The 57,671-nt window shown below is 59.5% G+C and carries 49 protein-coding genes (2 of these 49 cut by a window edge); 14 read left to right on the forward strand and 35 right to left on the reverse strand.

All coding sequences use genetic code 11. The annotated features are described in order from the left end of the window. Both HGP17_RS05255 and HGP17_RS05260 read right to left on the reverse strand, forming a co-directional pair. Positions 1–355, reverse strand: the 5' portion of a protein-coding gene (locus HGP17_RS05255) for a hypothetical protein (RefSeq protein WP_168806547.1). Its footprint begins 845 nt before the window's first position; only the first 355 of its 1,200 coding nucleotides appear in the window; the start codon lies at positions 353–355; its stop codon lies beyond the left edge, outside the window. A gap of 216 nt (positions 356–571) precedes the next feature. Further along, on the reverse strand, positions 572–874 hold the full coding sequence (locus tag HGP17_RS05260) for a hypothetical protein (RefSeq protein ID WP_168806550.1): 303 nt from the start codon (positions 872–874) through the stop codon (positions 572–574). A gap of 378 nt (positions 875–1,252) precedes the next feature. Here HGP17_RS05260 and grxD point away from each other — a divergent pair, with 378 nt between their 5' ends. The 3 genes from grxD to HGP17_RS05275 all read left to right on the forward strand — a co-directional run bounded on the left by grxD (position 1,253) and on the right by HGP17_RS05275 (position 4,254). Continuing rightward, positions 1,253–1,588: a Grx4 family monothiol glutaredoxin gene (gene grxD, locus HGP17_RS05265; protein WP_168806552.1), complete on the forward strand. Its 336-nt coding sequence runs from the start codon at positions 1,253–1,255 to the stop codon at positions 1,586–1,588. Between the two features lie 139 nt (positions 1,589–1,727). Then, positions 1,728–2,960 carry a multidrug effflux MFS transporter gene (locus HGP17_RS05270; RefSeq protein ID WP_168808101.1) on the forward strand — a complete coding sequence of 411 codons (1,233 nt, stop codon included), beginning with the start codon at positions 1,728–1,730 and terminating at the stop codon, positions 2,958–2,960. Positions 2,961–2,973: 13 nt separating this feature from the next. After that, the gene (locus HGP17_RS05275) at positions 2,974–4,254 is read left to right on the forward strand and encodes a multidrug effflux MFS transporter (protein WP_168806554.1); all 1,281 of its coding nucleotides are present in this window, start codon (positions 2,974–2,976) and stop codon (positions 4,252–4,254) included. A 15-nt stretch (positions 4,255–4,269) separates the two neighbouring features. On the opposite strand, the gene HGP17_RS05280 is transcribed toward HGP17_RS05275, so the two are convergent. From HGP17_RS05280 to HGP17_RS05340, 13 genes are all read right to left on the reverse strand, one after another. Next, positions 4,270–5,205, reverse strand: coding sequence for an adenylate/guanylate cyclase domain-containing protein (locus HGP17_RS05280; RefSeq protein ID WP_168806556.1), 936 nt, complete (start codon positions 5,203–5,205; stop codon positions 4,270–4,272). Positions 5,206–5,322: 117 nt separating this feature from the next. Further along, positions 5,323–6,147, reverse strand: a complete 825-nt coding sequence (locus HGP17_RS05285) for an inositol monophosphatase family protein (RefSeq protein WP_168806558.1) — start codon at positions 6,145–6,147, stop codon at positions 5,323–5,325. A 13-nt stretch (positions 6,148–6,160) separates the two neighbouring features. Beyond that, on the reverse strand, positions 6,161–6,991 hold the full coding sequence (locus HGP17_RS05290; protein WP_168806560.1) for an inositol monophosphatase family protein: 831 nt from the start codon (positions 6,989–6,991) through the stop codon (positions 6,161–6,163). 74 nt (positions 6,992–7,065) lie between these two features. Next, positions 7,066–7,956: a tRNA 2-thiocytidine(32) synthetase TtcA gene (gene ttcA / locus HGP17_RS05295; protein ID WP_168806562.1), complete on the reverse strand. Its 891-nt coding sequence runs from the start codon at positions 7,954–7,956 to the stop codon at positions 7,066–7,068. A 60-nt stretch (positions 7,957–8,016) separates the two neighbouring features. Next, positions 8,017–8,946, reverse strand: coding sequence for a glutaminase (locus HGP17_RS05300; RefSeq protein WP_168806565.1), 930 nt, complete (start codon positions 8,944–8,946; stop codon positions 8,017–8,019). Positions 8,947–9,018: 72 nt separating this feature from the next. Further along, complete coding sequence (gene rpsD, locus HGP17_RS05305; RefSeq protein WP_168806567.1) at positions 9,019–9,636, reverse strand: 30S ribosomal protein S4; 618 nt, start codon at positions 9,634–9,636, stop codon at positions 9,019–9,021. A 665-nt stretch (positions 9,637–10,301) separates the two neighbouring features. Beyond that, a complete protein-coding gene (locus HGP17_RS05310) occupies positions 10,302–10,637 on the reverse strand; it encodes a hypothetical protein (RefSeq protein ID WP_168806569.1) in 336 nt (111 codons plus the stop codon). 69 nt (positions 10,638–10,706) lie between these two features. Beyond that, a complete protein-coding gene (locus tag HGP17_RS05315) occupies positions 10,707–12,224 on the reverse strand; it encodes an ATP-binding protein (protein ID WP_168806571.1) in 1,518 nt (505 codons plus the stop codon). 131 nt (positions 12,225–12,355) lie between these two features. Next, on the reverse strand, positions 12,356–13,501 hold the full coding sequence (locus HGP17_RS05320; protein ID WP_168806573.1) for an alpha-hydroxy acid oxidase: 1,146 nt from the start codon (positions 13,499–13,501) through the stop codon (positions 12,356–12,358). A gap of 73 nt (positions 13,502–13,574) precedes the next feature. Beyond that, positions 13,575–14,039, reverse strand: a complete 465-nt coding sequence (locus HGP17_RS05325) for a GNAT family N-acetyltransferase (protein ID WP_168806575.1) — start codon at positions 14,037–14,039, stop codon at positions 13,575–13,577. Between the two features lie 2 nt (positions 14,040–14,041). After that, the gene (murI, locus tag HGP17_RS05330) at positions 14,042–14,842 is read right to left on the reverse strand and encodes a glutamate racemase (RefSeq protein ID WP_168806577.1); all 801 of its coding nucleotides are present in this window, start codon (positions 14,840–14,842) and stop codon (positions 14,042–14,044) included. Further along, entirely contained in the window at positions 14,823–15,665 is an 843-nt protein-coding gene (locus HGP17_RS05335) for an RNA methyltransferase (RefSeq protein ID WP_168806579.1), read from the reverse strand. Before HGP17_RS05335 ends, murI begins: the two co-directional genes overlap by 20 nt. 216 nt (positions 15,666–15,881) lie before the next feature. After that, positions 15,882–16,427, reverse strand: a complete 546-nt coding sequence (locus HGP17_RS05340; protein ID WP_168808103.1) for a hypothetical protein — start codon at positions 16,425–16,427, stop codon at positions 15,882–15,884. A gap of 285 nt (positions 16,428–16,712) precedes the next feature. Here HGP17_RS05340 and HGP17_RS05345 point away from each other — a divergent pair, with 285 nt between their 5' ends. Together HGP17_RS05345 and HGP17_RS05350 are read left to right on the forward strand one after the other, a co-directional pair. Then, the gene (locus HGP17_RS05345) at positions 16,713–17,927 is read left to right on the forward strand and encodes an NADP-dependent isocitrate dehydrogenase (RefSeq protein ID WP_168806581.1); all 1,215 of its coding nucleotides are present in this window, start codon (positions 16,713–16,715) and stop codon (positions 17,925–17,927) included. Between the two features lie 120 nt (positions 17,928–18,047). Beyond that, positions 18,048–18,674, forward strand: a complete 627-nt coding sequence (locus HGP17_RS05350) for a glutathione S-transferase family protein (protein WP_168806583.1) — start codon at positions 18,048–18,050, stop codon at positions 18,672–18,674. A 44-nt stretch (positions 18,675–18,718) separates the two neighbouring features. On the opposite strand, the gene HGP17_RS05355 is transcribed toward HGP17_RS05350, so the two are convergent. The 3 genes from HGP17_RS05355 to recA all read right to left on the reverse strand — a co-directional run bounded on the left by HGP17_RS05355 (position 18,719) and on the right by recA (position 23,627). Further along, complete coding sequence (locus HGP17_RS05355; protein ID WP_168806585.1) at positions 18,719–19,570, reverse strand: AraC family transcriptional regulator; 852 nt, start codon at positions 19,568–19,570, stop codon at positions 18,719–18,721. Positions 19,571–19,706: 136 nt separating this feature from the next. Beyond that, on the reverse strand, positions 19,707–22,367 hold the full coding sequence (gene alaS / locus HGP17_RS05360; RefSeq protein ID WP_168806587.1) for an alanine--tRNA ligase: 2,661 nt from the start codon (positions 22,365–22,367) through the stop codon (positions 19,707–19,709). Between the two features lie 171 nt (positions 22,368–22,538). After that, on the reverse strand, positions 22,539–23,627 hold the full coding sequence (gene recA / locus HGP17_RS05365; protein ID WP_168806589.1) for a recombinase RecA: 1,089 nt from the start codon (positions 23,625–23,627) through the stop codon (positions 22,539–22,541). Between the two features lie 239 nt (positions 23,628–23,866). Between recA and HGP17_RS05370 the strand changes: the two genes are divergently transcribed. Further along, positions 23,867–24,811, forward strand: a complete 945-nt coding sequence (locus HGP17_RS05370; protein WP_168806591.1) for a carbohydrate kinase family protein — start codon at positions 23,867–23,869, stop codon at positions 24,809–24,811. Between the two features lie 46 nt (positions 24,812–24,857). Continuing rightward, a complete protein-coding gene (locus HGP17_RS05375; protein WP_168806593.1) occupies positions 24,858–25,784 on the forward strand; it encodes a pseudouridine-5'-phosphate glycosidase in 927 nt (308 codons plus the stop codon). Positions 25,785–25,858: 74 nt separating this feature from the next. Here HGP17_RS05375 and trpS read toward each other — a convergent pair whose 3' ends face one another. Further along, the gene (gene trpS / locus HGP17_RS05380) at positions 25,859–26,878 is read right to left on the reverse strand and encodes a tryptophan--tRNA ligase (RefSeq protein ID WP_168806595.1); all 1,020 of its coding nucleotides are present in this window, start codon (positions 26,876–26,878) and stop codon (positions 25,859–25,861) included. Positions 26,879–27,112: 234 nt separating this feature from the next. Beyond that, positions 27,113–29,728 (reverse strand): PAS domain-containing sensor histidine kinase, encoded by a 2,616-nt coding sequence (locus HGP17_RS05385; protein WP_168806597.1) that lies wholly within the window; start codon positions 29,726–29,728, stop codon positions 27,113–27,115. A gap of 289 nt (positions 29,729–30,017) precedes the next feature. Here HGP17_RS05385 and HGP17_RS05390 point away from each other — a divergent pair, with 289 nt between their 5' ends. Next, a complete protein-coding gene (locus tag HGP17_RS05390) occupies positions 30,018–30,923 on the forward strand; it encodes a flagellar biosynthetic protein FliO (protein WP_168806599.1) in 906 nt (301 codons plus the stop codon). A gap of 190 nt (positions 30,924–31,113) precedes the next feature. Here HGP17_RS05390 and dksA read toward each other — a convergent pair whose 3' ends face one another. Next, on the reverse strand, positions 31,114–31,533 hold the full coding sequence (dksA, locus tag HGP17_RS05395) for an RNA polymerase-binding protein DksA (RefSeq protein WP_168806601.1): 420 nt from the start codon (positions 31,531–31,533) through the stop codon (positions 31,114–31,116). 280 nt (positions 31,534–31,813) lie between these two features. On the opposite strand from dksA, the gene HGP17_RS05400 reads away from it, so the two are divergent. From HGP17_RS05400 to HGP17_RS05415, 4 genes are all read left to right on the forward strand, one after another. Beyond that, complete coding sequence (locus HGP17_RS05400; protein WP_168808104.1) at positions 31,814–32,305, forward strand: histidine phosphatase family protein; 492 nt, start codon at positions 31,814–31,816, stop codon at positions 32,303–32,305. Between the two features lie 104 nt (positions 32,306–32,409). After that, positions 32,410–33,885 carry a YcjX family protein gene (locus tag HGP17_RS05405; RefSeq protein WP_168806603.1) on the forward strand — a complete coding sequence of 492 codons (1,476 nt, stop codon included), beginning with the start codon at positions 32,410–32,412 and terminating at the stop codon, positions 33,883–33,885. Further along, positions 33,882–34,967 carry a TIGR01620 family protein gene (locus tag HGP17_RS05410; protein WP_168806605.1) on the forward strand — a complete coding sequence of 362 codons (1,086 nt, stop codon included), beginning with the start codon at positions 33,882–33,884 and terminating at the stop codon, positions 34,965–34,967. The genes HGP17_RS05405 and HGP17_RS05410 overlap by 4 nt, the downstream gene beginning before the upstream one ends. 104 nt (positions 34,968–35,071) lie before the next feature. Next, on the forward strand, positions 35,072–35,623 hold the full coding sequence (locus HGP17_RS05415; protein ID WP_168806607.1) for a hypothetical protein: 552 nt from the start codon (positions 35,072–35,074) through the stop codon (positions 35,621–35,623). A 67-nt stretch (positions 35,624–35,690) separates the two neighbouring features. Here the strand turns inward: HGP17_RS05415 and folK are convergent, their stop codons facing one another. The 3 genes from folK to folP all read right to left on the reverse strand — a co-directional run bounded on the left by folK (position 35,691) and on the right by folP (position 37,504). Continuing rightward, complete coding sequence (gene folK / locus HGP17_RS05420; protein WP_168806609.1) at positions 35,691–36,209, reverse strand: 2-amino-4-hydroxy-6-hydroxymethyldihydropteridine diphosphokinase; 519 nt, start codon at positions 36,207–36,209, stop codon at positions 35,691–35,693. Then, positions 36,202–36,573 (reverse strand): dihydroneopterin aldolase, encoded by a 372-nt coding sequence (gene folB, locus HGP17_RS05425; protein WP_168806611.1) that lies wholly within the window; start codon positions 36,571–36,573, stop codon positions 36,202–36,204. Before folB ends, folK begins: the two co-directional genes overlap by 8 nt. 61 nt (positions 36,574–36,634) lie before the next feature. Continuing rightward, positions 36,635–37,504 carry a dihydropteroate synthase gene (gene folP / locus HGP17_RS05430; RefSeq protein WP_168806613.1) on the reverse strand — a complete coding sequence of 290 codons (870 nt, stop codon included), beginning with the start codon at positions 37,502–37,504 and terminating at the stop codon, positions 36,635–36,637. 92 nt (positions 37,505–37,596) lie between these two features. Between folP and HGP17_RS05435 the strand changes: the two genes are divergently transcribed. Beyond that, positions 37,597–38,220 (forward strand): DUF922 domain-containing protein, encoded by a 624-nt coding sequence (locus HGP17_RS05435; RefSeq protein WP_168808106.1) that lies wholly within the window; start codon positions 37,597–37,599, stop codon positions 38,218–38,220. 453 nt (positions 38,221–38,673) lie between these two features. On the opposite strand, the gene HGP17_RS05440 is transcribed toward HGP17_RS05435, so the two are convergent. Together HGP17_RS05440 and HGP17_RS05445 are read right to left on the reverse strand one after the other, a co-directional pair. Continuing rightward, positions 38,674–38,994, reverse strand: coding sequence for a 2Fe-2S iron-sulfur cluster-binding protein (locus tag HGP17_RS05440; RefSeq protein ID WP_168806615.1), 321 nt, complete (start codon positions 38,992–38,994; stop codon positions 38,674–38,676). A 147-nt stretch (positions 38,995–39,141) separates the two neighbouring features. Continuing rightward, on the reverse strand, positions 39,142–39,510 hold the full coding sequence (locus HGP17_RS05445) for an Hpt domain-containing protein (protein ID WP_168806617.1): 369 nt from the start codon (positions 39,508–39,510) through the stop codon (positions 39,142–39,144). 494 nt (positions 39,511–40,004) lie between these two features. Here HGP17_RS05445 and HGP17_RS05450 point away from each other — a divergent pair, with 494 nt between their 5' ends. Then, complete coding sequence (locus HGP17_RS05450) at positions 40,005–46,979, forward strand: hypothetical protein (RefSeq protein ID WP_168806619.1); 6,975 nt, start codon at positions 40,005–40,007, stop codon at positions 46,977–46,979. Positions 46,980–47,121: 142 nt separating this feature from the next. On the opposite strand, the gene HGP17_RS05455 is transcribed toward HGP17_RS05450, so the two are convergent. From HGP17_RS05455 to HGP17_RS05495, 9 genes are all read right to left on the reverse strand, one after another. After that, positions 47,122–47,448, reverse strand: a complete 327-nt coding sequence (locus tag HGP17_RS05455; RefSeq protein ID WP_168806621.1) for an RcnB family protein — start codon at positions 47,446–47,448, stop codon at positions 47,122–47,124. A gap of 141 nt (positions 47,449–47,589) precedes the next feature. Next, positions 47,590–49,200, reverse strand: coding sequence for a glycoside hydrolase family 43 protein (locus HGP17_RS05460; protein WP_168808108.1), 1,611 nt, complete (start codon positions 49,198–49,200; stop codon positions 47,590–47,592). 82 nt (positions 49,201–49,282) lie between these two features. After that, positions 49,283–50,314 (reverse strand): L-glyceraldehyde 3-phosphate reductase, encoded by a 1,032-nt coding sequence (gene mgrA / locus HGP17_RS05465; RefSeq protein ID WP_168806623.1) that lies wholly within the window; start codon positions 50,312–50,314, stop codon positions 49,283–49,285. 69 nt (positions 50,315–50,383) lie between these two features. Next, positions 50,384–51,517 (reverse strand): Gfo/Idh/MocA family oxidoreductase, encoded by a 1,134-nt coding sequence (locus HGP17_RS05470; RefSeq protein ID WP_168806625.1) that lies wholly within the window; start codon positions 51,515–51,517, stop codon positions 50,384–50,386. Positions 51,518–51,528: 11 nt separating this feature from the next. Further along, positions 51,529–52,290 (reverse strand): sugar phosphate isomerase/epimerase, encoded by a 762-nt coding sequence (locus HGP17_RS05475; protein ID WP_168806627.1) that lies wholly within the window; start codon positions 52,288–52,290, stop codon positions 51,529–51,531. A gap of 105 nt (positions 52,291–52,395) precedes the next feature. Next, a complete protein-coding gene (locus HGP17_RS05480) occupies positions 52,396–54,861 on the reverse strand; it encodes a glycoside hydrolase family 2 protein (protein WP_168806629.1) in 2,466 nt (821 codons plus the stop codon). Positions 54,862–54,918: 57 nt separating this feature from the next. Further along, on the reverse strand, positions 54,919–56,010 hold the full coding sequence (locus tag HGP17_RS05485) for an ABC transporter ATP-binding protein (RefSeq protein ID WP_168806631.1): 1,092 nt from the start codon (positions 56,008–56,010) through the stop codon (positions 54,919–54,921). A gap of 3 nt (positions 56,011–56,013) precedes the next feature. Then, positions 56,014–56,910: a carbohydrate ABC transporter permease gene (locus tag HGP17_RS05490; RefSeq protein ID WP_168806634.1), complete on the reverse strand. Its 897-nt coding sequence runs from the start codon at positions 56,908–56,910 to the stop codon at positions 56,014–56,016. 11 nt (positions 56,911–56,921) lie between these two features. Continuing rightward, positions 56,922–57,671, reverse strand: partial view of a sugar ABC transporter permease gene (locus tag HGP17_RS05495; RefSeq protein ID WP_168806636.1) — the 3' portion only. Its footprint extends 141 nt past the window's final position; the window shows 750 of its 891 coding nt (coding positions 142–891); its start codon lies beyond the right edge, outside the window — the gene reads right to left on this strand; its stop codon occupies positions 56,922–56,924.

The following is a 57,671-nucleotide window of genomic DNA, read 5'->3' on the forward strand; positions in this document are numbered from 1 at the left end:
CGAAGCGCCACGCGTAGCGGAAGTAGCCGACCATGCCGCCGGACGCGGCAACGCTGGCGGCAGCGCGATAGCCTTGCAGCAGTCGGGTGAAGAACGGTCTGCCGTTCAATGCCGAAACGAGATCATTGTGATCGACGATATGAACACGGCTTTGAGTGTGCCAATCCGCAGCTTCGGCCACGACATCGAAATAGGGCGCTCGACCAAAATTCCTGAGCTCGTCGACGGCAACGGAATACCCCCACACAGCAGCGCTCTGCCGCGCCGAACGCTCGTAGCGCGCGCGATGCGCGGCAGCGTCCAAAGGCTCGAAGCCGGGGAAGTGGAGCACCACCCTCTTCCTAATGTCACTCATATTGTCGTCGATCCCTGGGGCGCACTTGCAGCATTATATAGAATGCAGGGCGAAAATCACGGCGTGCCGGCTTTTTCATGGCAGCGCGCAGGAAAACGACCCTGAGAATAACAATATAGGAACCAGAAGATTACGGCCTCATTACCTGCGCGAGTTCGAATGAACATTCTGCAGTTCGAGGCACGTTTTTGAGCAAAGCCCGAAGTGGCCCGATGATCAGCATTCGCGGCCAGGATAAGGCGAATTCTCCGCACAGGAATCAATGGGCGGCGCTGCCATGATTTTCTCGACAATCGGCGCCACGGCCGGCTGCGGCGTGGGAGATGTCGATGCGCGGTAGCCAAAAGCGATGCTGAGAATAAGGACGATGGCGCTGACGGTGACGGCGCTGTTCAACACGGAAGCCCTTGGCGCGCGCACGTGCTCATAATATTCCCGCTCGCCGTCGCTGGTATCATCCGAACCGTAGAACTCGCGTTCCTCACCAACTTGGCCCTCGGAGTAGTGATGATGGCTCATGGTGCCCGCTCCCTCAAAATGCAATGCAATCGCCGCAAGGAACAGGTACGCGCCAATTCGTACCGACCATCGAACTCTACAGGCACTCAGCAGCGCGCAAAACCATAGCTGAGCAATATTCAGTGTCCCTTGCTTTCTTTTTATGTGTGTTGTTCACGCCTGTGGTTGAAGACGCGATTTCAAAACGCACTGTTCAAGAAAAATGGCTAATGAGCGAATTCCGCCGTCTTTCTTAATGAGTGATACCGGAAAGTCATTCATGCGATGAAAAAGACTGATGGTACGTTTTGCGGCTGGAAATCGAATCGGGCGCTTGCTATTTAAGAAAGAGATTTAACGCTGCGGGCCTTGACCCCGCATGTGAAAGGATTTGGACCAATGAGCGGCATTCAGGAATTCATCACCAACGAAGTCAAGAACAACGACGTTGTTCTGTTCATGAAGGGCACGCCTCAGTTTCCGCAGTGTGGCTTCTCGGGCCAGGTGGTTCAGATTCTCGATTATATCGGCGTCGACTATAAGGGCATCAACGTGCTCGCCGACGCCGAAATCCGTCAGGGCATCAAGGACTACTCCAACTGGCCGACCATCCCGCAGCTTTACGTGAAGGGTGAGTTCATCGGCGGTTGCGATATCGTGCGCGAAATGTTCCAGGCGGGTGAGTTGCAGCAGCATTTCCAGGAAAACGGCATCAGCGTTCGCGGCGCCGCCTGACCGGTCACCGGGCTTTTCGTCCGGTTTCCATAGTTCACTTCGATCGATAAGGCGCTACCGCCGGGTGGCGCCTTGATATGTTTATGGGAATAACACCGTGACGACTTCATCCCAGGCTATGTCCCATGGGCAACTGCCCATGGGCAAACGCGAGTTCATCGCACTCGCGGCCTTCCTGATGGCGATCAACTCACTCGCGATCGACATCATGCTCCCTGCCCTTCAGCAGATCGGCTCGTCTCTCGGCGTGATGAACGAAAATCATCGCCAGTACGTGGTGACCGCCTATCTGATCGGCTTCGGCTCGGCCCAGCTGATCTATGGCCCGCTGTCGGATCGTTTCGGCCGCCGCAAACCTTTGTTGATCGGTCTGGTCGTTTACATCATTTCCGCCTTCGGCATCGCGTTGATTCCATCCTTCGCCGGTTTGCTCGCCTTGCGCTTCATCCAGGGTCTGGGCTCGGCGGCAACCCGCGTCATTACCATCTCCATCGTCCGCGACGTCTTCGGCGGCCGCCTGATGGCCGAGGTCATGTCTCTGATCATGATGGTATTCATGATCGTCCCGGTCATCGCGCCTGGAAGCGGACAGATCATCATGCTGGTCAGCACCTGGCACATGATTTTCGTCTTCATCGGCACGATGGCGACCCTGGTCGGTCTGTGGATGTATTTCCGTCTCCCCGAGACGCTGAGACCGGAAAACGTTCGGCCGCTGACAGTCAAATCCGTGGCCTCCGGCTTCAAGATGGTTCTGACCAACCGGGTGGCACTCTGCTATACCCTGGCCAGCACCTTCCTCTTCGGCGCGCTGTTCGGCTTCATCAATTCGGCACAGCAGATCTATAGCGGCATATACGGCCTGGGCGTCTACACGCCCGTAGCCTTTGGCGGCGTGGCGCTTTTCATGGCGCTTTCGTCCTTCATCAACTCACAGCTAGTCGGTCGTTTCGGCATGCGACGTCTGTCGCACGCCGCATTGCTCGGCTTTACGGTCGTCACGTTCCTCTGGCTGCTGGTGCAGCTTTATGGTCCTGCGCCGATGCCCTTCCCGCTGTTCATGGTCTTCTTCGCGCTGGCGATGTTCCAGTTCGGCTGGATCGGCTCGAATTTCAACTCGCTCGCCATGGAGCCACTCGGCCACGTGGCCGGAACGGCCTCTTCCGTCCTTGGCTTCATGAGCACGGTCGGCGGCGCATCGATCGGTGCCGGCATCGGCCAATATTTCAACGGCACGGCAACACCGATGGTGACAGGCTATTTCACCGTTTCCCTGATTGGTCTGGTGTTCGTGCTCATCGCGGAAAAGGGTCGCCTCTTCCGTCCGCACAACGCGCCGCCACCGGCGGATCAATCTCTCGCTTTGCATTGACAGGCAATTTCATATGACACCGCCTCAAGAACAAAAGCCGGTTGCGTCCGGCTCCAGACGCATCGGCCTCGGCATCGTCGAGTTCATCATCACGATCGCGCTGATGACAGCCAGCATCTCCATGGGCATCGACAGCATGCTGCCGGCGCTGCCGAATATCGGCCAGTCGCTGCATGTCGCCAATGCCAATGACACGCAGCTCGTCATCGGCGTCTATTTCCTCGGCTTCGGCATCTGCCAGCTTTTCTTCGGCAGCCTGTCGGATACCTACGGCCGGCGCGGCATCCTGCTGGGCGGTCTCGCTTTCTATACGGTGACATTGTTTGCGGCAGCCTGGAGCGGCAGCCTCTTTGCACTGCTTGCCATGCGCTTCGCACAGGGCGTCGGCGCGGCGGCCGTGCGCATCACAACGCTTGCGATCGTGCGCGATTGTTTCGGCGGCCGCGAAATGGCACGCGTCATGTCCTATGTCATGATCGTCTTCATGATCATGCCGATGGTCGCGCCCTTTGTCGGCCAGATGATCGTAGCTTATTCGAGCTGGGAGTGGATTTTCATCCTGCTGGGTATCGTCAGCGCCGGGCTCTTCCTGGTCGCTTTCTTCCGCATGAAGGAGACGCTGCCGGCTGAAGAGCGCCTGCCGCTCTCGGTCGCGTCCGTTCTATCCGGATTCAAGACCGTCCTGACAAACCGCATCACGTGCGGCTACATGATCGGCCTGACGCTCTATACCGGCGTCATCTGCGCCTACATCGTTTCCGTGCAACAGGTCTTCGGTGAAGTCTACGGGCTTGGCGAAACCTTCCCGATCGCCTTCGCCGCAACGGCTGCCGGCACTGCCGTCGCACAGTTCGCCAACGGCTATTTCGTCCGCAGCTTCGGCATGCGCCGCATCTCGCACGCCGCAATGATCGTTTTCACCCTGCTGGGCGCCATCGGCTATATCGCCGGCATGTTTGGCCAGCCGAGCTTTACGTTCATCTATGTGCTGATTTCGGTGATGCTGATGATGTTCGCGGTCATCACGACCAACTGCATGGCCATCAGCCTCGAGCCGATGGGACACCTTGCGGGTACGGCTGCAGCCATCACCAGCTCGGTCTCCACCACGGTCGGCGTTCTTCTCGGCGGTATCGTCGGGCAGATGTTTGACGGCACTGCCCAGCCGCTGATCGCAGGCTTCACCGTGTTCGGTATCCTGTCGATCATCGCAACGCTATGGGCGGAAAAAGGCAAGCTCTTCACGCATCCCGGCGATACGCCGGCATTGGAACCCGGCATGGGCCACGTCTGATCGACGTGGCCTTCCTCAAGCGCCGCGGCGCGGGCGGCTGACCCAGCGCACCGCCGCGGCAATGGCAAGACCGAACAAGGGCCAGACGGCCCATGACGTGCCATGCCAGGTGAAGAGGTTGATTGCGACGATGCCGATACCGGTGATCACGAGGCTGGCAATCGTCATGTCGATCTGCTTGTTGCTGCGAACGAAGCGATAGGCTGTGACCCACAAGATAACGAGAATCGGCCATTTGGCCCAGAATTCACCATGCCAGGTCAATCCGTTCAGCACGGCAAGGCCTACACAGATGATGAGTGGCGTACCGTAATTCAGCCGCCAATCGTCCAACAACGAGTCTCGCGCCGCCATCTCCGGCGCCTGCTGCGTCTGGGCCGGTTGCGGATCGCCTCGATAGTCCGCCCTGCTGGTGTCCACCACCTGCACGTCACCAACTCTTACGGCATAGCTTGGGACACCGCCTTCGATGTTCTTCACCTCGAGCTGGCCGAGGAAATCGAAGCCGACGGCGAGCTTGTTGCGAACCTGATCGTAAACCGTGTTCGAGATGACGATACCGCCGGGTGCGGCTCGTGACTGCAGCCGTGCTGCAATATTCACACCGTCACCGTAAAGATCGCTACCATCGGCAATCACGTCGCCGAGGTTGAGGCCGATGCGGAAAAGCATCCGCTTGTCGATGTCCATCGCGGCATTATAGCCGGCAAGCTCGTTCTGGACGTCGATCGCCGCCCTGACGGCCTCGACAACGCTGGGGAATTCGGCAAACACGCCGTCACCCCAGGTGTTGATCACGCGGCCGCTATGGGCCTCGATCAGCCTCGTCATGGCATCGCGGTAACGCCTGAGCGTCGCAAGCGTGCCTTCCTCGTCCTTGCCCATAAGGCGCGAATAATCCTGCACGTCTGCGCAGAAGATCGTGGTCAGCTTGCGGTTCGTCTCGGACATGGCCTCACCCTCACAGCAAGCGCCGGACACGGCCTTTGCCTGTTGTAGCAAAGATAACGCCACCGACGCGACTTTCCAAGACCTCGCGTCGGCTATCGAGCGCGCCTGGTGAGCTCGCTATACGGTGAAAACCTCGCGGCGCAGCACGTCCCAGGATTCTTGGTCGACCGCCACCAGCAGGCCGCCGTCAAGATGGTGAGGCAGATAGGGCGAGCCGTCGAAACGGCGCACGTATGCACCGGCTTCGGCAGCGATCAACGATCCTGCCAGATGATCCCAGGGCATCAGCTTGTTGTACATGAGATAGTGGACGTGACCGCCAGCGAGCGTGCGATACTCATGCGCCGCACACCGATAGTTGGTGGAATAACGGACCTTGGCGAGATTGCCCATGATCTCGGGCCGCTTCTCCTTCGGCAGGAAACCGGTCGAGGCCATGCCGACCATGTCTTCCAAAGCGACTGCAGGAGCCACTTTCAATCGCAGTGTTTCGCCATCGGGGCGACGCAGCCATGCGCCGCTGCCGCGCTCTGCCAAAACCCAATCGTCTCCCATGGGATCGAAGATGATGCCGGCCACCGTTTCGCCTTTGGAGACGACGGATGCCATGACGCCGAATGCGGGAATTCCCGAAGCGAAATTGAACGTTCCATCCACCGGATCGACGATGATGGCAAGATCGGCGCCAGGCAGCTTATCCAGTAACGTGGGATCCGCCGCAACGGATTCTTCGCCGATAAACAGCGCCTCTGGCCAAAGCCGCGAAACTTCGGCCTTGACCATCCGCTCGGCTCGCTCGTCAGCTTCCGTCACCAGATCAGTCGCCTCGCTCTTGACGCGGACATCATCGCTCCCGAGCCTGCGAAAGCGTGGCAGAATTTCCATCTGCGCAGCACGGCGTAACACGTGAGCAAGAGTGGTAACGTCAACGAGCGATGTCATGAAAGGTCCTTTCTTACCAGGCGCCGATGATTTCCCGGCGGATCGTTTGCCAGCTGTCTTCATCCGGCGCAGAAATAATGCCGCCCGTCGTCTCGCCCGGGCGATAGGGCGTACCGTCGAATTTTGCCGTATGACCACCCGCTTCCTGATGAGCGAGCACGCCGGCAAGATGATCCCAGGGCATCAGCTTCGAATGGCCGATGAAATGCCATTTACCCGAGGCCACCATCCAATATTCGTAGGCAGAACAATTAAGCGAAAAGGCCATGCGCGTCTTCGCCAGATTGGTGGCGATGCGCGAGCGCTCTGGCTCATCCATGTGTCCCCAGGAGATCGCCCCCGTCATGGCGCTCAAAGGAACCGGTGCGGCAACGGAAAGCCGTTTCGTCTGCCCTGCCCTGCGGCGCAGGAACGTCCCGCCCCCCTTCATGGCAGTCACCGTATCGCCGAGAACGCAATCATGGATAATGCTGGCGATCGTCTCGCCATTCGCAATGACCGCAAGGATGGTCCCGAAGACCGGCAGGCCTGCCGCGAAGTTAAACGTTCCGTCGACCGGATCGATCGTAAAAGCAAGTTCTGCATGCGCCAACGCAGGCACAACGGACTTGTCGGCCTCATAGGCCTCTTCGCCGACGATCAACGCGTTGGGGAAACGAACCCTGAGTGCCGCGGCAATATGCTTTTCCGCCAGAAGATCGGCCTCCGTCACCAGATCGATGGCCGAGGTCTTTTCCGATATGTCGCCGGCTTCCAGATTGCGAAAGCGCGGCAGGATTTCCAATGCCGCCGCTTCGGCGACCGTCGTCATGAGATAGTCGAAATCTGTGTCGGAGAGGGTCATTGGAGGCCTTTGCTTTCGAAGGGCCTCCTCTTATGCCCGATTCGATGACGATGGTGTGGCAAAAGCGCGGAAACTTAGTCGGTTCGCTCCGCGGAGGATCCACCGGCCATCAATGCAGCGAAATCAAAGAGTTTCGGGTCGAGCAGATGCGAGGGATTCACGTGTGCAAGCGCGCGCAACATTGTGTCCTTACGGCCGGGCATGCGTCGCTCGATATCCGCCAGCATGTCCTTCATGGCATTGCGCTGCAAACCATCCTGCGAACCGCAGAGATCGCAGGGAATGATCGGAAACTGCATGGCGGTCGCAAACTTGGCAAGATCGTCCTCTGCCGCATAGGCGAGCGGACGAAGAAGCATCAGATCGCCTTCGTCATTGAGCAGCTTCGCAGGCATGGAAGCCAGACGACCGCCATGGAAGAAGTTCATGAAGAAGGTTTCGAGGATGTCCTCGCGGTGATGGCCGAGCACCAGCGCATCACAGCCCTCCTCACGGGCGATGCGATAGAGATTGCCGCGACGCAGACGCGAACAGAGCGAGCAGTACGTCGCCCCTTCCGGCACCTTTTCCTTCACGATCGAATAGGTGTCGCGATATTCGATTCGATGGGCAACGCCGATCTTGGTGAGATATTCGGGCAGAACATGCTTCGGAAAATTCGGCTGACCCTGATCCAGATTGCAGGCAACCAATTCCACAGGCAGCAGACCCCGCCATTTGAGATCGAGCAACAACGCCAGCAGACCATAGGAATCCTTGCCGCCGGAAAGGCCAATCAGCCAGCGCTTCTGGCGCTTCAGCATCTGGAAATCTTCCATGGCCTGACGAACCTGCCGCAGCAGGCGCTTGCGCAGCTTGTTGAAGGAAACCGATCGCGGCGCATCCGAAAACATTGGATGAACGGCAGCGCCGCCATCTTCAGCCTCGATATCGATGTCGTCCTTCACCGTCGTCGCGATATTCATCTGGTAATCCTTTGGATCTCGCCCCGCTGATAGCAGAAAGCGAGACGAGAAGACACGGTATCAATCACCGAATACGGACCAGCCTGTCCGCGCCGCGAGCATTTCCAAGGCAACGGCACCGAGCTGGGAGTTTCCGACCTTGTTGAGGCCCGGCGACCAGGCGGCGATCGAGCCGATGCCCGGCGCCACCGCCAGGATACCGCCGCCGACGCCGCTCTTGCCCGGCAGGCCGACATGATAGGCAAAATCCCCCGAGCCGTCGTAATGGCCGCACGTCAGCATCAATGCATTGATGCGCCGCGCCCGCTTCGGCGAGACGACGGAATGTCCGGTGATCGGATTGCTGCCGCGTGCAGCGAGATAGAGCCCTGCCTTGGCAAGCTGCTGGCAGCTCATCGACAGCGCGCACTGATGGAAATAGACCCCAAGCACATGCTCGACCGGGTGATGAATATTTCCGTAGGCGCGCATGAAGTTGGCAAGCGCGAAATTGCGATAACCGGTCTGTGTCTCCGACTTCGCCACCCTGTCGTCGATGCTGATCGATTCGTCATCAGCGACGTAACGGACGAAGCGGAGCAGCTCGCCGATTGCCTCGCGCGGCTCATGACCTGCCAGCACGACATCACTGATGGCGATAGCACCGGCATTGATGAAAGGATTGCGAGGAATACCCTCTTCGCGCTCGAGCTGGACGATGGAGTTGAAGGCCGTGCCCGACGGCTCGCGCCCCACCCGCTTCCAAAGGCTCTCGCCGACCTTGCCGAGCGCCAACGTCAGCATGAAAACCTTGGAGATACTCTGGATGGAGAAGGGAACTGCGGCATCGCCGATGCTATAGACATCGCCGTCTACGGTTGCGATCGCCATACCGAATTGGTTGGGATCAACTTTTGCCAGCTCCGGAATGTAATCCGCAACCTTGCCCTCGCCGATGCGCGGCGAAAGCTCCGCATGGATACCGTCGAGAATACCCTGCAAATCCGTCATGAGGCGCTCCAAAGACAAAAAAGCCGCTCAATAAGAGCGGCTTTTTCATTCATCAAGAAAGTTATCCGCTTATTAACGCGAATAGAATTCGACGACGAGCTGCGGTTCCATGACAACGGCGTAAGGCACGTCGGAGAGGGTCGGAACGCGAGCGAAGGTTGCGACCATCTTGTTGTGGTCGGCTTCAACATATTCCGGAACGTCGCGCTCAGCGAGAGCAACCGATTCGAGAACAGTGACCATCTGCTTGGACTTTTCGCGAACTTCGATAACGTCGCCAGCCTTGCAGCGGTACGAACCGATGTTGACGCGAACGCCGTTAACGGTGACGTGGCCATGGTTGACGAACTGACGGGCTGCGAAGACGGTCGGAACGAATTTCGCGCGGTAGACGATCGCGTCGAGGCGCGACTCGAGCAGGCCGATCAGGTTCTCCGAGGTGTCGCCCTTGCGGCGGTTGGCTTCGTCGAAGATGGCGCGGAACTGCTTTTCACGCAGGTCGCCGTAGTAGCCCTTCAGCTTCTGCTTGGCGCGCAGCTGCACACCGAAGTCCGAAAGCTTGCCCTTGCGGCGCTGGCCGTGCTGGCCCGGGCCGTATTCGCGGCGGTTCACCGGGGACTTCGGACGGCCCCAGATGTTTTCGCCCATACGGCGGTCAATTTTGTACTTGGACGATTCGCGCTTGCTCATCGCATTTCCTTTCAAGTGTTATGGCGGCCCGTTGCCGAACCGCGAAGGAAACACGCCCTCCTCTGAACTCCGTTTTCGAGCTCTGACAGGCTTCTCACGTTAGCGAACGGACGAAGCCACGGGACATGTCAAATGAAACACCGGACATTTCTGCCCGGCGTTGAGGCGGTCTCTAAGCGGTCGTCATGAAAATGTCAACAGCTGGCCAACGACCGTCACCGAGATTATATCGAGAAATGCTGCATGACATGCGAACGAAGGTAATCAGTTTACGCTCTGTCTTTTGGTAAGCTGAACTCTTATTTCACGCCAGAGAAGAAAATAGATTGGCGACTTAGCCAACCTCTTGGACACAATGCCATCTTTTAGGAAAAGACCGGCGCCCAGTGAGAGCATGCAACTAACGATACTAAACGGAAATAGAACGAACATTCCGACGACACATAACCAGAAGATAATCTGCATGAAATGAGTGACGCCGCCAGTTACCGATGCGACATACACCTCGCAAAATATTGTGACAAAAAAAGTAGCAAAAACTACAACCAAAATTAGGTTTAGTCTTCGGTTCATTATTAAGCTCTCCCTAAGCCGGTACGCACTCCACTATTCAGCAGGTACCCGACCCGCTTCAGCCATATGAGGCGTTAGGGTCAGCGCCATCGCTATCGCCCGACCTCGTCAAGCATCCGGCGCCCGATGGCAAAGGCGCGCGCATCGCCGCGCTCCATCAAGGCGTTCGCTATCACCTGTGCCTTCTGTGCCAAATCAGGCAGCCGATCCAGATTGATATTGTCAAGAAGGCGGGTGCCGTAGCGGTCAAGCGCGTCTTCGACATTCTCTCGAAGACGCCCTTTCCTTTGTCGATGTTCTGCGCGCATTTCCGCCGCTTGCGATAGGATATTATTGCGACACGCTGCGGGAACTAGAACCTCCACCCTCACTAGGTCGGACGCTCCACCACTTTCCCTATATCGCTGGATCCTGTCACGCGCGACCATGAATTCATCTCCTGCGACGATGAATATGAGCGTATCCCGGATACGGATCAAGAGTGCCCGAATCTCGGGCTATTCCGCTGCCGCCTGCTCGCCGCCATGCAGATCGGGCGCATTGGCATCGCCCGGCGCCGTCTGCGATCCCATATCCGGGAAGGCGACGATGCGCTTGCCGGAAAAATCCGTATGAACGACGACGCTGCCCTGCTCTTCAAAATAGCTCAGCAGCCGGCGCGCACGACGGGCCGAATGGGTGCCGTAGGCTCGAGCGATGCGGGCATCGGATGGGCAAGGCTCGCCGCTGATGGCGGCCTTGGCCAGCATCAGGAAAACGCCCTGCAGATCGTCGGTAACGCTGGTCGAAAGAGACAGTGCCGTTGCCCACTGGTCCGTCGCCATGACCTCATCGTCGGCGCCCGAGCGCGTAATCGCTACGCGGCGCCGGAATTCCGACAGGCTCATCGGCGCGCCGGGAACGCGGCGCATGCGCAGCCGCACGAGAAACTCTTGATACAGCACCGAATCCGTGCGGAAGCCGGAGGCCGGATCATCGAGGATCTCCGAAAGAACGGCGATAACCCTCGCCTCTCGGTCCTCGCTCGATATTTCAGGCTGGCTGACCTTGGGTTCCGAAGGCGTCGGGCTTGCGGCCGGCACGGAGCGGGAAAGCTCGGCCAGAATATCGGTCGTCGGACGCGGCGTCGGCGTTGCACGGCGCACAATGGCTTTCGAAAATTCTTCGGGGTCCGGCGTAAAGATCAGATCTTCCACATCCTGCGGCGCATCCGGCAGCGGCATCAGTTTCGGGCTGGAAGAGCGCGCCGATGTTTCTACCGTGCCGATGGTGATCGGCAACGGGCGGCGCGAGAGTGCCGGCCCGAGGGCTACGAAATTGCCGCGCTTCAGATCTCGGAACATCTCGGCCTGGCGGCGGTCCATACCCAGAAGGTCGGCCGCACGTGCCATGTCGATGTCGAGGAAGGTGCGGCCCATCAAGAAGTTGGAGGCCTCGGCCGCAACGTTCTTGGCAAGCTTCGCCAGGCGCTGCGTGGCGATGACGCCGGCAAGACCGCGCTTTCGGCCACGGCACATCAGATTGGTCATGGCGCCTAGCGACATCTTGCGCGCGTCTTCCGAGACGTCGCCGCCGACCGAGGGCGCAAACATCTGCGCTTCGTCGACCACGACCAGCACCGGATACCAGAATTCACGATCGGCATCGAACATGCCATTCAGAAACGCGGCTGCTGCGCGCATCTGCTGCTCGATATCGAGCCCTTCAAGCGTCAGTACGCAGGAGACGCGGTGTTGGCGAATACGGTTGGCAATGCCGGCAAGCTCTGCTTCCGTGCGCTCGCCATCCACGACCACATGCCCGAACTTGTCGGCCAGCGTGACGAAATCGCCTTCGGGATCGATGATGACCTGCTGCACCCATTGCGCCGACTGTTCGAGCAGGCGCCTCAAAAGATGCGATTTTCCGGAACCGGAATTGCCCTGTACCAGGAGACGCGTCGCCAGCAGCTCCTCGATATCGAGCTGGGCGCTGGTCCCGCCGGACGCCGTTCCCATGTCGATGCCGACCTGCAATGCACTTCCCCTATGAGCGAGAATCAAACGCGGATGCCTGTCCCATCTTTCTGAAAGGACGCGTCTCCGTCTAGCAAAGATTTACAAGTTTCGCGCCCGTGGATTGAAGAAACCCACAGGCGATTGCGATATCAGCGAAACCGCAGATTGGCCCGAGACAGCTGGCTGACGGAAGTGCAACCCATGAGCTTCATGTCGCGCTCCACTTCGGTGCGCAGGTGCCGCAGCGCCCGTTCCACGCCCGCCTGACCGGCAGCGGCCAGCGGATAGAGATAGAAGCGACCGAGACCGACTGCCTTGGCGCCAAGCGACAACGCCTTCAATACATGCGTGCCGCGCTGGACGCCGCCATCCATCACCACATCGATGCGGTGGCCGACGGCGTCGACGATCTCGGCAAGCTGATCGAATGCGGAGCGAGAACCGTCCAGCTGCCGGCCGCCGTGGTTGGACAGCACGATACCGGTGCATCCGATATCGACGGCGCGCTTGGCATCCTCGACCGACATGATGCCCTTCAGGCAAAATTGCCCGTCCCAGAGCTTGACCATCTCGGCCACGTCGTTCCAGTTCATCGACGGATCGAGCATCTCGGTGAAATATTTGCCGATCGACATGGCGCCGCCGCTCATATCCACATACTCGTCCAGCTGCGGCAGGCGGAACTTCTCGTGCGTCACATAATTCAGCGCCCAGGCGGGCTTGATGGCAAACTGCGTAAGTCCCGCCAGATTGAGCTTGAACGGGATAGAAAATCCGGTGCGAAGATCGCGCTCGCGATTGCCGCCGGTGATGCTGTCGACCGTCAGCATCATGACGTTGACGCCGGCCTCCTTCGCCCGCGCCATCATCGCCCGGTTCAGGCCGCGGTCCTTGTGGAAATAAAACTGATAGACCTGCGGTCCCGCATGCTTCTTGCGGACTTCCTCAAGACTGACAGTGCCGAGCGAGGAAACGCCGAACATGGTGCCGAGCGAGGCGGCAGCGGCTGCAACCGCGTTCTCGCCCTGATGATGGAACAGCCGCTGCAAGGCCGTCGGGGAGCAGTAGAACGGCGTCGCAAGCTTTTGTCCCATGACGGTGACAGACATGTCGATCTCGCTGACGCCGCGCAGGACGTTGGGAACGAGATCGCAACTCTCGAAGCTCGAAGTATTCCGACGCAGTGTTACCTCGTCGTCGGCAGCACCGTCGATATAGTTGAAGATCGGACCGGGAAGACGCTTTTTCGCAAGAAGACGAAAATCATGAAAATTGTGGCATTCACGCAGGCGCATAGTTCGCCTCGACATTTTCAAAAGACATCAATTATCAAACTCCCACTATCCCGCCATTCAGCCCGCTGCTGCATCAAAGCCGGTGCAAACGCGCTTCCCATTTGTAGAGCACATCCGGCTCCTTTTCCTCATTGCCTGCGCCGTCCGACTCGTCAACCATGAAGAAGCCGTGCTTTTCGTAAAAGCGGCGCGCGGGCCCGTTTCTTTGGAATGTCCAGAGCGAAAGCACAGGATAAGCGGACTTGGCGACATCGAGCAGACGGCTGCCGATACCCCGCCCTTGCGCCTCGGGCAGAATGTAAAGCTGCTCGATCCAATCCTCGAGAAAGGCGATGACGCCAACCAGGCGACCCCCCTCTTCCGCGCCCCAGATCTGGCAATCCTTGAAGACGACCGCGCTCCAGAAGCCGACATCCTCTTCCGGCGTATGAAGCCCGGCAAGCGTCGGCAGCCGCTCGTTGAAGGACGCGCGATGGACAGTAGCAGCAGCCGGCATGTCCGCGAATTCGAGTTTACGCAGTGAAATTTTATCAGCCATCGTCAAGCCTTGAGCCCAAAACCCTGCATCAGCCGGCGGGTGGGGAAATCCGGCGCACCGGAGGTGAAAACCGCAAAATCGAAATTATCCGGATGGACGGCATCGGCCGCCTGCGGCACAAGGCTGCGGGCGCGCCTTGCGATCGCTTCGGCCGGATCCAGCCAATCGACCGGCCATGGCGCAAGCCGGCGGAAAATATTGGCCATGAACGGGTAGTGCGTGCAGGCGAGCACGACGATATCGGTCTTGCGACCATCCATCTCGACGAAACACTGATCGATTTCCGTCACGACGGCTTCGTCGGCAATCGCATCGCCACGAATGTAGCTTTCGGCCAGGCGGGCCAGATTTTCAGACCCAACGAGCCGAACATGACATTGGGTCGCGAAAGACTGGATTAAGTCACGCGTGTAGGCGCGCTTGACGGTGCCTGGCGTTGCCAGCACCGAGACGAGGCCGGAACGCGTCCTCTCCGCCGCCGGCTTGATGGCCGGCACGGTTCCGACGAATGTCATCTGGGGGAATGCCGCCCGCAGATCGGCGCCCACAAGCGTAAATGCCGTATTGCACGCAATGATGCAGACTTCCGGATCGTATTGCGTGAGGAGCTTTGCGAAGAGATCGACGATGCGCTCCCTTAGCGCCTGCTCCTCCCATCCACCATAGGGAAAGCCGGCATCGTCGGCGATGTAGACGAAACCGCGCTCCGGCATCAGCACCCGCGCCTCGCGCAGCACGGTCAAACCGCCAATTCCGGAATCGAAGACAAGAACCGGTTTCAGCTCATTCGCCGTTGCTGTCATCGCTGCTGGTTTCCTTGGGTGCCTGGGAAGACCTGGGATGCGAGCCGCTGCCGCGCGGAGAGTTGCGCGTGAAACGGTCGAGAGACGAGATCACCCCGCGAAGGACGCTGATTTCCTGTTCGGTGAACGCCCGGCGCGAGAGGACAGCCCGGAGATTGTCGACCATTTTCGGCTTTTTCCCGGCGGGATGGAAATAATTACGGGCATCCAAAGCCTCCTCGAGTTGGTCGAAGAGGCCGAAGAGCTGATCCTTGGTCGAAGGCCGCTGCTCGATCGCCTGGAAAGGCACCTCGGCAACATCCTCCATGCCCGATTTCATCCACTCATAGGACATCAGGAGCACCGCCTGCGCGATGTTCAGCGACGCAAAGGCCGGATTGACGGGGAAGGTGACGATTTCGTCGGCAAGCGCCACTTCCTCGTTCGTCAGCCCCCAACGCTCGCGGCCGAAAAGAATGCCCGTGCCCTCGCCCGCCTTGAATTTCGTGCGAAGCGTTTCGGCGGCAACGACGGGCGAACGCACCGGCTTGTAGCCATCGCGCTCGCGCGCAGTCGTCGCATAGACAAAATTGAGATCGGCGATCGCCTGCTCCAGCGTCTCATAGACCTTCGTCGCTTCGATGATATGATCCGCCTTCGAAGCCGTTGCCTGAGCGCGCTCATTTGGCCAGCCATCGCGCGGATTGACCAGACGCAACTCCACAAGGCCGAAATTCGCCATGGCGCGCGCCACCATGCCGATATTCTCACCCATCTGCGGCTCGACCAGAATGATGGCCGGTCCTTCAGCCAGAAGTGGACGTTCGCTGTTCGTGCCTGCCATGATGCTTAGTTCTCCGCGCGCGATCTCCGTCGCGCCAGTTCGAGCATGCTCCCGAAAAGTATCAGCGGTTGCCGGAGGATATCATGCTTTATTTGCCGTTTCTGGAGCGGATGATGTCGGATCCATTCAACCTGACATCATCCGGCTCAGGCTCGCAATAACGAGACACCGGCCACTCGGCAAGGTTTTTACGCGTCACCCGGCGGTGACTTTGCCTTATTGCTGCGGCTTTGCCGGCGGCGCCTGGTCCGTGGACGGTTGTTTCTGATCGGCAGGTTGCTGCTGCTGTTGCTTCACGAGATCCTGCATCACGCTCTTGAGCGAACTCGGGCTGCCATTGTCGTCGTTCGTGACGATGTCGTCGATGACGGGTTTTCCCGCTTCCTGGATCACTTCGAAACGCACTGTCGTCGTCTTCTGATAGTCGGCGTCCGATCCCATGCAGGTGGATTTCTTGAAGGTCGCCAGCACTTCCGTCACATCGCCTTTCGGCGGCTGGGCAGCCAGCTTCACGTCTTCCAGCGGACAGGCGTCCTGGGCATTGACGATGACGTCATAGTCGAACGGCGAAATCCCATCCTCATCGGCGGCCGGAAACTGCGCTGCCGCCTGGTATTTCGCTGCAAAATCCTTGCTGTAGACGTCCTTCAGCTTGCTCTCGTCGAAAATGTCCTGCCAGTCGCTATCCCCGCCTGCCCAGTTCGAGACGGTCGCATCCATGATGACCTTGACCGGCGTCGTCGCATCGGCGGCCCACGCCATGGCGGCGCCAAGCGAGAGCTGAAAGAGCGTAAAGGCAAATGCGGAGGCGGCAAATTTCTGCATGGTATGATTCCGTTGCGACAGGCAAAACACCGGCGACATTAGACCCATCGATCGCTTTGGCAATGGCCTGATCTTAAAAAGCGCCGTGTGTCACGAATGATCAAAAACGCGATGTCGAAGGCTCTAGCGGCTTTGCGTTCCGCACTTGCGGTGCTATAGCGCTCGGGACTTCACATTACCCACAGGACCATTCGGTCCCATCAGCTTAAACGAGGCAGAAGTATGAAGAAGATCAAGGTCGCGAACCCCGTTGCCGATCTCGATGGCGATGAAATGACTCGCATCATCTGGCAGTTTATCAAAGACAAACTGATCCATCCTTACCTCGACATCGATATCGACTACTACGACCTCTCGGTCGAGAACCGCGACGCGACCAACGATCAGGTTACCGTCGACGCCGCCAACGCCATCAAGAAGCACGGCGTCGGCATCAAGTGCGCGACGATCACGCCGGACGAAGACCGCGTCAAGGAATTCAACCTCAAGCAAATGTGGAAGAGCCCGAACGGCACGATCCGCAACATCCTCGGCGGCGTCATCTTCCGCGAGCCGATCATCTGCAACAATGTACCGCGCCTCGTCCCTGGCTGGACCAAGCCGATCGTGGTCGGCCGTCATGCCTTCGGCGACCAGTACCGCGCGACCGACTTCAAATTCCCGGGCAAGGGCAAGCTGACCATCAAGTTCGTCGGCGAAGATGGCGAAGTCATCGAAAAGGAAGTCTTCAACGCTCCGGGCGCCGGCGTTGCCATGGCCATGTACAATCTCGACGAGTCGATCCGCGAATTCGCGCGCGCTTCGATGATGTACGGCCTGATGCGCAAGTGGCCTGTCTACCTGTCCACGAAGAACACCATTCTCAAGGCCTATGACGGTCGCTTCAAGGACATCTTCGAAGAAGTCTATCAGACCGAATTCAAGGCGCAGTTCGACGAAGCCGGCATCACCTACGAACACCGCCTGATCGACGACATGGTTGCCTCGGCTCTCAAGTGGTCCGGCGGCTATGTCTGGGCTTGCAAGAACTACGACGGCGACGTTCAGTCCGACACGGTTGCCCAGGGCTTCGGCTCGCTCGGCCTGATGACCTCGGTTCTCTTGACGCCGGATGGCAAGACGGTCGAAGCCGAAGCCGCACACGGCACGGTGACACGTCACTATCGCCAGCACCAGAAGGGCCAGGAAACCTCGACGAACTCGATCGCTTCGATCTTCGCCTGGACCCGTGGCCTCGCGCATCGCGCCAAGCTCGACGACAATGCCGAACTCGCAAAGTTCGCGTCCACGCTCGAAAAGGTCTGCGTCGACACCGTCGAAGCCGGCTTCATGACCAAGGACCTGGCGCTGCTTATCGGTCCGGATCAGCCGTGGCTCTCGACCACCGCGTTCCTCGACAAGATCGACGAAAACCTCAAGAAGGCCATGGCTGCTTAAGCCTTTCGCCATCAAAATCTTTGAAAACCCGGCCTCCGCGCTGGGTTTTCTTTTGCCTGAAATCTTGCCGTTGCAGCCGACCGGTGGCAAAAATGCCTGCATCACATGGGGGAGAAAGAAATGGCCGAAGAACTCGTTTTCTACACCAACCCGATGTCACGCGGACGCATCGCCCGCTGGATGCTCGAGGAGACCGGCCAGCCCTATCGCACCGAATACCTCGACTACGGTACAACGATGAAGGCGCCCGAATACCTGTCGTTAAACCCCATGGGAAAGGTGCCGGCCATCAAGCACGGCGATACCGTTGTCACCGAGGGGGCGGCCATCTGCGCTTATCTGGCTGAAACCTTTCCGGAGGCGGGTCTTGCGCCGACGGCTTCGGAGCGCGGCCGCTATTTTCGCTGGATGTTCTTTGCCGCCGGACCGTTCGAAACCGCAGTGACCAATCGTGCGCTTGGCTTCGAAGTGCCGCCGGAACGTCTGCGCATGGCAGGCTGCGGCAGTTTCGCGAATGTGCTCGATGCCATGGAACACGCGGTCACAACCTCGCCCTACATCGCCGGCGACCGCTTTACCGCCGCCGATGTCTATGTCGGCTCGCATGTTGGCTATGGTCTGAACTTCGGGACAATCGAAAAGCGACCGGCTTTCATCGACTACTGGAACCGCGTGAGTGACCGCGACGCCTACCGCCGCGGCAACGAAATCGATAATGCGGCCATGCCGAAGCCGGCTAACATCTGACAATAGGGGTAGCGAACGAAAATCCGCTACCGGGCACTGCTCCCTTATTGCAGCGGCATGTAAATGTCCGTCAACAGCTCCGTTGGCGGAACGTCACGCGGATTGTTGATATAGTCCTCGAACATCACGGTATCGCGGAGTTGACGCCCGGATGCGGGCAACCACTCGGCATATAGCCATTGGTAGGCCTTGTGCATGTTCGCATAAGGCCCCTTGTGGCGCAGCACCGCATATTCGCCGCCGTCCAGCGAGCGGCGCTCCAGCGGCGCATCCACACTTGTTCCCTCGCCGGCGGTTACGCAGGCATAGGAGCGCAGCTTATCGGCTTCCACGACATCCGGATCGTCGAGATAGATGCCGATCATGCGCATATCTGGGACCGCGAGCCCTCGGGCGAAGATGGTGCCGAACAAGGTTTCGAAAGCTTGGCCGATCTGCATGTAGGAGCCGCGATGGGCGACACCGACCAGTAACATGGGTGAAATGGTGCGAAGCGTAACGTCGAACAAGAGCGTGATCCTTCCTTGGGTGCCGGGTTCGAAGATCGTGTGGCTTCCCTCATTCCGATATCGCGCCGGCGGCATGCCGTAGACGGATTTAAAGATGCGGTTGAACGATTGGAGATTGGGATAGCCCGACCGCCTTGCAATGTCGTTGACGGATAGACAGGTGTTGACGAGATCGCCGGCGGCGCGATGCAGCCGCAGCCGCTTGACGGTCGCCGCTGCCGTTTCGCCATAGATCGCCCGATAGATCCTGTGCCAATGATAGCTGGACATGCAGGCGATTTCGGCGAGCTTCTCCATATCGAGATCATCGTCCAGATGCTCATGGATATAGGCAGAAACCCGCCGCAACCGGGTTTCGTAAAGCGCCCACGCCGTTCCACCACTCATGTCAAACCCCTTGCAAATCGATCGGCCCGACAAGACCATAACCCGATTTGACAAATCCTGCGGAGTTGCCTGGACAAAGAAAAATGGCGGACACCGAAGCATCCGCCATTTCTATTAGAAATAAGAAATCAGCATACTAACTGGCGAGAGCTGAAGAAACCGCCTCAAGCGCCTCGTCGGCCTTGGCGCCATTAGGGCCGCCGGCCTGAGCCATGTCGGGACGGCCGCCGCCGCCTTTGCCGCCGAGCGCGGCTGAGGCGACGCGGACAAGATCGACGGCGCTGAAGCGGCCGATCAGGTCTTCGGTAACGGCGACAACGGCGCTGGCCTTGCCATCCTCGGAGACGCCGATCAACGCGACCACGCCCGAACCGAGACTTGCCTTGGCCTCATCAGCCAAACCCTTAAGATCCTTGGGATCGACACCGGATATCGCCTTGCCGAGGAACTTCACGCCGTTGATGTCGCGAACGGCGTCGGCAGACCCGCCCTGGCCGGCGCCCATGGCGAGCTTGCGCTTGGCATCAGCCAATTCGCGCTCAAGCTTGCGGCGCTCGTCCATCAGCGCTTCAACACGCGAGACGACATCGGCTGGCTGGACCTTCAGCGTCGAAGCGAGGCTCTTCACGCGCTCATCCTGATCGGCGAGATAGGCAAGAGCGGATTCGCCTGTGACAGCTTCGATACGGCGAACGCCAGCACCGACGGCACTGTCGCCGAGAATGCGCACGAGGCCGATCTGGCCGGTCGCGGACACATGCGTACCACCACAAAGCTCGATGGAATAGGGCTTGCCGGCCTTTGCGCCGCGCACGCCCTGCCCCATGGAAACGACGCGCACTTCATCGCCGTACTTCTCGCCGAACAATGCCATGGCGCCTTCGGCGATCGCGTCGTCGACGCTCATGAGGCGGGTCGTCACCGACGAGTTCTGCAGGATGATCTCGTTCGCCATCTCTTCGACGACCTTCAATTCCTCGGCCGTCATCGGCTTGGGATGTGAAACGTCGAAGCGGAGCCGTTCGGGCGCAACGAGCGAACCCTTCTGTGCAACGTGGGTGCCGAGCACTTCGCGCAACGCTTCATGCAACAGATGCGTGGCGGAATGGTTGGCGCGCAGACGCGAACGTCTGGCATGATCGACCGTCAGCACGACGGCATCGCCGACCTTGATCGTCCCATCCGAAACTTCGGCGATATGAACGAAAAGGCCCTCGCCCTTCTTCTGCGTATCGCCAACCGTCAACTTGCCATTGTCGCTCGAGATCACGCCGGTATCGCCCATCTGACCACCGGACTCGCCGTAGAACGGCGTCTGGTTGACGACGATCTGTACCTTGTCGCCGGCTGCGGCGCTCTCGACCGCTACACCGTCCTTGACGATCGCCTGGATGACGCCTTCGGCGGATTCCGTATCGTAGCCCAGGAATTCGGTCGCACCGTTCTTTTCCTTGAGCTCGAACCAGATGGTCTCGGTCGCCTTGTCGCCGGAACCGGTCCAATGCGAACGAGCCTCGGCCTTCTGCCGCTCCATCGCATCGGTAAAGCTGGAAATATCGACGCCGATACCGCGGGCGCGCAAGGCGTCCTGCGTCAGATCGAGCGGGAAACCATAGGTGTCGTAAAGCTTGAAGGCGGTTTCGCCGTCGAGGCTATCGCCCTTGTGCAGCTCGGACGTGGCATCGTTGAGCAGCGACAGGCCGCGTTCCAGCGTCTTGCGGAAACGGGTCTCTTCGAGCTTCAGTGTCTCGGAGGTCAGCGCCTCGGCGCGCACCAGTTCCGGATAGGCACGGCCCATCTGCTGGATCAGCGCCGGCAGCAGCTTCCACATCAATGGTTCCTTGGCGCCAAGCAGCTGCGCATGGCGCATGGCGCGGCGCATGATGCGGCGAAGGACGTAGCCACGGCCTTCATTCGACGGCAGCACGCCATCGGCAATGAGGAAAGCGGAGGAACGCAGATGGTCGGCGATGACGCGATGGCTGGCGCGATGCTCGCCTTCGGCCTTGACGCCGGTCGCCTCTTCCGAAGCCTCGATCAGCGCACGGAACAGGTCGATATCGTAGTTGTCGTGCTTGCCCTGCAGAACGGCGGCAACGCGCTCGAGACCCATGCCTGTGTCGATCGACGGACGCGGCAGGTCGACGCGTTCCTGCTTCGTGATCTGCTCGAACTGCATGAAAACGAGATTCCATATCTCGATGAAACGGTCACCGTCTTCTTCCGGAGAGCCGGGAGGGCCGCCCCAGATGTGATCGCCGTGGTCGTAGAAGATTTCCGAGCAGGGACCGCATGGGCCGGTGTCACCCATCGCCCAGAAATTGTCGCTGGTGGAGATGCGAATGATTTTGTCGTCCGACAGACCGGCGATCTTCTTCCAGAGATTATAAGCGTCATCGTCCGTGTGATAGACCGTGACCAGCAGGCGCTTGGCATCGAGGCCGAACTCCTTGGTGATCAGGTTCCAGGCAAGCTCGATGGCGCGCTCCTTGAAATAGTCGCCAAAGGAGAAGTTGCCGAGCATCTCGAAGAAGGTGTGGTGGCGGGCGGTATAACCGACATTGTCGAGATCGTTATGCTTGCCGCCGGCGCGCACGCACTTCTGCGCCGTGGACGCCGTCGTGTAGGGACGCTGCTCCAGGCCGGTGAAGACGTTCTTGAACTGCACCATGCCGGCGTTGGTGAACATCAATGTCGGATCATTGCGCGGAACCAGCGGGCTCGACGGCACGATCTCGTGACCGTTTTTCTTAAAATAGTCGAGGAAGGTCGACCGGATTTCATTCACACCGCTCATATGGGGCCCTTCAGTCCTGCGCTCAGCAACTTGCGTCAAAGTCAGAGGCTTTTATCGTTCGCTCCGGGCGCTGTCCAGCCGCACAAACAAAACCGGCCGCACATCCATTGGACAATGCGGCCGGTTCAAGCACTCAATTCATATCAAGCCGGGAATTGCTCCCGAATCTCGTTATTCGCTGGAACCGTCGCCGTCATCGCCGGAATCGGGACCACCATTCTGCAGGAAGCGGTCGGCGATCAGGCCGGCGTTCTGGCGCAGCGACAATTCGATTTCGCGGGAGAGATCCGGATTGTCGCGCAGGAAGATCTTCGCATTTTCGCGGCCCTGGCCGAGGCGCTGACTGTTATAAGAGAACCAGGCGCCCGACTTCTCGACAATGCCCGCCTTGACGCCGAGATCGACCAGTTCGCCGGTCTTGGAAACGCCTTCGCCATACATGATGTCGAATTCGACCTGCTTGAAGGGAGGCGCCATCTTGTTCTTGACGACCTTGACGCGCGTCTGGTTGCCGATCACCTCTTCGCGCTCCTTGACAGCGCCGATACGGCGGATGTCGAGGCGAACCGAGGCGTAGAACTTCAGCGCGTTACCGCCGGTCGTCGTTTCCGGCGAACCGAACATGACACCGATCTTCATGCGGATCTGGTTGATGAAGATCACCATCGTCTTGGACTTCGAGATCGAAGCCGTCAGCTTGCGCAGCGCCTGGCTCATCAGACGGGCCTGCAGGCCCGGCAGGCTGTCGCCCATTTCTCCTTCGATTTCTGCGCGCGGCGTCAATGCGGCGACGGAGTCGACAACGAGAACGTCGACGGCGCCGGAGCGTACCAGCGTATCGGTAATTTCAAGCGCTTGTTCGCCGGTATCCGGCTGCGAGATCAGAAGGTTCTGCAGATCGACGCCGAGCTTGCGGGCATAGACCGGATCGAGCGCATGTTCGGCGTCGACGAAGGCGCAGATGCCGCCCTTCTTCTGCGCTTCTGCAATCGTCTGCAGCGCCAGCGTCGTCTTACCCGAGCTTTCCGGTCCATAAACTTCGATGATACGTCCCTTCGGCAAGCCGCCGATGCCGAGGGCAATATCAAGGCTCAGTGAGCCCGTGGAAACCGTTTCGATTTCGACCACGTTCTCGTTAGAACCGAGCTTCATGATCGAGCCCTTGCCGAACGACCGCTCAATTTGAGAGAGTGCCGCTTCAAGTGCCTTGCTTTTATCCACCGATTTGTCCTCTACAAGCCGCAAAGAATTCTGAGACATTCGATCCACCTTTAAGTTATTGAAGCCGCTCTAGCAATGTCGCCGCCGATGAGAATTCTGTACTCTATTTGTTCTCATATCGCAAGAGCACAACAAGCAATTGAAAGAAAAAGATAAAATGAATTCCGTTCTACTTTTGTTTTGTTCTTTCTTACCAGACACTTACGCATCGACGGAAATCGGATCGGGCATCATACCGGCATCTCCGATTCGTCTCGTCGGCTGCTGAGGAAAACCATATGGCGAAGAAGATTCTCGTTCTCGGCGGTGCCCATGTCGATCGGCGCGGCCGCATTTTCGGCGAGACGGCACCCGGCGCCAGCAATCCCGGAGCCTGGTTCGAGGAGCCCGGCGGCGGCGGCTTCAATGCGGCCCGCAACCTCGCCCGCCTGGGCTTCGACGTCAGGCTGATCTCGCCGCGTGGCGGCGATCCTTCCGGCGAAATGGTGGCGGAAGCAGCAAGCCTTGCCGGCATTGACGATCGGCCCTTCGTTTTCCTTGACCGTAAGACGCCGAGCTACACGGCGATCCTTGAGCGTGACGGCAATCTCGTCATCGCGCTGGCCGATATGGAGCTCTATCAGCTGTTCGTGCCGCGGCGATTGACGATTCGCGCCATTCGCGATGCGTTCGAAGAAACCGATCTCGTTCTTTGCGACGCCAATCTGCCGGCCGAAACCTTGGCTGCGATTGCGACGAGAGCCGCCACCTGTGGCAAGCCCGTTGCCGCCATCGCGATTTCGCCCGCCAAGGTCGTCAGGTTGAAGCCGAGCCTTTCCGGCATCGATCATCTCTTCCTGAATGAGGCTGAGGCCGCGGCTCTGACGGAGAGCCGCCCGGAAGACCCGCGCGAATGGGTGAGCGGATTGCGCGCGCTTGGTTTGCGCAACGGTGTCATCACCCGAGGCAAACGGGAATTGATCGCTTTTTCGCGCGACTCGATCGTCAGGCTTCACCCGCCCATTGTCGAGGAAGTCGCCGATGTCACCGGGGCGGGAGATTCGTTGGCAGCCGGCGTTCTGGCCGCACTGCTTTCCGGCCGCGAACTCGCAGAGGCGGTGCGTCATGGTGCAGCAGCCGCCGCGATTACGGTGCAATCGCCCTATGCTACGGCCGAAAATCTGTCGCCCGAACTTCTAAACTCAATGTTGACCCTTGTTCCCAGGGCCGAAATTCTGTCATGAAGCCCGTTCAAATCACACCTTTAGTATCAGTCAATTGGACACGACAATGACCCAGCCTCTCTCGCCCTCGCTTCCGATCGCCTATTCGAAGGAAGTCGCCGCCGCCAAGCTGCGCGGCGCACCGCTCGTGGCTTTGGAATCGACCATCATCACTCATGGCATGCCCTACCCCGGCAATATCGAGATGGCCCGCAGCGTCGAGGCGATTATCCGCCAGGAAGGTGCCGTCCCCGCAACCATCGCCGTCATTCACGGCACCCTGCATATCGGCCTCGAACCGGAAGAGCTGGAAGCGCTGGCCAAGACCGAAGGCGCGATGAAGGTGTCGCGCGCCGATATCGCCTTTGCGATCGCCGAGCGCCGCACCGGTGCAACCACCGTCGCGGCCACGATGATTGCCGCGGCCCTTGCCGGCATCAAGGTTTTCGCGACCGGCGGCATCGGCGGCGTACATCGCGGTGCCGAAGAGAGCTTCGACATCTCTGCCGACCTTGAAGAACTCGCACGCACCGGCGTCATTGTCGTCTGCGCCGGCGCCAAGGCAATTCTCGACATTCCGAAGACGCTCGAAGTGCTGGAGACCCGTGGCGTGCCCGTCGTCACCTATGACAGCACCGAATTCCCCGCGTTCTGGTCGCGCGCCTCCGGCCTGAAAAGCCCGCTGACGCTGAACAGCCCCGCGGCGATCGCGAACTTCCAGAGCACGCGCGAACAGCTCGGCATCAATGGCGGCATGCTGATCGCCAATCCGGTGCCGGAAGCTGCCGAAATCCCGCGCGAGGAGATGGAAATCTACATTCAGCGCGCCCTCGACAGCGCCGAACGGGATGAGATCGCCGGCAAGGCCGTCACGCCCTACCTGCTGAGCACCATCTTCGACATCACCGATGGCCGCAGCCTCAAGACGAACATCGCGCTGGTCGAAAACAATGCAAGGCTTGCCGCCGAGATTGCCGTCGCTCTCGCCGAATAAGCAAACGCTTGGAGAAGGCCGGGCGCTAACCAAGTGCCTGGCCTTTTCTTTAAGACCGATAAGGTTGGGTTCCGTCAGCTCAGCGTAAACAAGCCCAAAGCTTGGCGCAGTTCGGCAAGAGTGGCCTCCGTCCTCCGTCTTGCCTCCCTTGTGCCCTCTCGGATCACGTCCATCACATAATCCGGCTTGGAAGCATAAAAGGCGCGCCGCTCCCGGATCGGCGCAAGCAGAGGCTGCAGCATCGCCTCCAGATGTCGCTTGAGGGTGACATCGCCAAGGCCACCACGTCGATAATGCGCTTTCGCCTCCTCAACGAAATCTCGATCCTCGCAGAAAGCATCGAGATAGGTGAAGACGACATTGCCTTCCACCTTGCCAGGATCATTCACGCGCAGATGATACGGATCCGTATACATACGCCGCACCGCGTCGCTGATATCATCACGTGAGGCCGATAGTGGAATGGCGTTGCCCTGGGATTTACTCATTTTGGCTTTGCCGTCGACACCGGGCAGTCTCCCGACGCTGGGGACCATGGCGCTCGCTTCGACGAGAATTTCGCGCCCCGCCTGTCTGTTGAGGCGGCGAACGATCTCATTGGTCTGTTCGATCAGCGGCGCCTGATCCTCGCCGACAGGAACCACCGTCGCCTTGAATGCGGTAATATCCGCCGCCTGCGCAACCGGATAGCAAAGGAACCCCGCCGGCACATCGCGTTCGAAACCGCGCAGCTGGATCTCGGTCTTGATCGTCGGATTTCGTTCCAGGCGGCTGACGGTAACGAAATTCAGATAGAGCAAGGTCAGCTCCGCCAATGCCGGCAAAGCCGATTGGACGCAGATTGTCGTCAACGCGGGGTCGATGCCGACAGCGAGATAGTCCGTGGCAACTTCGAGAACGTTGCGGCGCACTTTTTCGGGATCGTGCGCGTTGTCCGTCAACGCCTGCGTATCGGCCAGCAGCAGAAACTGCCGATGGCTGTGCTGAAGCGTGACACGGCTTTTCAGCGAGCCGACATAATGACCGAGATGAAGTGGACCTGTGGTCCGATCGCCAGTCAGGATGATAGGGCGATTATCGATTGAGGAATGCATTTGGTAGCTCCGTAAAGGGAGCCGCCGCAATCGGGAAGGAACGAGAAAAGACGGATACCTGCCGGATCACGGCGGCAGGATGTCGATCTTAAAACATGACGACTGCCGCTCCTAGAAGGAGCGCCACCACATAAGGTAATTTGGCGTGACGATATCGGTCATGCACCGCTCATAGCATCAAGGTCAGGCAACCGACAATATGAGAGCAGGAAATCACCCTCCTCTTCAGCACGCTCACTTGTCCAGTGTCTCGCGCACGACGACTGCCAGCTGCTTCAGAGAAAACGGTTTCGGCAGGAAGCCGAATTGCGCATCTGCCGGAAGATTGCGGGCAAAGGCGTCCTCCGCATAGCCGGACACGAAGATGAACTTCATATCGGGATACTTCTTGCGCAATTCGCGAAGGAGCGACGGACCATCCATTTCAGGCATGACGACATCGGAGACGACAACATCGACCTGACCGTCGAGCTCGTCCATGATCTCGAGAGCCTCGACACCGGAACCAGCTTCATGGACGGTGTAACCCCTGGTTTCCAACATCCTTTTGCCGCCGCGTCGCACCGCTTCCTCGTCTTCGACGAGCAGGACAACGGCCGACTTGCCGGTGAGATCCGCCGGCTCTTCGCTTGGCGCGACCACCGCAACACTTTGATCCATCGCAGCGACGTCGCGGCTTTCCGGCGTCTTTGCCTCGGTTACGAGGGTGGTATCGACCATGTGGCGCGGGAGGAAGATGCGGAAGGTCGTACCCTTACCCACTTCCGATTCAGGATGAATATAGCCGCCGGATTGCTTGATGATGCCATAGACCATCGCCAAACCGAGGCCGGTTCCCTTGCCCACTTCCTTGGTGGTGAAGAAAGGCTCGAAAATCTTGTCCATGATTTCAGGCGCGATACCCGTGCCCGTATCGTTGACCTCGACAAGAACCATGTCCTCATGCGGAAGATAGGCATAATTGAAGGCGCTCACATCCGCAGCCAGCAGATTACGGGTGCGAAGTGTCAGCATGCCACCGCCCGGCATGGCGTCGCGTGCGTTGACGCAAAGGTTGATCAGCACTTGCTCGAATTGCGAAAGATCGGTTTTGACAGGCCAGAGATCCCGGCCGTAATCGACATCGAGCTTTACGTTGGTGCCCGACAGCAAGCGGTCCACAAGCATGCGCAGATCGCCGATGACATCGGTCAGATTGAGGATCGTCGGGCGCATGGTCTGTTTGCGCGAGAAAGCCAGCAACTGGCGAACAAGAACGGCCGCGCGGTTCGCGTTGCGCTTGATCTCCATCAGATCCGCAAAGCTCGCGTCGGACGGACGCGCCTGCAGCAGCAGGTGATCGGACGATAGAAGAATTGCCGTCAACACGTTGTTGAAATCATGCGCGATACCGCCGGCGAGCGTGCCGACGGCATTCAGCTTCTGCGTCTGCGCCATCTGCGTCTCGAGCGCCTTCTGCTCGGTCACTTCGACAGCATAGACGATCGCGGCTTCTTCAGGCGTCTCGTCGGTCTGGTCGATAACGGCATTGATGTAGAAGCGGAAATGCCGCGTATCGTCCTTTGGATTGCGGGAATCGATCGGGGGAATGTCACCCTGTCGATCCTTCGCCGCAGCCAGTGCCTGATGCAACCGCTGCCGGTCCGTTTCATTGACGATGGTCTCGAGAGCGGCACCACGCTCGATGTCGTCACGCGACACGAGATCCGAGAACAGCTTCAGGAATGGCGCGTTGGTGCGCAGGATACGCCCGCTACCGTCGACGGACGCAATGGCCATCGGCGTATTGTTGAAGAAGCGGCTGAAGCGCATCGCCGCGGCCGAAGCCGATTGCTCCGTATCTCCACCGTTCTGGCGCGTCAGCACGATGGTGCGGCTCTCGCCCGGTGCCCCGTCGCGCATCGATGTGACGCTATGGACAATCTGCACTGGCAGGCTCTGCCCATTCGAACGTCGCAGATCGAGATCGAGCGTCACGGTCTTCTTCAAGCCCGGCTCCGCCTGGACGGACTGGATCAACGCCAGCCCCTCACCGGCAACGAGATCGCCGATCGTCATCGAGCCCGGCACGAATTTCGTCAGATCGAAACCGAGCCATTCCGCCAGCGTCGCATTAAGATAGAAGATCTCGCCCTTGCGGCCGGCAGAGAAGAAGCCGGCCGGCGCATGATCTAGATAGTCGATCGCGTTCTGCAGCTCCTTGAAGAATCGCTCCTGATCGTCGCGCTCGGAGGTTATGTCGGTAATCTGCCAGATATGCAGCGCCTTGCCGCTATCCTGTTCCGCCGGCAGAACGCGCGCCTTCAGGCGATACCAATGCGCTCCCTGGCCAATCCCGTTGAACGGACCGAGCGGCTTGAGCAGCCGGAATTCCTCGGAACCTTCCTTGCCCTCCCGCAGACCATTGGCAAGACGGTAGAGCGCTTCGTTGGATTCGCGGTTGCGCGACAAAAGTGTTTCCAGCGATTGGACTTCCGTCGCCTTGGTGGCGCCTGTCAGCCGTCCATAAGCGGCATTGGCATAAACGATCCGACCCTTCTCATCGGTAATCAGGGTTCCATCCGGATGCGTGTTCAGAAACGAGCGCGCCAGACTGTCGGACTGCGGCTGCGGCATGACCTCGACAAAGCCGATGATCGACGACACCAGGAAGAAGATGCCGACCATGGCGAGAATGCCAAGGCCGCCAAGAACGGCTTCGTTGTCGAGCTGGTTCTTGAAAACGACAAAAGCCGCCGCCGCGGCCATCAGAACGAGCGCAAGCAGAATGATGCGCAGCACGGTGCCAGAACGAATTCCGCGATCCACCAGCGGCACGCTATACTCGTCGGACGGACGCTGTTTCGTCATAGACCCCTCGTCTTGGCCGTTCTTCCTGCGATATCTCATACACGGTAGGGATCGCCGGAGTCGGACTTTCGAATCTTCTTTATCAATTTGCGTCATCGGCAAAAAGCTTTGCTGAGCCAGAAAGGCTTGAATTCACAAGCAAGAGTGCCCAACAGGTTACAATCGCATCTTGTGCAGGACTTGATCCTGTCCATATGATCGCCTCATAAAAAGACGAAGGTCAAAAGCATCTACCGCTCGTAGTTGCGCATAGGCCGCGACATCGGGGACAATTACGGAGTATCTCGACATGTTGGACGACATCGCCGGAGCCTATGGCAGCCGCTTTTTCCTCGCAGCCGGTGGGGTGGGCCTCGCCCTCCTCGTGCTGATTGGCGTTCTCTGGATTTTACGCAACAGGGCGCCTTCGCCTTTCGTGCGCGGCGGCAAGAATCGCCAGCCTCGCCTTCAGGTGCTGGATGCCGCCGCCGTCGATGCCCGCCGCCGCCTGGTGTTGGTGCGCCGCGACGGCATCGAACATCTGATCATGATCGGCGGTCCCACGGATATCGTCATCGAATCGGGAATTTCGGATCCCGCCCGCGCCGGCGTCGCCACGCCAATCGAGGCGCCGATGACACTGGAAGACAAGTTGCCGCCGCGAAGGGTCGAGCAGCTGGATAGTCCGCCCGCTGCACTGCCGCAGCGCCGGCAATCGACGGAAGAGAAGGTCGAGGCCTATTTCCGCGCCGAGCCGAGCGTTGCCGCCGTGCCAGAGCCGGTTGCCAAACCGATCGAGCGTCCGCAGCCGGTCGTACCGCCCGTGCAACGCACGCCGCAGCCCGCACCGGAAATCACTGAGGCTCAGGCCGCAGACATTCTGGATGCAGCGCGACATGTCGTTCTGCCGCCACAGGCGGCCCGTCCCGCACCTGCCGAGCCGGTGGTTGCCTCGCCCGCCCCCGCAGAAAGCACCAACGATTTCCAGCGCGTTCTGGAGGCGGAAATGTCCAAAAACCTCACAGCAGAACGGATCATCCCGAATGCGCCGCAGCAGCGACAGGTCCAGCAACAGCCGGCCGTCGCACCAACTCCGGCACCCAACCCGGCCCAACGCGTCGATCCCGAGCTCGCGCCGATGACAGGCGCAGACAGTGCTCTTCAAAAGGAAGTCGCGCGTATTTTTGGCGAGATGAGCGTCAGCCGCGACAAGTAAGACGATCCTAGGTGAGAGCGCATTCAGCGCTGTCCCAGCATCTTGCCGCATGTAGATCGAGGTATTTCCGATGTCGCAACGGTGATGCAAAAGCTGCGATAGACGGCAGCACGTTGTTTAAAAGAAAAGGCACGACGCAGATAACGTCGTGCCTTTGTCGTTTTCATTTCGACGAAAACCGATCTTCGCGTTATTCGTCGCGATAGACCTTTTCACGGCGTTCGTGACGTTCCTGTGCTTCGATCGACAAGGTTGCGATCGGGCGGGCGTCGAGACGCTTGAGACCGATCGGTTCGCCGGTTTCCTCGCAATAACCGTAGGTGCCATCTTCAATACGCTGCAAAGCTGCATCGATCTTGGAGATGAGTTTACGCTGGCGGTCGCGAGCCCGAAGTTCGATGGCTCTGTCTGTTTCCGAAGAAGCACGGTCGGCTAGATCGGGATGATTTGCGCTTTCTTCTGCCAGATGATCCAGGGTTTCGCGCGCTTCTCTAAGGATATCATTTTTCCAGGCGATCAGCTTTGCTCTGAAATAAGCTCGCTGATTTAGATTCATGAACTCCTCGTCCTCCGAGGGCATGTAGTTACTAAGATCGATCTTCTCACTCAACGCGATTCTCCTGAAGAACATCTCATATGGCCGGGTGTATATCCCAACCAATAGTGCCGATTCAAGCCAAATAGATGCTGTCAACTGATTTTTAATTTTGTCATAAAATTCAGCTAAGGGTCTATTTTTTATGCATATATTGGGAACGAGCCGAATTCGGCGTATCCACAGCCTTTCCGACGCCTCGCGTTCTCGGCCGATTCGGCGGATCGCGCCGCAGTTGACTGAACCTGCCGACAGACGCTACCTGTTTGAGGAAATCGAGCTTCGGAATTTCATCATGAGCCGCATCGTGCCGCCTCCATCCCGGATCTATCTTTTGCGTCATGCCGAGGCTCGGCAGCCTTCGCCGGGGCAGAAGGATTTCGATCGGCCGCTGAGCGAAAAAGGCTATGCCGCCGCCGAAATCGTTGCGGACGAGGCGGTCGACAAAGGCTATCGGCCTGACCTGATCATATCGTCAACAGCTCCGCGCTGCCGCCAGACCACCGAGGCCTTGCAACGCGTCGTCGGTCCATCGGCGGAGTTTCGCTTTGTCGACGCCATCTATAATGGCGGGCTGGATGTCTACCTCTCGCTCATCGCATCCCAGACAGACCAGCAATCGGTCATGCTCGTGGCGCACAATCCCACCATCGAGCAGACGCTCGAGGCCCTGATCGGCCACGAGGCTCTGGTTCGCGCTCTTCCGCGCGGCTATCCCACAGCGGGCCTGGCGGTCATCGACGCGACACCCTCGGGCTGGATGCTCACGGATTTCGTCACCGAATAGGGATATAATCAGCCTCGCGGATCCGGCGGAGACGACCAGCTCACCTTTTCGATCCGGATTTCGATCCCTATATTCATGGTCACGCTGTCACCAGGGATCCCGCCTTGCCCCCAAGCCTGACCTCCTTTACCGACGACGCTCTCATCGCCTTCGATAATATTGCCGATCGTGCCGCCGGCCTACTCAACCCGACGGTTCGTCTTGGGGTCACCGGCCTCTCCCGTTCCGGCAAGACCGTTTTCATTTCCTCTCTGGTGCACAATCTGCTGAATGGCGGTCGTCTGCCACTGTTCGAGCCGGTACAGTCCGGTCGCGTCTCCGCCGTACGTCTCGAGCCTCAGCCCGATGACGCCGTGCCGCGCTTTCAATACGAGGATCATATTCGCGCGCTGGTCAAAGATCGCATCTGGCCGGATTCGACGCGGGCAATTTCGGAGCTTCGCATCACCCTGGACTATCAGAGCGCCAGCGGTTGGAACCGCCTGTTCTCACCGGGACGTCTCTCCATCGACATCGTCGACTATCCCGGAGAGTGGCTGCTCGACCTGCCGTTGCTGGCCAAGGATTTCCGCACCTTCAGCGATGAAACACTGTCGCTTGCGAAGACCGGCATTCGCGCCGAACTGTCGCATCACTGGCTGGTGATGACAGCAGCGGCAGATATTGCCGCAGCCGCCGATGAAATGAAGGCACGCGACCTTGCCACCGCCTTTGCGGATTATCTGAAAGCCTGCAAATCCGACGAGCGTTCGCTCTCCACATTGCCACCAGGCCGCTTCCTTTTGCCTGGAGACCTGGAAGGCTCGCCCGCCCTCACCTTCGCGCCACTGCAGCTGCCGCCCCAAGGCACGGCGCCGAAAGGCTCCTTATGGGCGATGATGGAACGCCGTTATGAGGCGTACAAGGCTGTTGTCGTCAAACCCTTCTTCCGCGAGCATTTCGCTCGTCTGGACCGACAGATTGTTCTGGTCGACGCCCTGCAGGCCATCAATCGTGGCCCGGAAGCGGTGCAGGATCTGGAGCGTGCGCTGACGGACGTGCTTGCCTGCTTTCGCCCCGGCACGAACTCGCTTCTGTCCTCGCTTCTCGGCAAACGCATCGATCGCGTTCTCGTCGCCGCGACCAAGGCCGATCATCTGCATCATGAAAGCCATGATCGGCTGGAGGCGCTGACACGGCGTCTCGTCGAACGGGCCGTCGAGCGTATCGGCATGGCAGGCGCCGGCATCGACGTCATGGCGCTTGCCTCCGTGCGCGCGACCCGCGAGGCCACGGTGACGCGGGATGGCCAGACGCTTCCCGTAATCGTCGGCACACCGATGGACAAGGAGACGATTGCAGGCGAAGTCTTCGACGGCAATCGCAAGACCGCGGTGTTTCCCGGCGATTTGCCCGAAAATCCGCGCTGGCTGTTCGAAGCCCTTGAATCGAGCGGCGCCAAGATCCACTTGCCGGAGGTGAATGTGGTTCGCTTCCGCCCACCGGAACTTGACGAAACTGGCGGCGGTATCAAGCTTTCGGTGCCGCATATACGCCTCGATCGCGCCATGCAGTTCCTGTTCGGAGACCGTCTCGCATGACGAAGCCGACGATAGACGATTCCTCCAGCCCCGCCCGCCGCCCGGCGGCCTTTGCCGTGGAGCCGAGCGATACAGCCGCAAAGCTCCATTCGGAGCAACCACGCCGCAAGCCGCAGAGCTTCGATACCGAAATCGTCCTGACCCCCGACGAGGATGACCCGTTCATCAATCCCGATATTGATCCGGTGCTTGCTGCCGGCGTCGGCGCCAAACCGCGCCGGCGTGGCTTCTCCTTCGGCAAGGTCGCGCTGAGTGCGCTCGGCATTCTCATATCGCTCGCATTCGGTCTTTGGACCGACCAGCTCATCCGCAACCTATTCAGCCGCGCGGACTGGCTGGGCTATACCGCCCTTGCCGTCGTCGCCATCGGCATCCTCGCCGTGATCGCCATCGTGATCAGGGAGACCGCCGGCATGATGCGGTTGGCGGCGGTGCAAACCATCAAGACAGAGGCGGAAGCCGCCATTCTGGAGACGCGCCCGGCGCGGGCAAAGGCACTCGTGAAACGTCTTTGCACAGTTCTCGAGGCCAATCCCGAAACGGCGAGAGGCCGCGCGACGCTGAAAGCTGCGGAAGACGACATTATCGATGCTCCACAACTGATCGACCTTGCCGAACGCGAACTTCTCGGCCCGCTCGATCGTCGCGCAAGAGCGCTCATTCTTGGCGCATCGAAACGAGTTTCTGTCGTCACTGCCGTCAGCCCGAGGGCGCTCGTCGATATTCTTTACGTTCTCTATGAGGCCTCCAAACTGGTGCGTGCCATGGCGGAGCTTTATGGCGGCAGGCCCGGCACGCTTGGCATGATGAGGCTGATGCGCGATGTGCTCGCCCATCTGGCCGTTACCGGCTCGATCGCTGTCGGCGATAGCATCGTGCAGCAACTGATCGGTCACGGCCTAGCGTCGAAGCTTTCCGCGCGGCTGGGCGAAGGCGTCGTCAACGGCATGATGACCGCCAGAATCGGGATAGCGGCCATGGATCTTTGCCGGCCGCTGTCGTTCAAGGCGCTCAAGCGACCCGGTATTGCCGACTTTGCCGGTGACCTGACGCCCAAGGGTGCTGGCCGCCCGACGACATAAACGCCCGCAGATCAGGCTTTACACGCCGCAGGAAACCAAGCATTAACCATTATCGGGCAAAAGTGGGAACCAGATTTACGGTTCCGCCTCGCTAGGGAATGTCCATGTTTTCGCGTCAATTTCTTCTTGTAAGCGGCCTTGCCGCCGCGACCCTCTCCACGGGTGTTTGGGTACATTCGGCCGAAGCGGCTCCCCGCGACAAGGCTTTCTTCCAATCCGTCGCCGGCTCCTGGAACGGTCCGGGCGAGATCGTCGCCGGGAAGTACAAGGGCACAAAGTTTACCTGCAGCCTCACGGGCAAGCCGCTGGATGGCAGCAATGCCGGCGTGAAGCTCGACGGCACCTGCCGCGTCGGCGTTTTCCAGCAGCCGATGTCGGCAGAGATCACGCAGAGCGGCGGCTCCTATAGCGGAAAGTTCCTTGACGGCGCAGCCGGCAAGGGTCTGGATGTTACGTCCGGTACGGTCAATGACAGCACGGTTGTCCTCGGATTGAACCGCCAGAAGCTGAACGGCGCCATGATCGCCCGCGTATCCGACAACAAGTCGATGAACGTCACGATCTCGGTCAAGGTCGGTGAGCAGATGGTTCCGGTGATCGGCGTCACGCTGAAGCGCGCGGATGTCGATCAGATGGCCGTCGGATCGATCCAGTAAGGTTCGGATATCTCTCTCAAAAGCAAAAGGCCGGCAAGTTGCCGGCCTTTTGCTTTTGCACATCTCGTCACGCCGTTCGCCACCATTCATGGCTTTCATCTGAAATCTCGATGCCTTCAACATCGACGTCGCCCAGCCAATCGGCCACCTTGCGACCGCTCACCATGAGATCCGCCGCGAAGTCGGCAAGCGGCATCAACACGAAACCTCGCTCGGTCATGCGCGGATGCGGGATGGTCAGAAGCGGTTCAGTCTGCTCGATGTCGCCATAGGTCAGGACATCGATGTCGATCGTTCGAGGTCCCCAGCGTTCGATACGGACGCGCTTCATCTCACGCTCTATTTCAAGGCAGACGTCGAGCAGAGCTTCCGGAGACAGCGTCGTGTCGACCGCGGCGCAGGAATTGTAGAAGAAGGATTGATCCGTTTTGCCCCAGGGAGGCGTGCGATAGACCCGCGAAACAGCAACGACTGTCACGTCGTCGCGTCCGTCGAGCGTACGCAATGCGAGCGCCATTGCCCGCACCGGATTATCCAGATTGCCACCCAAACCAAGCGTCGCACGCACTGCTGTTGTCTCAGGCAAAATGCTCAACACTCACCTGTACATAATCGAGAACGCCCGGAACCGGCGCATTGGGCTTACGCAACGTAACCTTGGCGCGGCGAATGCTCGGAAAGCGCCGGCACAATTCCTTGGCGACATCGAGGGCCAGCGCTTCGATCAGATAACGGCGACGGCCGGTCACGATCTCCTCGATGACCGTAAAGGCAATGCCGTAATTGACGGTATCGTCGATCGAATCGCGCTCCAGCGCATCGCCGGCCTCTACGTCGAGTTCGGCATCGACGAAGAACCGCTGCCCGAGGAATTCTTCCTCGTCATACACGCCATGACGGGCAAAGAAAGCACAGTTCTGCAGCGTAATTGTATATGTCACAGCGCTCATGGCGTCCCTCCGTTTCGAACAGGCACAACGGCGTCCGAAAACCGCTCCCTTATGATGGGGATCATGCTTTAAGTCTCGCGCGCGTCTTGAGAATAGCATCCGCAACCGCCAGCGCGTCCCTGTTGATTGCGACATTGTGTACGCGGAATAGGGCTGCTCCCTGCAGGCGTAGTATCGCGCTGGTCGCTGCCGTTCCGACATCGCGATCAGCCGCATCCCGCCCCGTGATCGTGCCGACGAATCGCTTGCGGGACGTGCCCACCAGCAAAGGCAGGTCAAAGCGCAGCAGCGCGTTGAAACGCGCCATCAGCTCGAGATTTTCTTCCGCGCTCTCCTTGGCAAACCCGAAGCCGGGATCGAGCACGATATTGCGTCTGTCGACACCCGCCGCTGCGGCAATATCGAGCGAGCGGTTGAGGAACACGAACTGATCGTCGATCACATCCGACAGCTTGTGCCGGTCGCGACCCGTATGCATGATGCAAAGCCCGGCGCCCGTATGCGCTGCGACGACAGCGATATCAGCTTCGCGTTGCAGGCCAAAGACATCGTTGACGATATGCGCGCCGGCGCCGATCGCCAGCCGCGCTGTGTCGGCGCGATAGGTATCGATCGAGATCAATGCATCGGTCTTGCCGCGCAAGGCCTCGATGACCGGAAGGACCCGGCCCTGCTCCTCGCTGGCGTTGACCGCTGCCGCACCGGGCTTGGTCGATTCGCCGCCGATATCGACGATGTCGGCACTGGCCTCGACACAGGCAAGCGCATGCGCGACAGCCGCGTCGACGGCTTCATAATGACCGCCGTCCGAAAAGGAATCCGGCGTTACGTTGACGATCGCCATGATGACGCTCTTCAGGCCAAGCTCGATGCTGCGCCCATGCGCGACATGCCACTTTTGGCTGCTAAGCTCGATCACGAACAGTCCCATCCCATTGAAAATGAAAAAACCTTGCGCCTGATATTGCGCTCACAGTGGCTATGCCGCAAGGTTCGCGGAAGTTCAACATGGTTGCGTCACGAATGCCGCTTGCATCCCATAAGATCCGTCTTTCGTGTACTTTTCTGCTCGCGCTCTGCATGCCCGGAATGGCCGATGCCGAGGTGGTCGCGCGCAAATCCATTTCTTATTTCGATATCAAGGGTACAACGGCTGACGAGCTCGATGCGGCGCTAAACGAGCGCGGACCGCTTGCCATGGGCTCCAGCAGCCATCATCCGGGCGCGACCCGAATTCGTTTTGGCGGCAACGCGACCTACAGCGAGGCGAACGGCCGCTGCTATATCTCCGGTGTGAAGGTAACGGTCGAAACCGAGATCATCCTGCCGCGATGGCGCGATCGGCGCGGCGCGAGCAAGCAGCTTTCGATCATCTGGGACACATTGTCAGCCGATATAAGACGTCATGAGGATCGGCACGTCGAAATTGCCCGCCAGCATGCCCGGCAAATGGAAAAGCTCATCCTGGCCCTGCCTTCTGCCAACGATTGCGACGCACTTCAGGACAAGGCGAACGAGGTCACGACACGGGAAACCGAACGACACGATGCCGACCAGGCCCGTTTCGATCGCATCGAAGCGATCAATTTTCAGAACCGCCTACAGAGGCTGCTCTATTACCGAACCCAGAAAAATGGCCGGCAGTAGGCTTCGCAGCCTGCATATTCACACAAATCACAGCTGATATGGCGCAAATTGTGTGAAAACGGCCACTATATCTGTGAATCGTCCAACCTTGTCGTTCTTTGAACTTTACGAGAATCTGAAATAGGTTTTTCCTATGAGTCATAGAGAAAAATACACCGGCTGATTCGAAAAGACCGCGTGAAATCTCTAGAAAAACGATTTTGAATGCCTGCGTCGGCGGGTGTGTGTGATCTTCCGCGCAGTCTGGATTTTGCTTTTCAAAGCATGCGCTACCTGTTCTCCTGGCGCATCCTGAAGCCGCAGGTGTTTCCTCCCTTGCCTGCGGTGATGCGCCCGCCTCGCCTCGCTCGCTGCTACTGGCTGAGCGGGGCTTCTTTTTGAGGCAGATAAGAACCGGGCTTCGATCCACGCCATGCTGCACCTGCGCGGCCTATGCCGCGCAGTCGTCCATTATCAGGCCTGACGCTCGGGCACGTGAACGACGAGCCCGTCGAGAGAGCCCTTCATCTTGATCTGACAGGAGAGGCGCGACGTCGGCCGAACATCGAAGGCGAAGTCCAGCATGTCTTCTTCCATGGCCTCGGGACTGCCGACCCTCTCGGTCCATTCCTCATCGACATAGACATGACAGGTAGCACATGCGCAGGCGCCGCCACATTCGGCTTCGATACCGGGCACCGAGTTGCGCACGGCATTTTCCATCACGGTGGAGCCTTCGTCGACGTTGAGATCAAAGCGTGTGCCGTCGAAGGCGACGATGGTCAATTTGGTCATGTCTGTGAATTCCGAAATTCGTGGGTGAAGGACGATCCGGAATTTTACTTCCAACAATTCGCTTGGGCAGTCAACATTTGCGCCGCCAAAACGGAATTCCCGCTTGGCGGCGCAAAGGCGTGCATTACTGTCTCTCGGATGCCCGGATCAGCGCGAAAGCTTCAGAATGAAGTTCTCGGCCTCGACCACACAGGTGGTGACCGCTGCCATGTGTGCGGCATCGCCAGCATCGCACTCAAGTGCTCCGGCCGCATCCGCGACCCGGAAAGCGCCAACCGCGCTCGCCGCACCCTTGAGCTTATGGGATGCAGCAACGATCCGCGTTTCGTCGCCGCTGGCGATTTCATGGAGGCAGGAGCGAGCCTGCCGCGCAAACATCTGCAGCACCTCGACCTCCAGCGCCTTATCGCCCATGGTCTGCTTTCCGAGATGAACGAGATCGATTGCCCGCTCCCAGGATGGTGTAGGGCCTCGCGAATTATCCGGAGATTCAAATGCGATATTCAATGCTGCCATGTGCTAACGCTCCCGTCCTTTAACTGTGACTGTTTTAGCGACCTGCCGCATAGTTGCGGTCAGCGCATGGCCATCGAGTTAAATTCTGGCACATTGAGGGCGTAAAACTCGCGACATGGTTAACGCGCGTTAAACATGCCCAAAATATTGGGTTTTCATGACGTTGGACGTGAGAAAAAGGTTAATCGTACCTTAATGATCCACCGGCTTTAAGGTGGGGTTAATTGTCATACGGGGGGGAATGTGTCACTACGATACTAGTGAATTGGGTGGATGGCACATGCCTTTGCCCAAGAAGTGGATGATGGTAATGTTTTCATAACATCCGTTTGAAAAAGCATTTATCCACTCTGAAATGTAATGGGAAATCCATCCTCGGTACAGAACGGTGATGGAGGACCTCGCGGGAGGCAGGGTTCGTCTTTTCCGGACGCGGCGGAATTTCCGGAAACGACACGGCAAGCCCGAGTGAGTTTGTAACGAGGCGTAACCGCATGGCGAACAAAAAGTACATAGAGTCGGTCGAGGACAAAGCCTTCCAGGCATTGGACGAAGCTTTGCAGATCGACTTCAGTGACGAGAACTCTGAGTCTCGCAGCGGTCCCACACGTGATGTCCCGGAGCGAAAAGTGTCTGAGCCGCCCAAACAGCCTATAAGACAGACCAAGGACGACGCGGCCCGCAACGCCGCAAGCGCGCGCAGCGCACCTGCAACCCGCTCCGCCGAAGCGCCAAAGAGCCCGAACCTCGCCGCAGCGAACGACGGCAATCGGGCGAGTTCCGCGAGTATCCTGAAGGCATTGGATGGCGGCTCGCAAAGCCGTGCAGTCCGCAACGCCACCATCGTTTCGCTGTTCTGGATCATTGGCGGCGTCGGTCTGGCGTTCCTGCTTTACGGAACACAGATCCGGAATATCCACTCCGTTGCCGATCTGGCTGCTCTTCCCGGCGTCATCGCCTGCATCGTCGGCGTCGTTGTTCCCGTGCTGTTGTTCTATGCCTTCGGCATGATGATTTCGCGTGCGCACGACATGCGCAACGCCGCACGCTCCATGGCGGAAGTGGCGCTGCGCCTCGTCGAGCCGGAAACGGTTGCATCCGAGCGTATCATGACGGTCGGCCAGGCCGTTCGCCGCGAAGTCTCGGCGATGAACGAAGGCATCGAGCGCACCATCGCACGCGCCACCGAACTCGAAACGCTTGTTCACACCGAAGTCAACGCTCTCGAGCGCAGCTACGCAGACAACGAACTGCGCGTGCGCGGCCTCGTTCACGAGCTCGGCGCCGAGCGTGATGCCATCGTCAACCACGCCGAACGCATCCGTTCCTCGATCTCCGGCGTTCACGACCAGATCAAGGAAGACCTGTCGCTGGCGACCGAAGAAATCGCCGTTCGCCTGTCCACTTCAGGCGAAGCTTTCGCGTCGATGATCGACACGCGCGCCGCCGCGCTGATGGAGAAGTCGGATTCCGCCGTCCAGGCACTCGGCACGCTCCTGGCAGCGAAGACGGACAGCCTGCTGCAGAACCTGAATGCCTCCGGCCTCGCGCTCAGCCACGAATTCGACTCGCGCCTTGACGCACTTTCGTCGTCTCTCAGCGAACGCGGCAAGGAGCTTCTCGGCCAGTTCGAGACGCGTGCCTCCACGCTTGATGCCAATACGGAAAAGCTCAACAACGCGCTGAACGACCGTGCCCGCCAGCTCAACGAGACGCTGGTTGCGCGCACGAAGGAAATCAGCGAAAGCCTCAGCGGCGGCGAGCGGACGATCACGGGCACGCTGGATAACGTGCTGGCCAAGCTCAATACGTCGCTCGACGAGAAGAGCTCCAGCTTCCGCCAGACCCTGCAGTCGACGGCCGATGACGCCATTATGGATATCGATCTTCGGTCGGGCTTCTTCGAAGAGCGCTTCCAGTCGACGATCGCACAGCTGTCCACCACGTTCGACGAGCGCGTTTCCGAGTTCACCTCGGCGTTCGACAAGCGCGCCGGAACGCTCGACAGCAAGCTCACCGAGAGCCTCGCGCAGATCAATCAGTCCCTCGGCAGCAACTCGGACGCTTTGGAGGGTATCCTGACCTCCAGCATCGAGCGCCTCGGCGCCTCGCTCACCGACCAGTCCTTCGCGCTTGCAACCACGCTGGCGACCAGCCAGGAAGTGCTCGAAAGCGCGATCGGCTCCAAGGCCGACGAGATCACGTCCGCGCTGCAGAACGCCACCAGCGGAATCTCGTCCGCGCTGGCATCCGGCACCGGCGAGCTGAACACCGCCATCTCCACCCACGCAAGCAGCTTTACCAATGCGATCGAAGGCGTGACGCGGGACGTCACGACCGCTTTGCGAAGCGGTACGGAAGAGCTCACCACGGCCTTCACCGGTGGCGCCACGGAGATCAACAACACGCTATCGTCGCGCACCAGCGAAATCACGCAGGCTCTGGGTTCCGCGCATGAGCGTATCGATGCCGTCATGGCGTCGCGCAGCACCGCCCTCTTCGGTGCGCTGTCCGACAATCAGACGCGTTTCGAACAGACTTTGGCCGAACGTTCGGAGGGCATCGTCAGCGCTGTCACCGGTTCGCATCAGCATCTGACCGCAGCACTTGACGAACGCACGTCGATGCTCGCGATCTCGCTGGCAGAAAACCAGCTGCGCCTTGAAAATACCCTGGCGAGCCGCGCGGATACGATTGCCAGCACCATTGCCGATACCCATGGCAAGCTCGCCGAAACGCTCGACGACAAGACCATGGCGCTCGCGATTGCCCTGTCGGAAAGCCAGTCGCGTCTCGAAGACACCGTATCCGGCCATGCCGAGCAGGTTGCCGGCACTCTGGACGAGAAGACCAAGGCCATTGCTCGAGCACTTGCCGAGGGTCAGACCCGTCTCGAAAATACGGTTTCCGGTCACGCTGAAAGCGTCACCAACGCGCTTGACGATAGAACGATGGCGCTCGCCATCGCTCTTTCCGAGAGCCAGGCACGCCTTGAAGAAACCGTCTCCGGCCATGCCGATCGCGTTTCCGAAACCTTGGACGGCAAGACCGGCGCCCTCGCCCGCGCCCTCGCCGAAGGCCAGGCACGTCTTGAAAGCACGGTGTCCGGACATGCGGAAGCCGTCACCAACGCGCTCGACGACAGGACGATGGCGCTCGCCATCGCGCTTTCCGAGAGCCAGGCACGACTTGAAGAGACAGTCTCCGGCCATGCCGATCGCGTTGCTGACACGATCGATGGCAAGACCGGCGCACTTGCCGCCGCGTTGAGCAGCGGGCAGAGCCGCCTAGAAGAAACTCTCTCCAATCGCGCCGAGGAGATCATCAAGGCATTTGCCGGCAATCACGCAGCCTTGGCCGATGCGTTGGACGATAGAACGATGGCGCTCGCCGTCGCGCTCTCCGAAAGCCAGGCCCGTCTCGAAAGCACGGTTTCCGGCCATGCCGAAAGCGTCACCAATGCAATCGACGACAGAACCATGGCGTTGGCCATTGCTCTGTCCGAGACGCAGGCGCGTCTGGAAGACACCGTTTCCGGCCACGCCGAGCGTGTCGCCAATACGCTGGATGGCAAGACGAGCGCCCTTTCCGATGTTCTGACGAACGGCCAGTCCCGCCTCGAGGCAACGCTTGCCAATCGCGCCGAGGCCATCGCCAGCGCATTCACCAACAACCATGCCGCTCTGGCCGATGCGCTTGACGACAAGGCGATGGCGCTTGCCATTTCGCTCTCCGACACACAATCGCGCCTGGAAGACACGCTGTCCAACCGTCTCGACGCGCTGTCCAGCACCGTCGCAGGCACGCATGACAAGATCATCAACAGCCTCGACGACCGGACGATGGCGTTGGCGATCACCCTGTCCGAGAACCAGAGCAAGCTCGAAGAAACCCTGTCGAGCAGCGCACAGGCCATCGCTCACACCGTAAACAGCGGTCATGAAGCGCTGACCAACACGCTCGACGACAAGAGCATGGCTTTCGCGATCTCGCTCGCCGAAAATCAGAGCCGTTTCGAAAGCACCCTGGAATCGCGGGCCAACGCTTTGCTTGACAGCGTTTCCGGTGCGGAATCCCGTGTAGCCGGTGCCTTCGGCGACAAGGCGGATGCCATACGCGCCGCTTATACCGAAAACCAGGATCGTCTCGATCGTTCGCTTGCCGCACATACGGAATCCCTGTCCGACCTGCTCAGCAGCAGCTCCGATCGGGTCGAAAACGCACTCGGCAGCACGACGCGCCAACTCGAGAACACGCTTGGCACCGGGCTGTCCCAGATGGACCAGAACCTTGCCTCGGCTTACGAGCGCATGCGTTCCACGCTGGAAGACCGCAGCAATGCGATCAGCCTGACGCTGCGCGATGCGCATGCACAGATCGACAACACGCTGATGGAGCAGACGACCGCCATCGGCACCTCGATCGCCACCAGCGCCAGCATGCTCGAAATGTCGCTGGAAGATCGCGAAGCTTCGCTGCGTCAAACCATCGATGCCAGCGCACGGACACTCGAAGACCGTCTGAACAGCGGCGCTGGCGACATTGCCGGCCGAATTCAGCAGGCCGCCGGCGATATCGCCCGCTCTGCGGAAAACTTCTCGTCCAACCTCAATCAGTCGATCGACGGTATGACGAGCCGCTTCGCTGAAACCGGTTCGCGTGTCGAGGAAAGCCTGTCGGCACTCGAAAACCGCATCCACAAAGGTGTTACCGGTGTGACCGCCCAGGTCGATGCGGCAGGCAACCGCCTGTCCGATACCTTGGCCTCGGGCGCAGCCCAGATCGACCATAGCGGCAGCGAGGCTGCAGCGCGGATCGAAGAACGCCTGTCGACGATGGATCGCGCCCTCAATGTCGGCCTCGACGCCGTCAACCGCACGATCGAAGGGAAAGCCGCCAATCTCGCCACGACGCTGCGCACCGCAGTCGCCGATGCCGCCCAGGGCATGGACAGCGAAGCGACACGCACCGCCGATCTGCTGGCAAATACCGGCCAGCAGTTTGCCGACAATCTCGGCAGCCACAGCGACACCTTTACCCGCACCATGACCGAGCGCTCCGACGATCTGGTCAACCGGGTCTCCGAGACGCAGAACCGCCTTGCGAGCCAGGCCGCTGCCGTAGCGCAGACCTTCTCGGAAGCAGGCAACGCGATCATCAACAAGGTTGCCGAAGCCGAAGGCCTCGTCAGCAATCAGGTCAACACGATCTCGCAGGCGCTCTCGTCTGCCGAGCAATCGCTGGAAACCCGTGGTGCCGCCATCCGCAACACGCTCGCCGACGGCAGCGACAAGCTCGTTTCCAGCATGTCTCAGGTCGAGCGCGCGCTTGAAGAACGCAGTGCCGCCATTCGGGCATCGCTTGAAGATCGCGCCCGCGAAATCGATACCACGCTCACCGATGTCGACAAGGCATTGGAAGCACGCGGCTCTTCGATCCGGACCTCGCTCGATGAACGCACCCGCGAACTGAATTCGATGCTGGCCGGACGCTCCACCGAGCTGTCGCGTCTGATCGACGAAAAGGCTCGCCCGATCGTGGATCGCTACGCAGCAACGGGCCAGGAGGCAGCAGCCCTCATCACGGCAGCAGCGCAGGAAAGCACCGAGCGTCTGCGCGCCGAGAATACGGCTCTCATCAACGCCATCGCATCGCGCACCGAGCATGCCGTCGGCGCCGTCAGCGCACTCGAAAACAACCTGCTGGCCAGCGTCAACGGCATCATTGCCCGTCTTGCGGACAACAACTCCGCTATCGCGGGCCTTTTGACCAACGCCGCGGCCGAATTCTCGAGCGTCGATGACCGCCTTGCGGCAACGTCGGTACGGTTTGCCGACTCCGCCGCCAAGGCCGGCGAGATGGTGTCAGCCTCCAGCCGCCTTCTCGAAGGCAAGGTCGACAAGCTGTCGGAAATCACTGGTCAGACCCTGTCGCAGGTCGGCAACATCGTCGGTCGCTTCGACGATCACTCCAAGGTGCTGACGCAGGCGTCCCAGCTTCTTGGCGCGGCTCAGTCGAACCTGGTGTCGACGCTGGAAGAACGCGAAACGGCATTGCAGAACCTGGCGGTTGGCCTCGTTCAGCGCTCGGAAGAAATCGAGAACACCATGCGCGCCCTTGGCTCGATGGTGGAGACCGCCTTCGACCGCGCCGAACAGCGTTCCAACCAAGTCACCGGCAATCTGCGCCAGAGCGTTCAGTCGTCCTTCGCGGATATCGGCCGCGTTCTCTCCGAAACGGAGAAGCGCGCCGAAGATGCGGCGGAAAGCATGCGCGGCGCACTTCAGAAGGCCGGTGAGGAAGCAAGTCAGGCCGTGGAGAGCACATTTGCCAGCGCCGAGCGTCGCTCCAGTGATCTCACCAACCGTCTTCGTGGTGGCCTGACATCGTCGTTGTCGGATGTCGAGCGGATGTTTGCCGAAGCCGGCAAAACATCTGAGGGCGCTGCCGAGCAGCTGCGCGAAACCCTTCGCGTCGCCGTCGATGATGCGATCGGCCGCTTCGCCGGGGCAACGGAAGAGATCCGTCGCTCGGCCGGCGATATCCGCCGCGAACTGGATCTTACGCGCAGCGAACTGAAGCGCGGTGCCTTCGACCTGCCGGAAGAAGCCAAGGAAAGTGCCGCCGCCATGCGTCGCGCCGTTTCGGAGCAGATCAAGGCTCTGCAGGATATTTCGCAGATCGTCGGCCGCTCGACGCAGCAGCTTGAAATTTCCGCACCAGCAGCCCGTGCTCTGGCCGATGCGGAGCCGGCACCGCGCCCGCGCCCGGCGGCTCCTGCCCCGACCGTAACCGCGGCTCCTGCTCCAAGGCCACAGCAGCCTGCTCCACAGCCGGCGCCCCAACAGAGCGTGCAGCAGCCGGCGCCACAGCCGCAGCAGCCGTCGATCGAAGCTCTCGGCCTGCGCGGCTCGATTTCCTCCGAACGTCCTGCGGCCCAACCGCAGCGCCCGGCGGAAACGCCCGCTCCTGTTCGCCAAGAAACCAGTGTCGGCGGCGGCTGGATCAGCGACTTGCTGCGTGGAGCCTCGCGTGACGAAAATGCCGACCTGCCGCCTGCGCGCCAGGTAGCCCCGAGGGCGCAGCCGGAGCAGCCATCCGCTCCTGCAGCACGCAATCCACGGCACGTGGTGGAATCGTTGAACTCACTCTCGGTCGATATCGCCCGCGCCATCGATCATGACGCTTCGGTTGATCTGTGGCGCCGTTATCAGCGCGGCGAACGGGATGTGTTCACCCGCCGCCTTTATACGCTGAAGGGTCAGCAGACATTCGATGAGATCAAGCGCAAGTATGATCGCGAGCCGGAGTTCCGCACCGCCGTCGATCGTTACATCGCAGATTTCGAGAAGCTGCTTGCCGATGTCGCCCGCACGGATCGTGATCGCACCGCAACGCAGTCCTACCTGACCTCGGATACCGGCAAGGTCTACACGATGCTGGCTCACGCCGCAGGCCGCTTGAACTGATATGTGACGCAAGATCGGGTGAGCGAGATCGCCCTCCGGATATTGCATGCAAACAGCTTGATCAGGCACGCATACGAAAATCCCCGACCAAAGATCGGGGATTTTTCATTACGACCTGTCGATGAGCGAAACGGCGAAAGGCTTAATGCCCTTCACGCACCTTGGAGATGAGGCCACTGGTGATGCCGACCAGCAGAATGCTGTTGTTGATGCGAACCCAGTGATATCCATGCGGTGGGGCCGTCAGGTGGTTGCTGCGGTAGTCGATGTCAATGGCGCGGCGGCGATCCGAAGCCGAGAGACGCCGCCCCTTCACCCAGCCACCCTTGCGGATAACGACCCTCTTCTTCACGGCATTCTTCTCGACAGCCACGGACTTGCTGGCAGGCGCTTGCTTGACCTGCGCTGTCGCAGCCAACGGCATCGCCAGAACGGATGCCGCGAGAAGGACGGTGAAGAGTCGTTTCATGGATTGTTTCCTCGATTCAAAATTGGCGCGCGAACTTATCCTCACGGACATGAAGCGAATCTGACGGTTGGATTACAATTCTGTAATGAGACCGCCGATAGCGTGTGAATAATTGCGATTATTTGCTCAACTTACCCGCGCTCACAGTTCATCGTAATTGAACCAGTCGAAATCCGCCGTCTTTGCCCGACCTGATGTATCGAAGGCAAACATGCCGGCAAAGGCACCGGTGAAGGATCCATGCTCGCCGCGCCCCCCTTCATCTGAAATGACGCCGGCGTCCAGCACCGAACCGATCGCCTGCCATGCACCCATGCCTTCCGCCTGCCAGAAAAACTGCAGGTCATTGTCCAGTACTTCCATGGCAAGCTGGATCCGCCCATCCGGCACGGCCACACCACCGCCGATCGGAAAGCTTAGACGACCACCGGGATAATCGCCCGGGCAGGTCATGATGGTCACACAGCGCCCGAGCACTTCGTGCAGGGTGACGGCAATCGCATGCAGCTTGAAGCGATTATAATAATGAGTGAGCCCAGCAACCTGCTGATAGGTATCGGGCTCGAATTCGATCACCGTTTCGGCGCGAAAGCGATGATGCTCCTGTCGTCTGGCGACCAGCGACTGCTCAAACCAGGAACCGATGCTCTCGCGGGCAAACAGCCTCAAATGACCCGGCCGCTCGGTGAGGCTGAAAATGCGCTCCGGCTGCGGCGTCCGCAGCCATTGAAAATCCATCGGCAACGCCGTCTCGTCGAAATTGTAACCGCTGCGACGCGGCTTCTTGACCGGCACCGCGCCGTTCAGGCCCTCGACCTCAACATCGGGAACGCTGGTGCCGTTCTGCAGATAGAGCCAGCCATCTTCTTTCCAGACACATTTCTGCAGGGCCGTTTCGCGGCCAAGCGTGCAGCGCCGATGCGGTGGCAAGGGCCGGCCGCAAAGATGCGTGTGATAGAATTGACCGTCGTGCGTCTCGAGATACTGCCCATGGCCCGCGCGTTGCAGCGCCGCTTCGGGATGATCTTTGGACGTGATCAGATATTGGTTCGGATGGAGTTCGTAGGGACCAGCGATATCGCGCGAGCGAGCCATTGTGACGGCATGCTCGTAAGCGGTGCCACCTTCAGCAGTGGTGAGATAATACCAGCCATTGCGCTTGAAAAGATGCGGCCCTTCGACCAGTCCAAGCTCCGTGCCGGCGAAGATATTTCTGATCGGTCCCTTCAGGGATCTTTCGGTAGGGTCCCATTCCTGCAGAAGAATGCCGTCGAACGCCGGGCTATTCGGCGAACCTGCATAGCCTTCGCTGCGGTGATTCCACTGCATGTTGACGAACCATTTACGGCCGTCATCGTCATGAAACAGCGACGGATCGAAACCCGATGAATTCACGTACATCGGCTCGGACCAGTCGCCCTCGATGGTCGGCGAGGTCACGATATAATTATGCGCATCCTTGAAGTTGCCGTCGTAGCGCTTGACGTCGGTGTAGACGAGCCAGAACAGACCGTCCGCATAAGAGAGACAAGGCGCCCAGATGCCGCAGCTGTCGAGCTCGCCGCGCATATCGAGCTGCGACGCGCGCTCCAGCGGCCGCCGCACGAGCGTCCAGTTTACCAGATCACGCGAATGATGGATCTGCACGCCCGGATACCACTCGAATGTCGAGGTGGCGATGTAATAATCCTCGCCGACACGGCAGATAGACGGATCGGGGTTGAAACCCGGCAGTATGGGGTTGCGGATTATAAAAACTCCCTCCTCCAGAGACCACGATGAACGGCATGAAACGAAAACGCCCGGAAACAGGTTCCGGGCGTTTTATGATTGATCAATCGCGTTCGGCTGACTTGGCCCAGAGATTGACGTCCGCCTCCTTGGCATAGACATCGATCTGCTTCAGTTCCTCGTCCGTGAAATCGAGATTGTCGAGCGCTTTGACACAATCGACGATTTGCGACGAGCGGCTTGCACCGATCAGCGCCGAGGTAATGCGGCCTCCGCGTAGAACCCAGGCAATCGCCATCTGCGCCAACGTCTGGCCGCGTTTCTCGGCAATCTCGTTGAGCTTTCTTATATTGTCGATGATCGACGGGCGGATGTAGTCACGTTTCAGGAAGTGGTTCTGCGCGGCGCGACTGTCTTCCGGAATGCCGCCGAGATATTTCGTCGTCAGCATGCCTTGCGCGAGTGGCGAGAAGACGATCGAGCCGATGCCGAGATCCTCGAGCGTATCCACAAGACCATCATCCTCGACCCAGCGATTGAGCATGGAATAGCTCGGCTGATGGATCAGGCATGGCGTGCCGAGATCTTTGAGAATGGCGGCAGCTTCGCGCGTCCGCTGCGAGTTGTAGGAGGAAATACCGACATAGAGCGCCCTGCCCGAACGGACGATATGATCGAGCGCCGCACAGGTTTCTTCGAGCGGGGTGTCAGGGTCGAAGCGATGGGAGTAAAAGATATCGACATAGTCGAGGCCCATCCGCTTCAGGCTCTGGTCGCAGGAAGCGATCAGATACTTCCGGCTGCCCCACTCGCCGTAAGGGCCTGCCCACATCTCGTAGCCCGCCTTGGAAGAAATGATCAGCTCGTCGCGCAGACCGGCGAATTCGGTACGCAGGATTTCGCCGAACGCGGTCTCGGCGCTGCCGGGAGGCGGTCCGTAATTATTGGCGAGGTCGAAATGGGTGATGCCGAGGTCGAAGGCGGTGCGGCACATATCGACCTTGCGATCATGCGGCGTGTCGCCGCCGAAATTGTGCCATAGCCCCAGCGACACCGCCGGCAGCTTCAGACCGGAGCGACCGGTCCGGTTGTATTTCATTTTCGAATAGCGATCGGATGCCGGTTGCCAGGCCATGGTGAAATTCCTTCGAGATGAAAAAACGCGCGGGCTGTCCACCCGCGCGCAGACTAGCTCTTCCGAAGCTCACTTCAAGAGTGCCTGGGCCTCTTCGATGCCGAGCGCAGCCGGCTGCGTGCAGGTCGTGGTGAGATCGATGAAGCGACCTTCCTCGCCGGACTTCAGGATAGAAGTCATGACATCGACGCCATGCAGGGTGCGGTCGAGCGAGCAGCGGGCATCGCGCCCGTCGATCAGCGAGGCCGCCATGTCCGCAAGACCAGCCGTGCGATAGTTGGCGCGGGCGCCGCTCGGGCTCTCCTGATTGGCGATGCCGAAAGGATGCGCCCAGTTGTCCAGCGGCTTGATGTCCTTGTCGCGACCGCTCACCTCGACCGTGCCGCCGAAGAAGTTCGGATCGGGCACGTAGAGCGAACCCTCGGTGCCGTAGAGCTCCATGTTGGCATGGCGGTGCGACCACACATCCCAGCTCGCCGTCAGGGTGATGCGCGCGCCGCTGACGAATTCGAGCAGAGCCTGGATCGTCGTCGGCGTCTTCACAGGGATCGTTTCACCATTCCGCGGCTGGCTGGTGATCGTGCGGGTCGGCGACGCCATGGACGTCATCGCGCCCACGCGCTTCACTGGGCCGATCAGGTTGATGAGGTTGGCGACATAGTATGGGCCAAGGTCGAGGATCGGGCCGCCACCGGGCAGGAAGAAAAAGTCCGGGTTCGGATGCCACATTTCCATGCCCGGGCTCATGACATGGCACGAACCCGAGGTGATGCGGCCAATGCCGCCATCATCGATGAATTTGCGCGCGAGCTGGTGGGCGCCGCCGAGGAAGGTATCGGGAGCGCAGCCGACCGCCAGCCCCTTTTCCTTGGCGATACGGCGCAGCTCCTCGCCCTGCTCCAGCGTCAGCACGAGCGGCTTTTCGGAGTAGACGTGCTTGCCTGCCTCGAGGATGCGCTTCGAAACCGGGAAATGTGCATCCGGGATGGTCAGGTTGACGATGACGTCGAGCTCGTCATTGGCGAGCAGTTCGTCGATGGTCTGAGCCTTGACCTTGTATTCCTCGGCGCGCGCACGCGCCGCTTCCATGTTGATGTCAGCGCATGCCAACACCTTCAGACCCTTGAAGAGCGGGGCGAGCGAGAAATAAGTGGTTGAGATGTTGCCGCATCCGATGATGCCGACGCCAAGTTCCTTAGCCATGTGGAAGTGCCTCAAAAGCTCTTGAAGGATGCGATGGAGCGCGTGATCAGACGATCGACATCGCTCGGATTGTCATGTTCTACCACGAAATGCTTAGTCTTCGTGCCGGCCAGCGCCTTGAGCAGCTTTGCCCACGGCACCGTGCCGTGACCGACATCAGCCCAGCCGTCTTCATTGGTGTTCTCGCCGGCCGGCGCGATGTCCTTGACGTGAACCGATGTGATGCGAGGACCGAGCTTTTCGATCCAGGCGAAGGGATCGCCGCCGCCGCGAATGACCCAGGCGATATCGGCTTCCCAGGAAATATCCGGAGCCGCTTCGAAGATCTGCTCGATCGGCAGCGAGCCGTCCGCCTGCTTGACGAATTCGAAGTCGTGGTTGTGCCAGCCGAATTCGAAGCCCGCATCCTTGTAGGGCTTGCTCATTTCATGCAGGCGCTTGCCGAAGGCCCGCCAGCCGGCGGCATCGCTCGGACGCTGATCGGCAGCGATATGCGGCGCATAGATCGAATCCATGCCGAGGGTCTTGGCGATGGTGAGTGACTTCTGCACTTCGCCGTCGAGGAAATCCGGGCTGAAATGGCCGCTTGCCATTGTCAGGCCGTTCTTGTCGAGCTCGGCCCGCAGGCTCTTGAGGCCTGCCTCGTCCAGATCGGCATAGATGCCGCCAAAGCCCTCGACTTCGGCATAGCCGGCCTTGCCGAGCTTTACGAAGATCTCCGAATAGGGCTGGAAATTGCGAGCGCTATAAAGCTGAAATCCAAGTTTCGTCATCGATACTCCTCCAATGGCCTCCGGGCCGTCTGTCTTGGGCTTGTGGCCCCGAAAGCGCCGCCGCTGCGGCGCGATAGTTCAATAGATCAGCGGGCTGATCGTCGGTTAGCTGTCCACCGACTGGCTGGATTGCAAATCGTAGATGCGGAATTCGGGCAGATCGCCCGCGAGCGGCTTGGCCGGCGTGAAGACGATGCGGCGGCTTTCACCGGCCGCAAGATCAAAGGCGTTATCGGAATACCGCCCCTCGATTTCGCTCTCGATCATCACGAACAGCGCAAGTCCCTCGGCGGTGACGGTCAGTTCCACCGTCCCGTTCTCCTCTTTTTCCTCCCGCAATACCGTCAGGCCGGCGGCCTGAAGCTCGAGTGCCTTATAGGTGCCCTGCACATAGTGCCCCTCGCCGCCCATGCCGTTCGAAGCCGTGAAACGCCACGCCAGCAGGCAATCGGCCGGCACTTGATCTGCATCGATCGACAATGCCGTGACAGCCGCATCCGGCGTGCAGACGGCATGCGCCGTCGTCAGCGGCACGCGTTCGCCATCAAGCTTTAACAGCGAAACCGAAATATCGGCCGTCACATCGGCATTGGTGTCGTTGACCAGAGAGAAGCGGATCGTCTTGTTGTCTTCGGATGGAATTGCTGCGACGGAGACCGGCTGGAAGAAGCGGCGCACCAGATAGTGCATCACCTTCCAGCGGCCGCCGTAGTCCAGGCTCGACCATGAAGCCACAGGCCAGGTGTCGTTGAGCTGCCAGTAGATGGTGCCCATGCAATGCGGCTTCAGCGACCGCCAATATTCCACCGCCGTTTTGATCGCGAGACCCTGCTGGACCTGGCTCAGATAGACAAAATTCGGGAAATCCTTCGGAAAGCGGAAGTAGCGGAACATTGTGCCGGCGATGCGCTCGTTGCCGCCGGCATTCTTCTGATGCAGCTCCATGACCGGAGACGCGATATTCATGTCCTTCGCCTCGGCATAGGTCTTGATGACGGGCAGCGACGTATAGGACTGGAAGCCGAATTCCGAGCAGAAGCGCGGGCGGACGGTTCGATAATTGTCGAAGGACTTGTTCTCGTGCCAGACCGACCAGTAATGCATGTCGCCGGAGCCATCGGCATGCCACGCGTCGCCGAAATTGAGATAGCCCGAAGCCGGGCTCGACGGCCACCAGATCGCATCCGGCAGCGCCTTCTTCATCGCTGTCTCGATCGTCCTGTTCAGGCGATCATAGGAGACAAGATAGCGATCGCGATCCTTGCGGGATTCCTCGAACCAGGTGAGCGCCCCCACAAGCTCGTTGTCACCGCACCAGAGCACGATGGATGGATGCGTTGCGAGCCGGCGAACCTGATAGTCCACCTCCTCCGCAACATTCTCCAGGAAATCACCGGTCGAGGGATAGAGATTGCAGGCAAACATGAAATCCTGCCACACCATCAAACCCAATCGGTCGCAAGTGTCGTAGAACCACTCATGCTCGTAGAAACCCCCACCCCAAACGCGGATGGCGTTCATGTTGGCTGCCGCTGCAGACTGCAGCAGATCTTCCGTCGCGGCCGGATTGGAGCGCGAAAACAGCGCGTCGGCCGGAATCCAGTTGGCTCCGCGCGCAAATATTTCACGACCATTGACCTTCAACGCAAAGCGGCTGCCGGCTTCATCGTCGGTGGTGATCAACTCGACCGTGCGCAGGCCGATCTGCCGCGTGACGGTTTCGGAGTTTGTTTCGACAGAAAGCGCATAAAGCGCCTGCTCGCCATTGCCGGCAGGCCACCACAGCCGGGGCTTGTCGACATGGAAGACGTGGGTGATCGACGTCGCGCCGGCATTGACGCCGACATCGAGGCGCACCCGCTCGTCATCGAGCGAGAAGTAAAGCTGCGCGATGCCGGCTCCCTTGGCGAACAAGGCAACCGTGACCTTGACATCGACAGAGCCGTCGTCGTTGTGAATCTGCTGGGTAACGACATTCTCGATGCGGGCAATCTCGAGTTTCTTCAACGCGATGGTGCCGTAAAGGCCGAGCGGCGCGATCGCGATGTTCCAGTCCCAACCGAAATGGCATTGCGGCTTGCGCAGCATATTGCCATTCGGGATCGGCGAATTGCCGGTGCTGTAGGGAATGTAGAAAGGCTGCTTCTCCTGCAGCGCCGCGCCGGCCGAAATGCTGGAATGCAGAACGACGCGAATGGTGTTTTCGCCTGCCTTCAAAGCCTTGGAAACGTCGGGACGATAACGCTGGAAGCAGTTGTTTGCCTCCAGCACCAGTGCATCGTTGACATAGACGCTGGCGACGGTATCGAGATAATCGATATCAAGATACCAGTCTCCACCGGCATCATCGAGGGTGAAGCTGCGCGTCAGCTCCCAATCCTGCTTGGCGACCCACTGCACGACTTCTTCGTTCCGCGCGAAATATGGATCGGGAATGAGACCTCCTGCATGGAGCGCCGAATGCACATCACCGGGCAGAGATATCGATAGCGAATGATCGCTGCCGGGAGACGTCAGCCTCCACGAACCGGCAAGATCGATGGCGGAATTATCATTGATCGAAGACGACATCGGACCTCCCCGGACCGCTGTGAGGTGGAGGCGGTCAGACCGCCCCCATGCACGGGATCATATTCTGAGTTCTGTCTGCGCATCAAAGAGCGATGCGAGAGACATGTCAAAGCCAAGCTTCACGGCTGAACCTGCGCCGAAACGTCTGGCGCCATTGACGCGGACCGACATGGTGTGGCCGGCATGCTTGAGCCAAAGCAGATTGTCGGCGCCCATCGGCTCCTCGATATCGACCGTGGCATTGTGAACCTCGGAGCCGGAAGCCGCTTCCTCGTTGACCTTGATATGCTCGGGACGGACGCCCAGCACGACCTTGCGGCCGGCCTGCAGCGCCTCGCCGGCCTTGTAGCCATCAAGCGAGAAAAGAACGTCGTTGGTCGCGAACACGATCTTGCCTTCGCGATTGACCAATTCGCCCTTGAGGAAGTTCATCGAAGGCGATCCGATAAAGCCGGCAACGAAGAGATTGCGCGGCTCGTTATAGATCGTCGTGGGATCGTCGAGTTGCATGATGACGCCGTTCTTCATGATCGCGATGCGGTCGGCGAGCGTCAGCGCCTCGATCTGGTCGTGGGTCACGTAGATCATCGTGTTCTTCAACGACTGGTGCAGCCGCTTGATTTCGACGCGCAGCTCCGAGCGCAGCTTGGCATCGAGGTTCGACAGCGGCTCGTCGAAGAGGAAGACATCGACGTCGCGCACAAGCGCGCGGCCGATCGCGACGCGCTGACGTTGACCGCCCGAAAGCTCCGCCGGCTTGCGCTTCAGAAGCGACTCGATCTGCAGGATCTCGGCAGCCCGCGCGATGCGCTTGTTGATCTCGTCCCCCGGCACCTTGGCGACGCGCAGGCCGAAGGAAAGGTTCTTCTCGACCGACATCTGCGGATAGAGCGCATAGGACTGGAACACCATGCCGATGCCGCGATCCTTGGGCTCCTCCCAGGTGACGTTCTTGCCCTTGATGAAGATCTGCCCCTCGCTGATATCGAGCAGGCCGGCGATGCAATTGAGCAAGGTGGACTTGCCGCAACCCGAGGAACCGAGAAGCACCAGGAACTCGCCGTCATTGATCTCGAGATTGAGATTCTTCAGGACGTTGACCGCACCGAAGTTCAGCGAAAGGTCTTTGATGGAAACGCTGCTGTTCATGGATCAACCCTTCACTGCGCCGGCGGCGATGCCCCGGACGAAAAGCCGTCCGGACACGAAATAGACGATAAGCGGCACCGCGCCGGTCAGCAGCGTTGCGGCCATGTTGACGTTGTATTCCTTCACACCCTGCACGGCGTTCACGACGTTGTTGAGCTGCACCGTCATCGGATAATTCTGCGTGCCGGCGAAAATCACGCCGAACAGGAAGTCGTTCCAGATGCCGGTGATCTGGATGATGATCCCGACGACGAAGATCGGCAGCGACATCGGCAGCATGATGCGCAGGAAGATCTGCCAGAAACCCGCGCCATCGACGCGCGCCGCCTTGAAAAGCTCAGGCGGAAGCGAGGCGAAGTAGTTGCGGAAGAGCAGCGTGTTGATCGGCATGCCGAAGATCGTGTGCACAAGCACGATGCCGCCAAGCGTTGCGAACAGGCCGAGCTCGCGCAGCACCATGACCAGCGGATAGAGCATGACCTGGTAGGGGATGAAGGCGCCGAACAGGAGGATCGTGAAGAAGATTTCCGATCCCTTGAAGCGCCAGTTGGCCAAGGCATAGCCGTTGACCGAAGCGACGGCGATCGAAACGATGACGCTCGGAACCAGGATCTTCACCGAATTCCAGAAGCCGACCTGGATGCCGTGGCAGTAGAGCCCGGTGCAGGCCTGCGACCAGGCTTTTACCCAGGGTTCAAAGGTGATTTCCATGGGCGGCGCGAAGATATTGCCCATGCGGATTTCGGGCATGCCTTTCAGCGATGTGACGACCATCACGTAGAGCGGCAGCACGTAGTAGAGTGCGGCAAGCCCGAGAATGCCGTAGAGCATGATGGTGCGCGGCGCGAAGCGGCGCTTGGGTTTTGCGCCCGAAGGCTCGATTGTCGTGGCAAATGCCATTTGATGCCTCCCTATCTGCGCTTCTGGCGGAACTCGAAGAGAGCCCACGGCACGACGAAGATGAACACGGTAACCAGCATGACGGTGGAGGCGGAAAGCGCCTGGCCGAGATTGGAACGCTGGAACATGAAGTCATAGACATATTTGGCCGGCATTTCGGACGCGAAGCCCGGCCCTCCGGCGGTCATGGCGACCACCAGATCGTAGACGCGCACGATGCCTGAGGCGACAATGACCAGCGTGGTGACGAAGACGCCACGCATCATCGGAATGACGACGAAAATATAGGTCCGCCAGGCCGGAATGCCGTCGACGCGGGCAGCCTTCCAGATTTCTCCGTCGATGCCGCGAAGCCCCGCCAGCATCAGCACCATGACTAGGCCGGTGCCCTGCCAGAGGCCGGCGATGACCAGCGCATAAAGCACGGTCTTCTGATTGCCGAGCAGCGCGAAATTGAACCAGGTAAAGCCCATGTCCTGCATCAGCTTCGGCAGTCCGAGCGCTGGATCGAGAATCCATTGCCAGACCAGACCGGTCACGATGAAGGACAAGGCGAAGGGATAGAGAAAGATCGTTCGAAACGTATTCTCGAAGCGGATTTTCTGATCCATCAGCACGGCCAGAATGAAGCCGACGACGAAAGCAAAAATCAGGCTGAGAATGCCGTATGTCGCAAGATTGCCGATCGAGACGTTCCAGCGATCGGTACCCCACAGGCGCTGATACTGCGTAAAGCCAACAAAGTTGGAGCTGGGCAACAG

It is taken from the genome of Rhizobium sp. P38BS-XIX, assembly GCF_012641435.1.
Taxonomy (GTDB): domain Bacteria; phylum Pseudomonadota; class Alphaproteobacteria; order Rhizobiales; family Rhizobiaceae; genus Rhizobium.

What these genes read in the sequence shown, in the direction of transcription:
- HGP17_RS05350 (WP_168806583.1), top strand. Translation starts at nt 18,048, where the DNA reads ATGGCCGAAGAACTCGTTTTCTACACCAACCCGATGTCACGCGGACGC.
- HGP17_RS05470 (WP_168806625.1), bottom strand. Translation starts at nt 51,517, where the DNA reads ATGGCTAAGGAACTTGGCGTCGGCATCATCGGATGCGGCAACATCTCA.
- folP (WP_168806613.1), bottom strand. Translation starts at nt 37,504, where the DNA reads ATGGGACTGTTCGTGATCGAGCTTAGCAGCCAAAAGTGGCATGTCGCG.
- HGP17_RS05440 (WP_168806615.1), bottom strand. Translation starts at nt 38,994, where the DNA reads ATGACCAAATTGACCATCGTCGCCTTCGACGGCACACGCTTTGATCTC.
- HGP17_RS05435 (WP_168808106.1), top strand. Translation starts at nt 37,597, where the DNA reads ATGCCGCTTGCATCCCATAAGATCCGTCTTTCGTGTACTTTTCTGCTC.
- grxD (WP_168806552.1), top strand. Translation starts at nt 1,253, where the DNA reads ATGAGCGGCATTCAGGAATTCATCACCAACGAAGTCAAGAACAACGAC.
- murI (WP_168806577.1), bottom strand. Translation starts at nt 14,842, where the DNA reads ATGACAGCAACGGCGAATGAGCTGAAACCGGTTCTTGTCTTCGATTCC.
- HGP17_RS05475 (WP_168806627.1), bottom strand. Translation starts at nt 52,290, where the DNA reads ATGACGAAACTTGGATTTCAGCTTTATAGCGCTCGCAATTTCCAGCCC.
- HGP17_RS05410 (WP_168806605.1), top strand. Translation starts at nt 33,882, where the DNA reads ATGACGAAGCCGACGATAGACGATTCCTCCAGCCCCGCCCGCCGCCCG.
- HGP17_RS05485 (WP_168806631.1), bottom strand. Translation starts at nt 56,010, where the DNA reads ATGAACAGCAGCGTTTCCATCAAAGACCTTTCGCTGAACTTCGGTGCG.
- HGP17_RS05400 (WP_168808104.1), top strand. Translation starts at nt 31,814, where the DNA reads ATGAGCCGCATCGTGCCGCCTCCATCCCGGATCTATCTTTTGCGTCAT.
- HGP17_RS05280 (WP_168806556.1), bottom strand. Translation starts at nt 5,205, where the DNA reads ATGTCCGAGACGAACCGCAAGCTGACCACGATCTTCTGCGCAGACGTG.
- HGP17_RS05490 (WP_168806634.1), bottom strand. Translation starts at nt 56,910, where the DNA reads ATGGCATTTGCCACGACAATCGAGCCTTCGGGCGCAAAACCCAAGCGC.
- HGP17_RS05300 (WP_168806565.1), bottom strand. Translation starts at nt 8,946, where the DNA reads ATGACGGATTTGCAGGGTATTCTCGACGGTATCCATGCGGAGCTTTCG.
- recA (WP_168806589.1), bottom strand. Translation starts at nt 23,627, where the DNA reads ATGTCTCAGAATTCTTTGCGGCTTGTAGAGGACAAATCGGTGGATAAA.
- HGP17_RS05325 (WP_168806575.1), bottom strand. Translation starts at nt 14,039, where the DNA reads ATGGCTGATAAAATTTCACTGCGTAAACTCGAATTCGCGGACATGCCG.
- rpsD (WP_168806567.1), bottom strand. Translation starts at nt 9,636, where the DNA reads ATGAGCAAGCGCGAATCGTCCAAGTACAAAATTGACCGCCGTATGGGC.
- HGP17_RS05260 (WP_168806550.1), bottom strand. Translation starts at nt 874, where the DNA reads ATGAGCCATCATCACTACTCCGAGGGCCAAGTTGGTGAGGAACGCGAG.
- HGP17_RS05275 (WP_168806554.1), top strand. Translation starts at nt 2,974, where the DNA reads ATGACACCGCCTCAAGAACAAAAGCCGGTTGCGTCCGGCTCCAGACGC.
- HGP17_RS05340 (WP_168808103.1), bottom strand. Translation starts at nt 16,427, where the DNA reads ATGGCGTGGGCCGCCGATGCGACGACGCCGGTCAAGGTCATCATGGAT.
- HGP17_RS05385 (WP_168806597.1), bottom strand. Translation starts at nt 29,728, where the DNA reads ATGACGAAACAGCGTCCGTCCGACGAGTATAGCGTGCCGCTGGTGGAT.
- HGP17_RS05390 (WP_168806599.1), top strand. Translation starts at nt 30,018, where the DNA reads ATGTTGGACGACATCGCCGGAGCCTATGGCAGCCGCTTTTTCCTCGCA.
- HGP17_RS05310 (WP_168806569.1), bottom strand. Translation starts at nt 10,637, where the DNA reads ATGGTCGCGCGTGACAGGATCCAGCGATATAGGGAAAGTGGTGGAGCG.
- HGP17_RS05370 (WP_168806591.1), top strand. Translation starts at nt 23,867, where the DNA reads ATGGCGAAGAAGATTCTCGTTCTCGGCGGTGCCCATGTCGATCGGCGC.
- HGP17_RS05345 (WP_168806581.1), top strand. Translation starts at nt 16,713, where the DNA reads ATGAAGAAGATCAAGGTCGCGAACCCCGTTGCCGATCTCGATGGCGAT.
- HGP17_RS05335 (WP_168806579.1), bottom strand. Translation starts at nt 15,665, where the DNA reads ATGGCAGGCACGAACAGCGAACGTCCACTTCTGGCTGAAGGACCGGCC.
- HGP17_RS05320 (WP_168806573.1), bottom strand. Translation starts at nt 13,501, where the DNA reads ATGCGCCTGCGTGAATGCCACAATTTTCATGATTTTCGTCTTCTTGCG.
- HGP17_RS05455 (WP_168806621.1), bottom strand. Translation starts at nt 47,448, where the DNA reads ATGAAACGACTCTTCACCGTCCTTCTCGCGGCATCCGTTCTGGCGATG.
- mgrA (WP_168806623.1), bottom strand. Translation starts at nt 50,314, where the DNA reads ATGGCCTGGCAACCGGCATCCGATCGCTATTCGAAAATGAAATACAAC.
- HGP17_RS05355 (WP_168806585.1), bottom strand. Translation starts at nt 19,570, where the DNA reads ATGAGTGGTGGAACGGCGTGGGCGCTTTACGAAACCCGGTTGCGGCGG.
- HGP17_RS05480 (WP_168806629.1), bottom strand. Translation starts at nt 54,861, where the DNA reads ATGTCGTCTTCGATCAATGATAATTCCGCCATCGATCTTGCCGGTTCG.
- HGP17_RS05290 (WP_168806560.1), bottom strand. Translation starts at nt 6,991, where the DNA reads ATGACCCTCTCCGACACAGATTTCGACTATCTCATGACGACGGTCGCC.
- HGP17_RS05285 (WP_168806558.1), bottom strand. Translation starts at nt 6,147, where the DNA reads ATGACATCGCTCGTTGACGTTACCACTCTTGCTCACGTGTTACGCCGT.
- HGP17_RS05450 (WP_168806619.1), top strand. Translation starts at nt 40,005, where the DNA reads ATGGCGAACAAAAAGTACATAGAGTCGGTCGAGGACAAAGCCTTCCAG.
- ttcA (WP_168806562.1), bottom strand. Translation starts at nt 7,956, where the DNA reads ATGAATATCGCGACGACGGTGAAGGACGACATCGATATCGAGGCTGAA.
- alaS (WP_168806587.1), bottom strand. Translation starts at nt 22,367, where the DNA reads ATGAGCGGTGTGAATGAAATCCGGTCGACCTTCCTCGACTATTTTAAG.
- HGP17_RS05445 (WP_168806617.1), bottom strand. Translation starts at nt 39,510, where the DNA reads ATGGCAGCATTGAATATCGCATTTGAATCTCCGGATAATTCGCGAGGC.
- HGP17_RS05375 (WP_168806593.1), top strand. Translation starts at nt 24,858, where the DNA reads ATGACCCAGCCTCTCTCGCCCTCGCTTCCGATCGCCTATTCGAAGGAA.
- folB (WP_168806611.1), bottom strand. Translation starts at nt 36,573, where the DNA reads ATGAGCGCTGTGACATATACAATTACGCTGCAGAACTGTGCTTTCTTT.
- HGP17_RS05270 (WP_168808101.1), top strand. Translation starts at nt 1,728, where the DNA reads ATGGGCAAACGCGAGTTCATCGCACTCGCGGCCTTCCTGATGGCGATC.
- trpS (WP_168806595.1), bottom strand. Translation starts at nt 26,878, where the DNA reads ATGCATTCCTCAATCGATAATCGCCCTATCATCCTGACTGGCGATCGG.
- HGP17_RS05415 (WP_168806607.1), top strand. Translation starts at nt 35,072, where the DNA reads ATGTTTTCGCGTCAATTTCTTCTTGTAAGCGGCCTTGCCGCCGCGACC.